At 60.9% G+C, this 55,689-nt stretch carries 55 protein-coding genes and 3 pseudogenes (3 of these 58 running past the window's edge); 37 read left to right on the top strand and 21 right to left on the bottom strand.

Going from position 1 to position 55,689, the window contains the following annotated elements; translation table 11 throughout:
* The 9 genes and pseudogenes from AC2444_RS29820 to AC2444_RS29860 all read left to right on the top strand — a co-directional run.
* Positions 1 to 824 carry the 3' portion of an ABC transporter substrate-binding protein gene (locus AC2444_RS29820; protein WP_128449485.1) on the top strand. The gene continues 112 nt to the left of window position 1, outside the view, so 824 of the gene's 936 nt are visible here — the last part of the coding sequence; the start codon falls outside the window, past its left edge; its stop codon occupies positions 822 to 824.
* 7 nt (positions 825 to 831) lie between these two features.
* A complete protein-coding gene (locus AC2444_RS29825; protein WP_128449484.1) occupies positions 832 to 1,869 on the top strand; it encodes an LLM class flavin-dependent oxidoreductase in 1,038 nt (345 codons plus the stop codon).
* Positions 1,870 to 1,923: 54 nt separating this feature from the next.
* Positions 1,924 to 2,520, top strand: coding sequence for a 2-hydroxychromene-2-carboxylate isomerase (locus tag AC2444_RS29830; RefSeq protein WP_128449483.1), 597 nt, complete (start codon positions 1,924 to 1,926; stop codon positions 2,518 to 2,520).
* Between the two features lie 199 nt (positions 2,521 to 2,719).
* Positions 2,720 to 3,280, top strand: a complete 561-nt coding sequence (msuE, locus tag AC2444_RS29835) for an FMN reductase (RefSeq protein ID WP_128449482.1) — start codon at positions 2,720 to 2,722, stop codon at positions 3,278 to 3,280.
* 11 nt (positions 3,281 to 3,291) lie between these two features.
* Positions 3,292 to 3,489: a hypothetical protein gene (locus AC2444_RS29840; protein WP_128449481.1), complete on the top strand. Its 198-nt coding sequence runs from the start codon at positions 3,292 to 3,294 to the stop codon at positions 3,487 to 3,489.
* Between the two features lie 33 nt (positions 3,490 to 3,522).
* The gene (locus AC2444_RS29845; RefSeq protein ID WP_017997704.1) at positions 3,523 to 3,699 is read left to right on the top strand and encodes a hypothetical protein; all 177 of its coding nucleotides are present in this window, start codon (positions 3,523 to 3,525) and stop codon (positions 3,697 to 3,699) included.
* Positions 3,700 to 3,712: 13 nt separating this feature from the next.
* On the top strand, positions 3,713 to 3,862 hold the full coding sequence (locus AC2444_RS29850) for a hypothetical protein (RefSeq protein WP_164902774.1): 150 nt from the start codon (positions 3,713 to 3,715) through the stop codon (positions 3,860 to 3,862).
* A gap of 70 nt (positions 3,863 to 3,932) precedes the next feature.
* Positions 3,933 to 4,511: pseudogene (locus AC2444_RS29855) on the top strand (RBBP9/YdeN family alpha/beta hydrolase); the annotation flags it as partial.
* The gene (locus AC2444_RS29860) at positions 4,480 to 5,160 is read left to right on the top strand and encodes a gamma-glutamylcyclotransferase (RefSeq protein ID WP_128449480.1); all 681 of its coding nucleotides are present in this window, start codon (positions 4,480 to 4,482) and stop codon (positions 5,158 to 5,160) included. The pseudogene AC2444_RS29855 and the gene AC2444_RS29860, both read left to right, overlap by 32 nt.
* 24 nt (positions 5,161 to 5,184) lie before the next feature.
* Here AC2444_RS29860 and AC2444_RS29865 read toward each other — a convergent pair whose 3' ends face one another.
* From AC2444_RS29865 to tauA, 3 genes are read right to left on the bottom strand one after another with little or no spacing between them, the layout of a single operon-like run.
* Positions 5,185 to 6,039: an ABC transporter permease subunit gene (locus AC2444_RS29865; protein WP_128449479.1), complete on the bottom strand. Its 855-nt coding sequence runs from the start codon at positions 6,037 to 6,039 to the stop codon at positions 5,185 to 5,187.
* Positions 6,036 to 6,824: a taurine ABC transporter ATP-binding protein gene (locus AC2444_RS29870; protein ID WP_003555669.1), complete on the bottom strand. Its 789-nt coding sequence runs from the start codon at positions 6,822 to 6,824 to the stop codon at positions 6,036 to 6,038. The genes AC2444_RS29865 and AC2444_RS29870 overlap by 4 nt, the downstream gene beginning before the upstream one ends.
* Before the next feature lie 56 nt (positions 6,825 to 6,880).
* Positions 6,881 to 7,894: a taurine ABC transporter substrate-binding protein gene (gene tauA, locus AC2444_RS29875; RefSeq protein WP_128449478.1), complete on the bottom strand. Its 1,014-nt coding sequence runs from the start codon at positions 7,892 to 7,894 to the stop codon at positions 6,881 to 6,883.
* Positions 7,895 to 8,110: 216 nt separating this feature from the next.
* Here tauA and AC2444_RS29880 point away from each other — a divergent pair, with 216 nt between their 5' ends.
* The 14 genes from AC2444_RS29880 to AC2444_RS29945 all read left to right on the top strand — a co-directional run bounded on the left by AC2444_RS29880 (position 8,111) and on the right by AC2444_RS29945 (position 22,232).
* A complete protein-coding gene (locus tag AC2444_RS29880; RefSeq protein WP_128449477.1) occupies positions 8,111 to 9,472 on the top strand; it encodes an FAD/NAD(P)-binding protein in 1,362 nt (453 codons plus the stop codon).
* A 202-nt stretch (positions 9,473 to 9,674) separates the two neighbouring features.
* The gene (locus AC2444_RS29885; protein WP_128449476.1) at positions 9,675 to 10,367 is read left to right on the top strand and encodes a GntR family transcriptional regulator; all 693 of its coding nucleotides are present in this window, start codon (positions 9,675 to 9,677) and stop codon (positions 10,365 to 10,367) included.
* A gap of 411 nt (positions 10,368 to 10,778) precedes the next feature.
* Positions 10,779 to 11,381: an amino acid synthesis family protein gene (locus AC2444_RS29890; RefSeq protein ID WP_003538313.1), complete on the top strand. Its 603-nt coding sequence runs from the start codon at positions 10,779 to 10,781 to the stop codon at positions 11,379 to 11,381.
* A 14-nt stretch (positions 11,382 to 11,395) separates the two neighbouring features.
* A complete protein-coding gene (locus AC2444_RS29895) occupies positions 11,396 to 12,241 on the top strand; it encodes an alpha/beta fold hydrolase (protein WP_128449475.1) in 846 nt (281 codons plus the stop codon).
* Positions 12,238 to 13,173, top strand: coding sequence for a flavin reductase family protein (locus tag AC2444_RS29900; RefSeq protein WP_128449474.1), 936 nt, complete (start codon positions 12,238 to 12,240; stop codon positions 13,171 to 13,173). The genes AC2444_RS29895 and AC2444_RS29900 overlap by 4 nt, the downstream gene beginning before the upstream one ends.
* Entirely contained in the window at positions 13,170 to 14,210 is a 1,041-nt protein-coding gene (locus tag AC2444_RS29905) for an LLM class flavin-dependent oxidoreductase (RefSeq protein WP_003555662.1), read from the top strand. Before AC2444_RS29900 ends, AC2444_RS29905 begins: the two co-directional genes overlap by 4 nt.
* Before the next feature lie 4 nt (positions 14,211 to 14,214).
* Entirely contained in the window at positions 14,215 to 15,678 is a 1,464-nt protein-coding gene (locus AC2444_RS29910) for an aldehyde dehydrogenase (protein ID WP_128449473.1), read from the top strand.
* A gap of 5 nt (positions 15,679 to 15,683) precedes the next feature.
* Positions 15,684 to 16,007, top strand: coding sequence for an NIPSNAP family protein (locus AC2444_RS29915; protein WP_003538302.1), 324 nt, complete (start codon positions 15,684 to 15,686; stop codon positions 16,005 to 16,007).
* A gap of 48 nt (positions 16,008 to 16,055) precedes the next feature.
* A complete protein-coding gene (locus tag AC2444_RS29920) occupies positions 16,056 to 17,066 on the top strand; it encodes an ABC transporter substrate-binding protein (protein ID WP_128449472.1) in 1,011 nt (336 codons plus the stop codon).
* Between the two features lie 112 nt (positions 17,067 to 17,178).
* Positions 17,179 to 18,051 carry an ABC transporter permease gene (locus tag AC2444_RS29925; protein WP_128449471.1) on the top strand — a complete coding sequence of 291 codons (873 nt, stop codon included), beginning with the start codon at positions 17,179 to 17,181 and terminating at the stop codon, positions 18,049 to 18,051.
* Position 18,052: 1 nt separating this feature from the next.
* On the top strand, positions 18,053 to 18,853 hold the full coding sequence (locus AC2444_RS29930) for an ABC transporter permease (protein WP_003555656.1): 801 nt from the start codon (positions 18,053 to 18,055) through the stop codon (positions 18,851 to 18,853).
* On the top strand, positions 18,850 to 19,929 hold the full coding sequence (locus AC2444_RS29935; RefSeq protein ID WP_003555655.1) for an ABC transporter ATP-binding protein: 1,080 nt from the start codon (positions 18,850 to 18,852) through the stop codon (positions 19,927 to 19,929). Before AC2444_RS29930 ends, AC2444_RS29935 begins: the two co-directional genes overlap by 4 nt.
* Positions 19,930 to 19,939: 10 nt before the next feature.
* Complete coding sequence (locus AC2444_RS29940) at positions 19,940 to 21,394, top strand: NAD-dependent succinate-semialdehyde dehydrogenase (protein ID WP_128449470.1); 1,455 nt, start codon at positions 19,940 to 19,942, stop codon at positions 21,392 to 21,394.
* A 37-nt stretch (positions 21,395 to 21,431) separates the two neighbouring features.
* Positions 21,432 to 22,232, top strand: coding sequence for a phosphate/phosphite/phosphonate ABC transporter substrate-binding protein (locus tag AC2444_RS29945; RefSeq protein WP_128449469.1), 801 nt, complete (start codon positions 21,432 to 21,434; stop codon positions 22,230 to 22,232).
* 15 nt (positions 22,233 to 22,247) lie between these two features.
* Here AC2444_RS29945 and AC2444_RS29950 read toward each other — a convergent pair whose 3' ends face one another.
* The 8 genes and pseudogenes from AC2444_RS29950 to AC2444_RS29985 form a co-directional block, all read right to left on the bottom strand.
* Complete coding sequence (locus AC2444_RS29950) at positions 22,248 to 22,784, bottom strand: GMC oxidoreductase (RefSeq protein ID WP_245461253.1); 537 nt, start codon at positions 22,782 to 22,784, stop codon at positions 22,248 to 22,250.
* Positions 22,785 to 23,134: 350 nt separating this feature from the next.
* A pseudogene (locus AC2444_RS29955) lies at positions 23,135 to 23,555 on the bottom strand (PIN domain-containing protein).
* Entirely contained in the window at positions 23,552 to 23,800 is a 249-nt protein-coding gene (locus AC2444_RS29960; RefSeq protein ID WP_012760767.1) for a FitA-like ribbon-helix-helix domain-containing protein, read from the bottom strand. The pseudogene AC2444_RS29955 and the gene AC2444_RS29960 overlap by 4 nt, the downstream one beginning before the upstream one ends.
* A 133-nt stretch (positions 23,801 to 23,933) precedes the next feature.
* A complete protein-coding gene (locus tag AC2444_RS29965; RefSeq protein WP_012760766.1) occupies positions 23,934 to 24,911 on the bottom strand; it encodes an ABC transporter ATP-binding protein in 978 nt (325 codons plus the stop codon).
* A 4-nt stretch (positions 24,912 to 24,915) separates the two neighbouring features.
* Entirely contained in the window at positions 24,916 to 25,743 is an 828-nt protein-coding gene (locus AC2444_RS29970; protein WP_012760765.1) for a carbohydrate ABC transporter permease, read from the bottom strand.
* Complete coding sequence (locus AC2444_RS29975; protein WP_003555628.1) at positions 25,740 to 26,618, bottom strand: carbohydrate ABC transporter permease; 879 nt, start codon at positions 26,616 to 26,618, stop codon at positions 25,740 to 25,742. The genes AC2444_RS29970 and AC2444_RS29975 overlap by 4 nt, the downstream gene beginning before the upstream one ends.
* A gap of 66 nt (positions 26,619 to 26,684) precedes the next feature.
* The gene (locus tag AC2444_RS29980; RefSeq protein WP_128449468.1) at positions 26,685 to 27,968 is read right to left on the bottom strand and encodes an ABC transporter substrate-binding protein; all 1,284 of its coding nucleotides are present in this window, start codon (positions 27,966 to 27,968) and stop codon (positions 26,685 to 26,687) included.
* 37 nt (positions 27,969 to 28,005) lie between these two features.
* The gene (locus AC2444_RS29985) at positions 28,006 to 30,327 is read right to left on the bottom strand and encodes an alpha-L-rhamnosidase (protein WP_128449467.1); all 2,322 of its coding nucleotides are present in this window, start codon (positions 30,325 to 30,327) and stop codon (positions 28,006 to 28,008) included.
* Between the two features lie 140 nt (positions 30,328 to 30,467).
* Between AC2444_RS29985 and AC2444_RS29990 the strand changes: the two genes are divergently transcribed.
* On the top strand, positions 30,468 to 31,526 hold the full coding sequence (locus tag AC2444_RS29990) for a LacI family DNA-binding transcriptional regulator (protein WP_012760762.1): 1,059 nt from the start codon (positions 30,468 to 30,470) through the stop codon (positions 31,524 to 31,526).
* A 42-nt stretch (positions 31,527 to 31,568) separates the two neighbouring features.
* Here AC2444_RS29990 and AC2444_RS29995 read toward each other — a convergent pair whose 3' ends face one another.
* Positions 31,569 to 32,585 carry a LacI family DNA-binding transcriptional regulator gene (locus AC2444_RS29995; protein ID WP_128449466.1) on the bottom strand — a complete coding sequence of 339 codons (1,017 nt, stop codon included), beginning with the start codon at positions 32,583 to 32,585 and terminating at the stop codon, positions 31,569 to 31,571.
* Between the two features lie 178 nt (positions 32,586 to 32,763).
* Between AC2444_RS29995 and AC2444_RS30000 the strand changes: the two genes are divergently transcribed.
* From AC2444_RS30000 to AC2444_RS30020, 5 genes are all read left to right on the top strand, one after another.
* Positions 32,764 to 34,011: an ABC transporter substrate-binding protein gene (locus AC2444_RS30000; protein WP_128449465.1), complete on the top strand. Its 1,248-nt coding sequence runs from the start codon at positions 32,764 to 32,766 to the stop codon at positions 34,009 to 34,011.
* 82 nt (positions 34,012 to 34,093) lie between these two features.
* A complete protein-coding gene (locus AC2444_RS30005) occupies positions 34,094 to 35,017 on the top strand; it encodes a carbohydrate ABC transporter permease (RefSeq protein WP_003555620.1) in 924 nt (307 codons plus the stop codon).
* A complete protein-coding gene (locus tag AC2444_RS30010; protein WP_128438971.1) occupies positions 35,017 to 35,886 on the top strand; it encodes a carbohydrate ABC transporter permease in 870 nt (289 codons plus the stop codon). Before AC2444_RS30005 ends, AC2444_RS30010 begins: the two co-directional genes overlap by 1 nt.
* A 27-nt stretch (positions 35,887 to 35,913) precedes the next feature.
* Positions 35,914 to 37,857 (top strand): glycoside hydrolase family 127 protein, encoded by a 1,944-nt coding sequence (locus AC2444_RS30015; RefSeq protein WP_128449464.1) that lies wholly within the window; start codon positions 35,914 to 35,916, stop codon positions 37,855 to 37,857.
* Between the two features lie 9 nt (positions 37,858 to 37,866).
* Positions 37,867 to 38,967, top strand: coding sequence for an ABC transporter ATP-binding protein (locus tag AC2444_RS30020; protein WP_128449463.1), 1,101 nt, complete (start codon positions 37,867 to 37,869; stop codon positions 38,965 to 38,967).
* Positions 38,968 to 39,017: 50 nt separating this feature from the next.
* On the opposite strand, the gene AC2444_RS30025 is transcribed toward AC2444_RS30020, so the two are convergent.
* Entirely contained in the window at positions 39,018 to 39,929 is a 912-nt protein-coding gene (locus AC2444_RS30025) for a dihydrodipicolinate synthase family protein (protein ID WP_012760756.1), read from the bottom strand.
* Between the two features lie 149 nt (positions 39,930 to 40,078).
* Between AC2444_RS30025 and AC2444_RS30030 the strand changes: the two genes are divergently transcribed.
* Positions 40,079 to 40,783 (top strand): GntR family transcriptional regulator, encoded by a 705-nt coding sequence (locus AC2444_RS30030; protein ID WP_128449462.1) that lies wholly within the window; start codon positions 40,079 to 40,081, stop codon positions 40,781 to 40,783.
* A gap of 30 nt (positions 40,784 to 40,813) precedes the next feature.
* Here the strand turns inward: AC2444_RS30030 and AC2444_RS30035 are convergent, their stop codons facing one another.
* On the bottom strand, positions 40,814 to 42,112 hold the full coding sequence (locus AC2444_RS30035; RefSeq protein WP_128449461.1) for an alpha/beta fold hydrolase: 1,299 nt from the start codon (positions 42,110 to 42,112) through the stop codon (positions 40,814 to 40,816).
* Between the two features lie 122 nt (positions 42,113 to 42,234).
* Between AC2444_RS30035 and AC2444_RS30040 the strand changes: the two genes are divergently transcribed.
* Positions 42,235 to 43,377, top strand: coding sequence for a M24 family metallopeptidase (locus tag AC2444_RS30040; RefSeq protein ID WP_128449460.1), 1,143 nt, complete (start codon positions 42,235 to 42,237; stop codon positions 43,375 to 43,377).
* A gap of 340 nt (positions 43,378 to 43,717) precedes the next feature.
* Complete coding sequence (locus AC2444_RS30045; protein WP_128449531.1) at positions 43,718 to 44,458, top strand: DUF4231 domain-containing protein; 741 nt, start codon at positions 43,718 to 43,720, stop codon at positions 44,456 to 44,458.
* 123 nt (positions 44,459 to 44,581) lie between these two features.
* Here AC2444_RS30045 and AC2444_RS30050 read toward each other — a convergent pair whose 3' ends face one another.
* The gene (locus tag AC2444_RS30050) at positions 44,582 to 44,764 is read right to left on the bottom strand and encodes a hypothetical protein (protein ID WP_128449459.1); all 183 of its coding nucleotides are present in this window, start codon (positions 44,762 to 44,764) and stop codon (positions 44,582 to 44,584) included.
* 647 nt (positions 44,765 to 45,411) lie between these two features.
* Between AC2444_RS30050 and AC2444_RS30055 the strand changes: the two genes are divergently transcribed.
* The 3 genes from AC2444_RS30055 to AC2444_RS30065 all read left to right on the top strand — a co-directional run bounded on the left by AC2444_RS30055 (position 45,412) and on the right by AC2444_RS30065 (position 48,942).
* On the top strand, positions 45,412 to 46,098 hold the full coding sequence (locus tag AC2444_RS30055) for a response regulator (RefSeq protein WP_003555609.1): 687 nt from the start codon (positions 45,412 to 45,414) through the stop codon (positions 46,096 to 46,098).
* 2 nt (positions 46,099 to 46,100) lie between these two features.
* Positions 46,101 to 47,390 carry a HAMP domain-containing sensor histidine kinase gene (locus tag AC2444_RS30060; protein ID WP_012760751.1) on the top strand — a complete coding sequence of 430 codons (1,290 nt, stop codon included), beginning with the start codon at positions 46,101 to 46,103 and terminating at the stop codon, positions 47,388 to 47,390.
* 118 nt (positions 47,391 to 47,508) lie between these two features.
* On the top strand, positions 47,509 to 48,942 hold the full coding sequence (locus tag AC2444_RS30065; protein WP_260693212.1) for an efflux transporter outer membrane subunit: 1,434 nt from the start codon (positions 47,509 to 47,511) through the stop codon (positions 48,940 to 48,942).
* Between the two features lie 17 nt (positions 48,943 to 48,959).
* On the opposite strand, the gene AC2444_RS30070 is transcribed toward AC2444_RS30065, so the two are convergent.
* The 5 genes from AC2444_RS30070 to AC2444_RS30090 are packed head-to-tail and all read right to left on the bottom strand — an operon-like array spanning position 48,960 to position 54,870.
* Complete coding sequence (locus AC2444_RS30070) at positions 48,960 to 49,796, bottom strand: HpcH/HpaI aldolase/citrate lyase family protein (RefSeq protein WP_128449457.1); 837 nt, start codon at positions 49,794 to 49,796, stop codon at positions 48,960 to 48,962.
* Positions 49,793 to 50,245 (bottom strand): MaoC family dehydratase, encoded by a 453-nt coding sequence (locus AC2444_RS30075; protein WP_128449456.1) that lies wholly within the window; start codon positions 50,243 to 50,245, stop codon positions 49,793 to 49,795. Before AC2444_RS30075 ends, AC2444_RS30070 begins: the two co-directional genes overlap by 4 nt.
* A complete protein-coding gene (locus AC2444_RS30080) occupies positions 50,245 to 52,110 on the bottom strand; it encodes an acetyl/propionyl/methylcrotonyl-CoA carboxylase subunit alpha (RefSeq protein ID WP_128449455.1) in 1,866 nt (621 codons plus the stop codon). Before AC2444_RS30080 ends, AC2444_RS30075 begins: the two co-directional genes overlap by 1 nt.
* A 7-nt stretch (positions 52,111 to 52,117) precedes the next feature.
* The gene (locus AC2444_RS30085; protein ID WP_128449454.1) at positions 52,118 to 53,728 is read right to left on the bottom strand and encodes a carboxyl transferase domain-containing protein; all 1,611 of its coding nucleotides are present in this window, start codon (positions 53,726 to 53,728) and stop codon (positions 52,118 to 52,120) included.
* On the bottom strand, positions 53,725 to 54,870 hold the full coding sequence (locus AC2444_RS30090) for an isovaleryl-CoA dehydrogenase (RefSeq protein ID WP_003555601.1): 1,146 nt from the start codon (positions 54,868 to 54,870) through the stop codon (positions 53,725 to 53,727). Before AC2444_RS30090 ends, AC2444_RS30085 begins: the two co-directional genes overlap by 4 nt.
* A 159-nt stretch (positions 54,871 to 55,029) precedes the next feature.
* Here AC2444_RS30090 and AC2444_RS30095 point away from each other — a divergent pair, with 159 nt between their 5' ends.
* Complete coding sequence (locus AC2444_RS30095; RefSeq protein WP_026170885.1) at positions 55,030 to 55,290, top strand: type II toxin-antitoxin system Phd/YefM family antitoxin; 261 nt, start codon at positions 55,030 to 55,032, stop codon at positions 55,288 to 55,290.
* Positions 55,280 to 55,689: pseudogene (locus AC2444_RS30100) on the top strand (hypothetical protein) (it continues 11 nt past the right edge of the window). Before AC2444_RS30095 ends, AC2444_RS30100 begins: the two are co-directional and overlap by 11 nt.
* Positions 55,674 to 55,689, bottom strand: the final stretch of a protein-coding gene (locus tag AC2444_RS30105) for an AraC family transcriptional regulator (RefSeq protein WP_128449453.1). Its footprint extends 1,070 nt past the window's final position; the window shows 16 of its 1,086 coding nt (coding positions 1,071-1,086); the start codon falls outside the window, past its right edge; it ends in the stop codon at positions 55,674 to 55,676. The pseudogene AC2444_RS30100 and the gene AC2444_RS30105 sit on opposite strands and share 27 nt — an antisense overlap.

Raw genomic sequence — 55,689 nt, forward strand, 5'->3', positions numbered from 1 at the left:
GCCGGCTTCATGCCGCCAGGAACGATGCGGCGATTGCCGCGATCCCCAAGGATTTCAAGTTCGTCACACCAGGCAAGTTCACCATCGCCGTCAGCCCCGGCGGCCCGCCGCTTGCTACTTATGCCACCGACGCCAAGACCGTGGTCGGGGCAGATCCCGATTATGCCTATGCCATCGCCGACAGCCTCGGGCTGACGCTGGAGATCGTGCCGGTCGCTTGGATTGACTGGCCGCTCGGCCTCGCCTCGGGCAAGTATGATGCCGTCATCTCCAATGTCGGGGTCACCGAGCAGCGCAAGGAAAAATTCGATTTCTCCACCTACCGTCAGGGCCTGCATGGTTTCTTCGTGAAATCCGACAGCCCTGTCACCTCGATCAAGGAGCCCAAGGATGCGGCAGGCCTCAGGATCATTGTCGGGGCCGGCACCAACCAGGAACGCATCCTGGTGAAGTGGAGCGAGGAAGACCTTGCCGCGGGCCTGAAGCCGATCGAACTGCAATATTACGACGACGAGGCGGCAAGCCTTCTCGCGCTGCGGTCCGGCCGGGCCGATGTCATCGTCCAGCCGCATGCACAGCTCGTCTTCATCGCCGCGCGCGACAAGAACATCAGGCGGGTCGGCACGCTGAGCGCCGGCTGGCCGGATCGCTCGGATGTGGCGATCACCACCCGCAAGGGAAGTGGGCTGGCCGATGCGCTGACTGTCGCCACCAACGACCTGATCAAGGACGGCACCTACGCAAAAATCCTCGACTACTGGCATCTTTCCGAGGAAGCCTTGCCGGCATCCGAGACCAATCCGCCCGGCTTGCCGAAGTACTGATCATCGGATGGTACGAGTGGGCAACATATCCATCAGCCATATCGGCTTCCTCACCCCCGGCAATTATCCCGACGGCGATCCGTTGTCGGGATTGGAGCAGACGCTTGAGCAGCTGCAATATGGCGAAGATCTGGGCTTCGACAGTGCCTGGGTCCGCCAGCGGCACCTGGAGCCTGGAATCTCTTCGGCCAGCGCCTTCCTGGCGGCGGCGACGCAGCGCACTAGCCGGATCGAGCTTGGAACCGCAGTCATCCCGATCGGTTACGAGAGCCCTTACCGGCTGGCCGAAGATCTTGCCACCGTCGATGTTCTGTCCCGCGGACGGCTGAATGTCGGCGTCAGCGCTGGCCGGCCGCTACACGCCGAGCTGATCGCTCCGCTTGTCTTCGACGGCGACTGGACGGGTTACGATTTCTCGCATGATCGCGTGCTGCGCTTTGCCGACAATCTGCGCGGCGCTTATCTCGGCGACGAGCAGACCTTGATCAAGACGCCCTTCGGCCCGCAGCGGCCGCGGCTGCATCCTTATGCCAGGGGCCTGATCGACCGGATCTGGTATGGCGGCGGGTCGCAGCGCTCGGCCGAATGGGCCGGCCGCAATGGCTTCAACCTGTTGACCGGCAATGTGATAACGGGCGAGGGGACGGATGATTTCTTCATCGCGCAATCGCGATTGATCGAAACCTATCGCGCCGCCGAGACGCAGCGGCGGGTTGCGCTGGGTCGCGTCATCGTGCCTTTCGATAGCGCCGATGCGGCAACGCGCCGCCGGTATCGAGACTATGCCGATGGCCGCCATCAGCGAACCCTTTCACCGCAGGGCGAGCGGCGCACCTTGTTTGCCCGGGATGTCGTCGGCACATCGGACGAGATATTGGCGCAGCTTTTTGCCGATCCGATCCTGCCCGAGGTCAGCGAGTTGAGGCTGGAGCTCCCTTACGAGTTCGAGCACGAGGAATATCGCCAGTTTCTCCACGACTTCGTGACGCTGATCGCACCGGAGCTAGGATGGAAAGCGCCATCTGGCATTCGGGCCGCTTCCTGAAATGCCGTCGACCATTCGACGCCAGAACAATCACCTCGCAGGGAACATGCATCAGTGACCAAATCAGTAGAGTACTTCTTTTCGATCGGCTCGCCCTGGTCCTATATCGGCTTCGACGCCTTCGCCGAACTTGCGGCGAAGAACGACGTCGTCATCACGCCCTATCTGACGACGGTGGTCGAGGAAAATGGCGGTATCTTTTCGCGCAACCGCCCGGAGATCAGGCGCGCCTACTGGACGCGGGATCTCAAACGCTGGGCGCGCGTGCGCGGCAAGGAACTGCAGCTCGAACATCGCCCGGATTTGAGCGATCCGACGCCGGCGTCCCTCTTCGTGATTGCCGCCTACCTCGACGGACAGGATTGGATCGGCGTTGCCCGCGTCCTGCAGCATGCCTTCTGGAGCAAGGCGAAGGATATCGGCAAGCCCGATGTGCGCGAGGCGATCGTGACATCAGCGGGTTTCGACGGCGCGGTGCTCCTCAGACGACAAGCCGACGACGATGTCCAGAACAAATGGTCGGCAGACCGCGTGCATGCGCGCGACAGCGGCGTCTTCGGCTTTCCTACCTATGTCTTTGACGGCGAGATCTATTGGGGGCAGGACAATTTACCCTTCCTCGAACGTCATCTTCACGGCGACAAGCCCTAGGCTTGGATCAAGCAATGTGACCGCAATGAATTGCAGCGTCCCGCGGTCTGAGATGTCGATGGCGATTGGCTTGCAGCTTATGCGTGCTGAAGATGCGGTGAACGTTTTTTTCAACCAGGCGAAGAAGGAGAGATGCACGTTCCTTTAATCTATCAATTTTGTAGACAATAGTTGGAGCAACGCAAAGAGAGGAAAAACCATGTCAGCTTTCAAACTCGTCGGCATCGCTGGCAGCTTCAACCGTCCATCGAAGACATTGGCACTTGTGCGGCACATCGCCGAACGTGCGAGCATTCGCTACGGATTTACCAGCAAGAGCTATGATCTCAATGATGTCGGTCCGTCGCTGGGCAGCGCCTTGTGGCGCAAGGATCTCGACGCGCAGGCCAGGCATGTCGTCGACGAGATCGTGCAGGCCGATGCCCTGATCATCGGCTCGCCGACCTACAAGGGCTCTTACCCCGGCCATTTCAAGCACCTCATCGACCTGATCGACCCCCACGAACTTCGGGGCAAGCCGATCATCATCACGGCGACCGGCGGCGGTGACCGGCATGCGTTGATGGTCGAGCATCAGCTTCGGCCGCTGTTCGGGTTTTTCATGGCCCATACCTTGCCGACCGCCGTCTATGCGTCCGATCGCGATTTCACAGACTATGCGGTTTCATCCGATGCGCTTTTGGCCCGGATCAACGAAGTGGTCGGCGAATTGGCGGCCTTCTTTCCGGGCGCAAACCCGGCCCTGGCGGCAGCCGAGTAAGGATCGTCGAGATGGCTCGATCTCAGGAAGCAACGATCGCTGATGCGGAATGGCCGGGGGCAAGCGAGCAATTGTGGAGCGTCTTCGAATTCGCCCGACGCTATCGTCTCGCCAAACGCGAGGAGAACCGCCTGCTGATGCTCTACGGACCGACGGCATCGCTTCATGTTCTTCTCGCCAATGCACAACGTCATTCGCTGATTTTCTAGCCGAATAATACCGGTTCCTGACAGGAGGTTCGCATGAAGCTTGATTTTCAGTTCTGGCTGAAGCTTTCGATCGGCCGGTTCCTCGGCCTGAAGCCGCCCGCTGCACGGGAGCCTGTCAACGGATTGTTCGCGCGGGACGACGAGCGTGACCGGTCCGCTCGCGAATACGAACTCCATTATTGGGGCACCATGCCCGGTCTTTGGTATTGAGGAGAACGGCGAGATGGCGATTGTCGTTGAGACTGACCTGCGTCGGGGCGGTGCGAGAAGGGCGGAGGGCAGCGTCATGTCGCATTTCAGGCATGCGGCCGGAGTCTGCACGATCGTCAGCTCCTTCACATTCCTGTTTGCCCTGGTGATCGGGTGGGTCTGATGAGTGATGTCCGATGTTTGCCCCAATCGGGAAAAAGGCCGACGCGCAGCTTCAAAGAGGAAGCCGTCAGATGATCGACGTACTTATTCTTCCCGGGCTTTTCGGCTCGGGAGAAGGGCATTGGCAACAGCATTGGCTGCAGGATCACCCGGGCAGTCGTTTAGTCGCTCAGGACGACTGGGACCATCCGAACCTTGACAACTGGCTGCTGCGATTGGAAGGCGCGCTTGAAGAGGCCGGCGAGGCCTATCTGGTTGCCCACAGTCTCGGATGCCTGCTTGCCGCCCGCTTGGCCGGGCGAAGTGCTGCTCGCCGCGTCAAAGCAGCATTGCTCGTTGCTCCATGCGATCTGCCGGTCACGGAAAACCTGCATCCCGGGCTTATCTCGTTTGGCGCCATGCCGACGGCGCCTTTGCCTTTTCCGAGCATTGTCGTCGGCAGCATGAACGATGCGTACATGACGGTCGATCGGTTGACCCTGTTCGGCCGCTTGTGGAACGCAGAGACCAGGAATATCGGCCTTGCCGGGCACATCAATGTCGCCAGCGGCTTTGGCCGCTGGCGCAGCGGCTACCGATTGCTGGAGGGCTTGAAGACGCAAACGCGCGGTCGAAGGCATGTCGTTTCCATGCCGCCGGCTTTTGCTATGTGTCGGCCCGGAGCCACACCGAAAACCGCTGACCGAAGCGGAGGTGGAGATGCTCGCCAACCGGCTTCTTCACGAGTCTACCGGCGCGCCGCTTTGGATCTTCGCCTATGGATCATTGATATGGAAGCCGGACTTCGATGCCGTCGAATCGCAGCATGGCGCGACAAGAGGGTGGCATCGCTCCTTCTGCCTGCAGATGACCCGCTGGCGGGGAACGCGGTCCCAGCCGGGCCTGATGATGGCACTTGATCGCGGTGGACGATGCAACGGCGTCGTCTTCAGGCTTGCCGATGATGACCGACTTGGCCAGATTCGGCGGTTGATCCGCCGTGAGGTCGGCACGATCGAAGACGCAGCGACGGTGCGCTGGATCCCGGTCGCAACCGCGCATGGGCTGGTGCGTGCGCTGGTCTTTTGGGCTGGTCCGAAAGGCGAGCGTGTTTCCCGCAAATTGCCGCTGGAGACGGTGGCGCAGGTACTTGCGAGAGCCTGCGGGCACATGGGCTCCTGTGCCGAGTATCTGTATCTGACGGTGAAACATCTGGAAGAACGTGGCATCCGGGACCGCAATTTATGGCGGCTTCAGAAGCTGGTCGCAGCCGAGCTCGTCGCCATACACGGGCTGAATGCGGCGCCGGGAAACCATTGAATATCGCTCCCTGCCGCCCTCCGGTCAGAGCTTGCCCTTCCAGGGCACGAGGTACGCCTCCAGAAACCGGATTGCGGCCGAGAAGGTGAACGCGCAGATCGCGATGATGCCGATACCGACGAAGACGACGTCGGTCGCCAGGAACTGTGAAGCCGACATGATCATGAAACCAATCCCGCGCGTGGAGGCGATCAATTCAGCCGCAACCAGCGTACCCCAGCCGACACCGAGCGCAATTCGAATGCCGGTGAGAATCTCGGGCAGGGCGGACGGCAGGACGATATCAAGGAAGAGCTGCAGCCGGCTCGCGCCCAGCGAACGCGCGGCATTGACGCGCTCGATCGGCAGCGCACGGACGCCGGCCTGGGCCGAGAGGCAGATCGGTGCGAACATCGCAAGCACCAGCAGCGTGATCTTCGACGTCTCGCCAATGCCGAGCCAGATGATCATTAGCGGCAGGTAGGAGAGCGGCGGAAGCGGCCAGTAGAATTCGATCGGCGCGTCGAGCACCCCTTTTGCCCATCGGTTCAGGCCCATGAGCAACCCGAGTGGGATGCCGGCGGAGACGGCGATCAGGGCGGCGACGACGATGCGGAACAGGCTTGCAAAAACATGCTCGGACAGCGACGCACCTGCGTAACCGTCGCGATAGATGGCGCCGATCTGTGTCAGCACCTCGTCAGGACGCGGCAGAAACAGGTGTGGAACGACACCGAGCGCAGAGACGACCCACCACAAAAGCAGTATGGCCATCGCTGTCGCAATGCTGATGGCCACCGTCGATTTCTCGCCGGCCCCAAAGCCCGCCATTTTCACCAGCTTGACCTGATGGTCCTCTCTACCCGCCGCAATCGGCGGTGCCTGCACTATATCGCTCATGCGGCGCTCCTGAGGTCTTCGGTGCTGTGGAGAATGGCGCGGATCTCCTCGCGCAGCTCGGCAAATTGCGGTGACGCCTTGATTGATCGGGCGTCGCCGGTTTCGGCGAAGCGGCGAACGAAATCCAGATCGAAGCGTGCCACCACGCGCCCCGGTCGAGGTGACATGACCAGGACCTGCGTGCCCAGGAACAAGGCTTCTTCGATCGAGTGCGTGATGAAGAAGACCTTCTTTGCCGTCTTATCCCAGATGGAAACCAGCAGTTCCTGCATCTGCTCGCGCGTCAGGCTGTCGAGTGCGCCGAACGGCTCGTCCATCAGCAGGATGTCGGGATTTGTTGCCAGAGCCCGTGCGATGCCGACACGCTGGCGCATGCCGCCCGACAGCTCGTAGGGAAAAGCGCCGGCGAATTCGTCGAGACCGACGAGCCGGAGCAGCTCCAGGGCGCGCGCTTGGCGCTCCCTGCGCTTGACCCCGGCGAATTTCAAACCGAGCGCGACATTGTCGATCACCGATTTCCAAGGCAGCAGCGAGTCTTTCTGAAAAACGACGCCGCGATCTGCGCCGGGTTGTTCGACCGCGCGGCCATCGAGCGTGATCCGGCCATCCGAAAGCGGAAGGAAGCCGGCAATCGCGTTGAGAAGGGTTGATTTGCCGCATCCTGACGCCCCGAGTGCGACGACGAAACCCCGTTCGGGAATATCGAAGGAAACGCGATCGAGCGCGTGAACGGTCCGCCCGTCGCGGGCTGCGAAGAAAACGCTGGCGTGATCGACTTTAAGCATGTTGCCGCTCGCAAGTTCGATGCCGGCGCGGTAAGCCGCGCCGGCGCTGGGGAGGATCAGTTGCTGACGCCGGTGAGGGCATCTGCGGTGACGAAGGCGCCGTAATTCGCCTGTACATCGGAAACCTTGCCCTGTTCCTTCAGGAACGATGCCGTGTCCTTGAGAATCTTGCCGGCACCCGCCTTTTCGCCGCCGCCGAGCCAGGCATCCGATGCCTGAACTTCAGGCGTCAGCAGCGTGAGGTTCTTCAGGGCCGATGCCTGCTGCTCAGCTGTTCCGCCGAGAAGCTTGGCAAGTGATTTGGCGTTGCCGCTGTCGGGACCCCAGGCGGATTTGTCCGATGCGAAGGAGGCGTAGTATTTGTTGATGACCGAAGCGAAGCCCTTCAGAAAGTCCGGGTTGTCGGCGGCAAATTTCGAGGTCGCGACCCAGGCCGAGAATGTCGGCGCACCCTTGTCTGCCACGTCCTTGGAGGTGACGAGAACCTTCCCGTTCTTCTTCAGTTCGGTGAGCGCCGGATCCCAGACGAAGCCGCCATCGATATCGCCGCGGTTATAGCTGGCGACGATCTCAGGCTGAGGGATTGCGAAGACCTGAACGTCTTTTTCGGTCAGGCCAAGCGATTTGATCAGCGCCAGCAGCTGATAGTGGTCCGTGGATACCGGTGCAGCAGCAAGCTTCTTGCCCTTCAGATCATTCAGGCTTTCGATGCCGGAACCGTTGCGGACGACCAGAGCCTCGTCGATGCCCGAGATGGAGGCGAGGTAAAAGGCCTTGACCTCGAGCCCGCGTGATACCGCAGCCGCAAACGGGCTGGAGCCGACATAGCCGATCTGGACGTCACCGGAGGCAATGGCCGCAAAGATTTCGGCGCCGGAATTGAACCTGCGGAAGTCGATGTCGTATCCCGTCTCCTTGGCGAATTCACCATTGGCGATCGCCACGGAAGACGGCAAGGCGTCGGTCTGATAGGCGACAACGACCTTCTTGTCCGCCGCTTCGGCGACAACAGCCGCTGTTAGAGTGCCGACGCCGACGGCGATCGCGGCAACCAAATTCCTGAAATTCATCTTGAGCCCCTTTGTTCAGGGCCGGACGGCCCTTGATCTCACCCTCAAAAGCGTAATGGTTGGGGAGGGGCTAGCGGGAGAAATAACAAACTATATTTATAGACAATAGAGATAATTGTTTCGTGATTCTGCCGCTTGTGCGATCAACAGGGACCGGCGAGCGACATTGGGCTTGAATGACGAAATGTCTCGATGACGCTCTGAGCTTCAGGGGGAATGCATTTGGCATATGATGTTATCGTGGTCGGTTCCGGTTTTTCAGCGATAGCGGTTACCTGCAATCTCATCGAGCAGCTTCCCGCTTCGGCGAAGGTCGCCGTCGTCGGCGACGATCCTGGTTTCGGCCGCGGGACGGCTTACCGGACGGAGCTCTATCTCCATCGCCTCAATGTTCCGGCCGGCCGCATGAGCCTTTTGCCGCATCAACCCGACGACTTTGTCGACTGGCTTAAAAGCCATGGCCGTCCGTTGCAGGCCGGCGATTTCGCCTCGCGCAGCGATTATGGTCTTTATGTCCGCGATACGCTTGCACGGTTGCTTCGAAAGCGGGACGGCCGTTGCCGGGTCGATTTCATCAAGGCTAAGGCAGCGGGATGCGTTGAACGTTACAGCAGCACGCTGGCCTTCCATCTCGGCAACGGTGACGAGATTGCCGGGAAGACCGTGGTGCTCTGCCTCGGCGTCGGGAACGCGACCCTTCCGGTCGCTCCGGACGGAATTCCGCCATCGCTGCGATCTCGGATCATCGAGAACCCGTGGCGGCTTTCGTGGCTGAGGCGCGTCGCACCATCCGATGCGGTGTGTATCCTAGGATCCGGCCTGACGATGATCGATCAGGTGCTGGCGCTTCGCGCCCATGGCCACCGCGGCAGGATCGATGTGCTTTCGCGGCGCGGGCTCGCACCCCTCGGGCACGCTTGGAAGCCGCCAGTGCCTCTGCCGATCGACGTTCAGGCGCTTCCGGATACGATCAGCGGCATATTGAAGACCCTGCGGGGAAAGAGCAGGACGGTTGCCGACTGGCGAGCCGTGATGGACGGTCTGAGGCCTGCCACGCAGGCTCTCTGGCAACGGCTTTCGGGCGAGGAACGTGCACGATTCCTCAGGCATGCGCTTCCCTGGTGGAACATCCACCGTCACCGGGTCGCGCCTGACGTGTTCGACAGGTTTGAGAAGCTGGTCTTAGACGGAACTGTTCGTTTCCACGCAGGCTTCATGAAATCGCTCGGGGCCGAGGAGGGCCGGCTTGTTGCCGGCTACAGGGTCAGAGCGGCGCGCGAGATCGCCGAGATCAGGGCGGACTGGCTCGTCAATTGCACGGGAATGGAGCGGGCCGGGATCAGTCATTCACCGCTTTTGAAGGAAATGAGCCGCTTCGAGTTGATTGCCCCCGATCCTCTTGGCCTCGGGATCCAGGTGGATGCCGCTTCCGAGGTGATAGCCCCGTCCCGAATATCGCCGGCCCGACTATTTGCGGTCGGTGCCCTGACGGCGGGGCAATTCTGGGAGATTACCGCCGTTCCGGATATCCGGGTGCAGGCCAAGGCCGTGGTCGAAGAGATCGTTTCAAGAGGCTAGCTCCCGACGTGTCGGCAGCAGATCAAAGGTGCTGCAACGTCCTTTGCGCGTCTGAAAAGGCGAGCGGCGCTATAGGTCGGCACAGCGCTTGTTGAATTGCCGGGCGCCGACAGCTACAGTATCTGGTACGCCATAATACGATTCTTGCATTCGGCTGCCGCGGCGGAAGTTGAGCGTGCAAAGTCCAACACTGAGGTAGACAATGAGCGGCGCTCTAAAGGACGCAATTAGAGTCGAGCGTCCTGCAAAGACCTTGCGGGAATTGGCGCTCGATAAGGTCCGCGAAGCCATCGTCAACGGATATTTCCGTCCCGGAGATCGCCTTGTCGAGCGTGACCTCTGCGCCCAGCTCGGCGTCAGCCGAACAGTCGTGCGCGAGGTTCTGAGGCATCTGGAATCGGAAGGGCTTGTCGCCAATCTGCCGAACAAGGGGCCGATCGTCGCGCAGCTCGACATCGGGGAAGCCAAGCAGATCTATGAGATCCGTGGCGCGCTGGAAGGCATGGCGGCGCGGCTGTGCGCGGAGCGCCGCAGCCCCGAGATCGTCGCTGCGCTGGAGGAATCTCTGGCCGGGATCCGCAACAGTTACCGCGATAACGATATGGCGGCTGTGCTGACGAACACCTCTTCCTTCTATCATACGCTGTTCACGATGGTTGACAGGAACGTTGCCTGGGGTGTCGTCAATCTTCTCACCGTGCGCATCAACCACCTGCGCTCGATGACGATCAAGACGGAGAGACGCGGCATCGAAGGCCCGCTGCAGATGTCGAAGATCGTCGACGCCATCCGCCGCGGCGACGGCGAGGGGGCTTACCGGGCGGCGATGAATCACGTCGCCGCCGCGAGCGCGATTGCCGAAGCGGTGCTGTCGGGGAAGAAGCCTGCCGACTAGGCACGAGCGGCCCCTGCCGCTTCCCCGCAGGCCTGGCAAAGCGCTCATCTCAGCTGTCGATATCACTCCATTCGCGATGATGTTCCGCGCAATTTAGCGGAACCCATACTCCGCGCTTGACACCCAACTTTGTCCAATGTGATGGTATGCCATATTAAGTAATATATAAGGCGGTACCATGAACTGGGATGACCGTTGTCTTCTGGACTCGGCCCGCCTCCGCGGGGCGCCGCCAGGTCGTTTGTCAGCTGACAACGCGCTGACGGGAAGAAAGCGCTGCCCGGTGCGTCGAGAGTGCGCGCGCCAAATTGAAAATCACCGCCTCGGCCTGAACTGCGTCCTCGAGGGAACCAACTTGACACTCATATATTATGGTATACCATAATACGAAATTGAGAAATGAGGTGCTCGATGGCCATTCAAATTCGCAAGACGGGACTGCAGATCGAAACGACGCTGATCGAAGGCGGCAAGGCCGCGGCGGTTCCGCTGAAGCTGTTTACCGCCTTCGCGGTCGTGAAGAATCCCTGGGCCGGTCGCGGCTTCGTCGACGACCTCAAGCCCGAAATTCACGCAGGCGCTCCGGTGCTCGGCGAGTTGCTGACCAAGATGATCATCGATGCGGTCGGGTCCGGCGAAGCTGTCGAAGGATATGGAAAGTCCGCTGTCGTCGGCCTGGACGGCGAAATCGAACACGGGTCCGCGCTTATCCACACGCTGCGTTTCGGCAATTTCTATCGCCAGGCCGTCGGCGCCAAGTCCTATCTCGCCTTCTGCAACACACGCGGTCCGGCCAATGCGCCGATCATGATCCCGCTGATGGACAAGAACGATGAAGGCCGCCGTTCGCACTACCTGACCATCCAGACGTCGATCCCCGACGCGCCTGCTGCCGACGAGATCGTCGTGGCTCTCGGTGCTTCGATAGGCGGGCGCCCGCATCACCGCATCGGCGACCGCTACCAGGATCTGAAAGACCTGGGGCAGGACGTTGCCAATCCTGCGGGCGTTTGAAGGAGCGCTCTGAGATGCTGACGGCCGGATCGACCACACGCACCGCTGCAGCAACAAACGCCGCCGGTGCCTTGTCCCGAAAAAGGACGGCAAGCGGAACGGCCTATCACGAGGCCGGCAGCGGTGAGCCGCTGGTTCTCATTCATGGCGTCGGCATGCGGCTGGAGGCCTGGGCTCCGCAGATCGCATTCCTGTCTGCGGGCCATCGCGTCATCGCCGTCGATATGCCGGGACATGGCGAGAGCGCAAAGTTGCCGGCGGGCAGTCGGCTCGAGGAGTTCGTCGACTGGTTCGGACGCTTTCTCGACGAGATGGCAATCGACACGGCAAATGTTGCCGGACACTCGATGGGCGCACTGGTTTCAGGAGGGGCGGCCGTGACCCTTGGCGAGCGGATCAGCCGCGTCGCCTACCTCAACGGCGTCTACAGGCGTGATCCTGAAGCAAAGGCCGCCGTGCTTGCGCGCGCCGCGGCCATTCCGGTATCGGGCGTCGACAAGGAAGGCCCTCTGGCCCGCTGGTTCGGCGATGATGCAGACAGCGTCACTGCGCGTGAATTGACGCGAAAATGGCTGAACCTCGTTGATCCCCAGGGCTATGCCGTCGCTTACTCCGCCTTTGCGGGAGGAGACGAGACCTATGCTGACGGCTGGAAAGACGTGGCTGGTCCGGCCCTGTTTCTGACGGGGTCCGATGATCCGAACTCGACGCCCTTGATGGCGACGCAAATGGCAGAGCTTGCGCCGCAGGGCTACGCTCGCATCGTCGAAGGCCATCGTCATATGGTGAACCTGACCGCGCCTGATATCGTCAATTCGCTGCTCGCTGAGTGGCTGTCGTTCGGGGAGGATGAACGATGACAATCCAGACTGTCGACCCAAGAGCACTGCGAGATGCATTCGGGGCCTTTCCGACCGGGGTGACTGTCGTCACCGCCTGTGACGGGGATGGAAATCCGATCGGCTTCACAGCGAACTCCTTCACCTCAGTCTCGCTCAATCCACCGCTTCTCCTCGTCTGCCTTGCCAAGACGTCGCGCAATTTCGCCACCATGACCGGAGCGCAGCATTTTGCGATCAACGTGCTTTCGGAAACGCAGAAAGACGTGTCGAACACCTTTGCTCGCCCGGTCGAGGACAGGTTTGCGGCGGTCGAATGGGCGAAAGGATCAGCAGGCTGCCCGATATTCTCAAGCGTTGCGGCCTGGTTCGAATGCGCCATGGAAGAGGTCATCGAGGCTGGCGACCACGTCATCTTGATGGGGCGCATCGAAGCTTTCGACAATAGCGGCCGCAACGGTCTCGGCTATGCGCGTGGCGGTTATTTCACGCCGACGCTCGCAAGCAAGGCGGTGTCGGCGGCAAGCGAAGGCAATATGGAACTTGCAGCCGTTGTCGAACGCCGCGGCGAGGTTCTGCTGCTCGGCGAAGATGTGCTCTCCCTGCCAGGTGTCGATGCCCATGACGGCAGTCCGACCGAGACGCTGCAAAAATACCTGGAAACGCTCACCGGGTTGAAGGTCAGCATCGGCTTTCTCTATTCGGTTTATGAGGGCAAGAGCGACGGCAAGCAACACATCGTCTATCACGCCGTTGCTGGAGAGGGCGAGCCTGCCGGCGGCAGGTTCCTGAAGCCTGACGCATTGGTTGCGGCAAAGTTCAAGACCAGTTCGACTGCCGATATCGTCAACCGTTTTGCGATGGAAAGCTCGATCGGCAATTTCGGCGTCTATTTCGGCGACGAGACCGGCGGCACTGTTCACCCAATTCCAGCCAAGGACGCAAAAGCATGAAGTTCTCCCTCTTCGTCCATATGGAACGGCTTGACGCCAATCAAAGCCATAAGAGCCTCTACGAGGAATTCGTCGCGCTTTGCGAGATCGCCGACAAAGGCGGCATGCACGCGATCTGGACCGGTGAGCACCATGGCATGGATTTCACCATTGCGCCCAACCCGTTCGTGACCATTGCCGATCTGGCACGCCGCACATCGCGGGCACGGCTTGGAACGGGGACGGTGATTGCCCCCTTCTGGCATCCGATCAAGCTTGCCGGTGAGGCGGCCATGGCCGATATCATCTGCGACGGAAGGCTGGATATCGGCATCGCGCGCGGGGCCTATTCCTTCGAATACGAGCGTCTGTTGCCCGGTCTCGATGCCTGGGGTGCCGGCCAGCGCATGCGCGAGCTCATCCCGGCGGTCAAGGGCATATGGGCCGGCGACTACGCCCATGACGGGGAATTCTTCAAGTTTCCGTCGACCACCTCGGCGCCGAAACCGCTGCAGCAGCCGAACCCGCCCATCTGGGTGGCAGCGCGCGATCCGAACTCGCACGAATTTGCCGTCGCCAACGGCTGCAACGTTCAGGTGACGCCCCTCTGGCAAGGCGATGACGAGGTTCAGTCGTTGATGGAGCGCTTCAACGACGCCTGCGCCAAGCATCCCGAGATCGAGCGGCCCAAGATCATGTTGCTGCGCCATACCTATGTCGGCTCGTCGGCGGACGATGTCGCCCAGGCCGCCCATGAACTCAGCGTCTACTACAATTATTTCTTCGCCTGGTTCAAGAATGAGAAGCTGGTTACCCAGGGTCTGATCGAACGGATCCCGGACGACCAGATCAGAGCAAACGCGATGCTGTCGGACCAGGTCATGCGCACCAACAACGTCGTTGGCGATGCTGAGACCGTCATCGACCGGCTCAAGGCGTATGAAGCACTCGGCTACGACGAATATTCCTTCTGGATCGACACCGGCATGAGCTTCGAGCGCAAGAAGGCGTCGCTCGAACGCTTCATCACCGAGGTCATGCCGGCATTTCAGGAGTAACACCATGCGGCGTTTCCAGCACTATATCGACGGCGAATTTTCAGATGGCGAGGCCAGCTATCCAAGCATCGACCCCGCTTCCGGCGCGGTCTGGGCTGATATGCCCGAAGCGCGCGAGGCCGATGTCGACCGGGCTGTCAACGCGGCCGACAGGGCGCTTTACGACGGCCCATGGCCGAAACTGACGGCCACCCAACGCGGCAAGCTGCTTTACAAGCTGGCCGATCTGGTTGCCGCTAACGCGCAGATCCTCGCAGAACTGGAGACGAGCGACACCGGAAAGATCATCCGCGAAACATCGGCTCAGATCGCTTATGTCGCCGAATACTATCGCTACTATGCCGGCATCGCCGACAAGATCGAAGGCGCCTACCTGCCGATCGACAAGCCCGACATGGATGTCTGGCTTCGCCGCGAGCCGATCGGCGTCGTTGCGATGGTCGTGCCGTGGAACAGCCAGCTCTTCCTGTCTGCGGTGAAGATCGGACCGGCGCTGGCGGCCGGCTGCACGATGGTGGTCAAGGCCTCGGAAGACGGGCCGGCGCCGCTTCTCGAATTTGCACGGCTCGTGCACGAGGCAGGCTTTCCCGCCGGCGTCGTCAACATCATCACCGGTTTCGGCGCGTCGTGCGGCGCCGCCCTCGGACGGCACCCGAAGGTTGCGCATGTCGCCTTTACCGGCGGCCCTGAAACCGCCCGGCACGTCGTTCGCAACTCGGCCGAAAACCTCGCCTCCACCTCGCTTGAACTTGGCGGCAAGTCGCCATTCATCGTCTTTGCCGATGCAGATCTCGAGAGCGCTGCCAACGCCCAGGTCGCGGGGATCTTCGCCGCCACAGGGCAGAGCTGCGTTGCCGGATCGCGCCTCATCGTCGAACGCAGCGTCAAGGACAAATTCGTCGCCCTGCTGCGTAAGAAGGCGGAGGCAATCCGGATCGGTGCTCCGCTCGATATGGCGACCGAAGTCGGCCCGCTTGCCACCAAGCGCCAGCAGGACAATATCGGCGCCCTCGTCGCCAAGTCGATTGAAAGCGGCGCCCGCCTCGTCACGGGAGGGCGCAAGATCGACGGCGACGGCTACTATTTCCCACCGACGATTCTCGACTGCGACGATGTCGCCTCGCCCTCGCTCATCGAGGAATTCTTCGGGCCGGTCTTGTCCGTCGTGTCATTCGAGACGGAGACCGAGGCGCTGCGGCTCGCCAACGATACCCGTTATGGCCTGGCTTCCGGCGTCTTCACCCAGAACCTGACCCGGGCGCACCGGCTGATGAAGGGGCTGCGAGCCGGGATCGTCTGGGTCAACACCTACCGCGTGGTATCACCGATCGCGCCGTTCGGCGGTTTCGGCCTGTCGGGCCATGGCAGGGAAGGCGGCATGGCCGCAGCACTCGACTATACCCGCACCAAGACGATCTGGCTCAGGACATCGGACGATCCGATCCCCGATCCCTTCGTGATGAGGTAGCGCCGATGTTTTACGAAATCCGCACCTATCGGCTGAAGAACGGCACCATCCCGCAATATCTCAAGGTCGTCGAGGAAGAGGGGATCGAAATCCAGAAGAGCCATCTCGGCACGCTCGTCGGTTACTTCTTTTCGGAGATCGGAACGATCAACGAGATCGTTCACATCTGGGCCTTTGCGAGCCTGGACGACCGGGAGGCGAGGCGCCAGAGGCTTCTGGCCGATCCCCGGTGGCAGGCCTTCCTGCCCAAGATCCGCGATCTGATCGAAGTGGCGGAAAACAAGATTATGAAGCCAGCCAACTTTTCTCCCAGGAGCGAGGCGCACTGACGGCATAAGGCATACCCGTAGGACAAACCAGAACAAGGATAAGGGAACATGAAAACAACATTTGCTGTCGCGGCGGTTGCCGCATTCGTGGCTGTGTCCGTACCGGCGCACGCCGACAACATGGTCTTCTCGAGCTGGGGAGGAACGACCCAGGACGCGCAGAAGGCCGCATGGGCCAGCCCGTTCACGGAGAAGACCGGTATCACCGTCGTGCAGGACGGGCCGACGGATTACGGCAAGCTAAAGGCGATGGTCGAGGCTGGCCAGGTCACCTGGGACGTCGTCGACGTCGAAGGCGACTATGCCGCCCAGGCCGGCAAGAATGGCCAGCTCGAGAAACTCGATTTCTCGGTCATCGACAAATCCAAGCTCGATCCGCGCTTCGTGACTGATTACTCGGTCGGCAGCTTCTATTATTCCTTCGTCATCGGCTGCAATGCCGATGCCGTCACCGCCTGCCCGAAGACATGGGCGGATCTGTTCGACACGGCAAAGTTTCCGGGAAAGCGCACATTCTACAAGTGGTCGGCTCCCGGCGTGATCGAAGCGGCGCTGCTTGCCGACGGTGTGGCCGCCGACAAGCTCTATCCACTTGATCTCGACCGCGCCTTCAAGAAGCTCGATACGATCAAATCGGATATCGTCTGGTGGTCGGGCGGCGCACAGTCGCAGCAGCTTCTGGCATCCGCCGAGGCTCCCTTCGGCAGTGTCTGGAACGGCCGCATGACCGCGCTTGCGGCGAGCGGTATCAAGACCGAGACCTCATGGGAACAGAACATCACCGCTGCGGATTCGCTCGTCGTGCCGAAGGGTTCGCCGAGCGTGGAAGCCGCGATGAAGTTCATTGCAATGGCGACTTCTGCCGAACCGCAGGCCGCCCTTGCAAAAGCCACCGGATATGCACCAATCAACGTTGACTCGGCCAAGCTGATGGATCCGGAGACGGCCAAGACCCTGCCGGATCAGCAGACGGCCAGCCAGGTGAATGCCGATATGAACTACTGGGCTGATAATCGCGATGCCATCGGCGAGAAGTGGTACGCCTGGCAGGCGAAATAGCCTGAAACTTGAGATGAACGGGTACGGCGAATGTTCGCCGTGCCCCCGCAGTGTCGGTGCCCGCTTGTCGGACCTCGGCGCCTGCGGAAATTGACGGGTGGGAAGGACTGTCATGTCGACATATAGCGATGCCTCCGCTGCAATTGCGCCCCTGCCAAAGGTGCGCAGGGCAACAGGTTTCGGCGGGGTCCTTCCGGCTCTCGCCTTCGTGACGATCTTTTTCATCGCGCCGGTGGCAGTGCTCCTGTTGCGCAGCGTGCTGGAACCCGTGCCGGGTTTTGGAAACTATGCGCAGCTGATCGGGTCCGCGACCTATCTGAAGATCTTCGCCAACACCTTCATCGTCTCAGGTCTCGTCACGGTGATTTCGCTGCTGATCGGATTTCCCGTTGCCTGGGCGCTGGCAATCATGCCCGGGCGCCTAACCTCGGTGATCTTTGCGATCCTGCTCCTATCGATGTGGACCAACCTGCTTGCCCGCACCTATGCCTGGATGGTTCTTTTGCAGCGCACGGGGCTCATCAACAAGATGCTGATCGGAATGGGGCTGATCGACAAGCCCTTGGCACTGGTCAACAACCTGACCGGGGTGACCATCGGCATGACCTATATCATGCTGCCCTTCATCATCCTGCCGCTCTACGGCGTGATCAGGAAGATCGACCCGTCTACCCTGCAGGCGGCGGCACTTTGCGGCGCCAACCGGTGGCAGTGCCTGACCCGTGTTCTGCTGCCCTTGGCAATGCCCGGCATGGCGGCTGGTGCACTCATGGTCTTCGTCATGTCGCTTGGTTATTTCGTCACGCCGTCGCTTCTCGGCGGCACCTCGAACATGATGCTCGCAGAGCTGATCGCGCAATTCGTGCAGTCGCTGGTCAACTGGGGCATGGGCGGTGCTGCGGCGCTGGTTCTCCTCGTGGTGACCCTGTTGCTTTATGCCGTGCAGCTGCGCTTCGTCGGCAACCAGAATCCGGGAGGGCGTTGACATGTTGCTCAATTTCGACCGTCTCGGCTGGTGGAAATACATCTTGCTGGCGATAACGCTTCTGACTGCGGCCTTCCTGCTGATGCCGATCGTCTTTATCGCGGCGCTCTCCTTCGGCTCCTCGCAGTGGCTGATCTTTCCGCCGCCCGGCTGGACGCTTCAATGGTACAGCGAGCTCTTTGCCGATCCGCGCTGGCTGGAATCGGCCTGGACGAGCTTCAAGATCGCGGTCATCGTGACTGTTCTGTCGGTGCTGCTCGGGCTCGTGACCTCCTTCGGGCTGGTGCGCGGTTCGTTCCTGTTCCGCGATGCGCTGAAAGCACTGTTCCTGACGCCGATGATCCTGCCCGTCGTGGTTCTTGCGGTCGCCCTTTATGCCTTCTTTCTGAGGATCGGCCTTGGCGGCACGTTGGTAGGCTTCGTCATTTCGCACCTCGTTCTCGCGCTGCCCTTCTCGATCCTCTCGATCTCAAGTGCGCTGGAGGGCTTCGACAAGTCGATCGAGGACGCGGCGGTTCTTTGCGGCGCCTCGCCTCTGGAAGCAAAGATCAGGGTCACCCTGCCGGCGATCAGCCATGGGCTGTTTTCGGCGGCCGTCTTCTCGTTCCTGACTTCCTGGGACGAGGTGGTGGTGGCAATCTTCATGTCCAGCCCGACCCTGCAGACGCTGCCCGTCAAGGTATGGGCAACGCTGCGGCAGGACCTGACGCCCGTTGTCGCTGCGGCGTCGACCCTTCTCATCCTTTTGACGATCCTCTTGATGGCGCTGGTTGCCGTCGTGCGTAAGGTACTGAAACAATGAAAGAACCGTTCCTTCAGATCCGCGGAATACGCAAGGAATACGGCCCGGTCGTCGCCGTCCACGACGTCAATCTCGACGTCCGGCGCGGGGAGTTCCTGACCTTTCTCGGACCGTCCGGATCCGGCAAAAGCACCACCCTCTACATCCTGGCCGGTTTTGAAACTCCAACGAAAGGCGACATCACGCTGGAGGGCAAGACCTTGCTCGACACGCCTTCGCACAAGCGCAACATCGGCATGGTGTTCCAGCGCTACACCCTGTTTCCGCATCTGACGGTGGGCGAAAACATCGCATTCCCGCTGAAGGTGAGGCGGAAGTCCAAGGCCGAGGTCGACAGCAAGGTCAAGGAGATGCTGCGCCTCGTCAGGCTCGAAGGCTTCGAGGATCGCAAGCCTGCGCAAATGTCCGGCGGCCAGCAGCAGCGTGTCGCCCTTGCCAGAGCCCTTGCCTATGACCCGCCGGTGCTTCTGATGGACGAGCCGCTGTCGGCGCTCGACAAGAAGCTGCGCGAGGAAATCCAGCATGAGATACGCCGGATCCATCAGCAGACCGAAGTGACGATCCTCTATGTCACGCACGACCAGGAGGAGGCGCTGCGGCTCTCCGACCGGATCGCCGTCTTTTCCAAGGGGGTCATCGACCAGATCGGCACGGGGCCGGAACTCTATGCCAATCCGCGGACCCGCTTCGTTGCCGAATTCATCGGCGACAGCGACTTCATTTCCTGCGACCTGCTGTCATCTTCCGATGGGCAGGCCACCATTTCGCTTGGCGGCGGAAGCGTCTTCAATGACATTCCGGTGCATGGAAAAGGAAGCTCCGGGACAAGGGCAGCCCTGATGCTGAGGCCTGAGCGCATTCGGTTGTCGCGAAACCAGGTGGCGGGAGCGGGTCTTGCCGCAACCGTCAGCGACATTACCTTCCTCGGCAACAATATTCACGTCTCGACCGAGACGGCGACGGGTGAGGCGCTGGCGGTTCGTCTGCCGTTTGGTCATGAGGCTATCGTCGGGCTCAGCCGTGGCGATATAGTCCATCTGAATTTCGATCCCGGTGCCGCTCACGTATTCTGTTGAAAGTTGTCATATGAAGCTCAATGATCCCTCGCTGTTCCGCCAGGCATGCCCCATCGCCGATCGCTGGATCGAAGCGGAAGGCCGCAAGGCGGCGACGGTCCGCAATCCAGCCACAGGCGAGCCGCTGGGGGTGGTCCCCGATCTCGGTGCGGCGGAAACGGAAGATGCCATCCGCGCCGCGGTCATCGCCCAGAAGCTTTGGGCGAAGAAGACTGCCGGGGAGCGCGCCGCCGTTCTCAAGGCATGGCATCGGCTGATGATCGAAAACCGCGACGATCTGGCGATGATCCTGACGCTGGAGCAGGGAAAACCGCTGGCCGAGGCCAAAGGGGAGATCACCTATGGTGCGAGCTTCATCGAATGGTTCGCCGAAGAGGCGAGGCGCATCAACGGCGAGGTCGTACCGGGACATCAGCCGGACAAGCGGATCCTCGTCCTGCGCCAGCCCGCAGGCGTAGTGGCGGCAATCACGCCCTGGAACTTTCCGAATGCGATGATCGCCCGCAAGATTGGCCCTGCGCTTGCCGCCGGCTGTGCCGTCGTGCTCAAGCCGGCGCTGCAGACGCCATTCTCTGCCATTGCCATCGCCGTTCTCGGTGAGCGTGCCGGCCTGCCGCCGGGGCTTCTCAACATCGTCACGGGTGACGCAGCGGCAATTGGCGGAGTGCTGACGGCAAGCCGTGACGTTCGGGTTTTGACATTCACGGGCTCCACCCGGACGGGCGAACTGCTTTACCGGCAATGCGCGCCGACGATCAAAAAGCTCGGCCTCGAACTTGGCGGCAATGCGCCCTTCATTGTGTTCGACGATGCTGATCTCGACGCTGCCGTCGAAGGCGCGCTCATCGCCAAGTTCCGCAACAACGGTCAGACCTGCGTCTGCGCCAATCGGCTTTATGTTCAGGACGGCGTCTATGAGGCGTTTGCCGCCAAACTCGCCGCGGCGGTTTCGGGCCTGAAGGTCGGCAACGGTCTCGACCGTGACGTCGTGCTTGGCCCGCTGATCGACGACAACGCCGTCGCCAAGGTTGAAAGCCATATCAGCGATGCCGTTACAAAGGGTGCCGGGATCGTCTTAGGCGGCAAACGCCACGCGCTTGGCGGCCATTTCTTCGAGCCGACAATCCTGCGCGATGTCGCTGCCGGCATGCAGGTCGCTCGCGAGGAAACCTTCGGGCCGCTTGCACCGCTTTTTCGTTTCCGCGACGAAGAGGACGTCATCGAACAGGCGAACGACACCGAGTTCGGGCTTGCTTCGTATTTTTACGCCCGCGATCTGTCGCGGGTATTTCGTGTGGCCGAAGCGCTCGAATATGGGATGGTCGGCGTCAATACCGGTCTTGTCTCCACAGCCGAGGCTCCATTCGGCGGTGTGAAAATGTCAGGTCTCGGCCGCGAAGGGTCAAGGCACGGGTTGGACGAATATACCGAGCTCAAATATGTATGCCTCGGCGGCATTGCTTGATCTAGTCGATGCTTGCGCCTCGCAGGGAAAGACCAGAATGCCTCTCGTCAGCATCGCCATGTATGCTACATCCCAGCCGGTCGCGGAGGCGACCGCTGAGTTATGGTCGTTCCTCCGGCACTATCTTTTGGAAGCCGGCCTCAAGGACCTGCCCGAAAAGCTCGATCAGGCGGTTCGCTATGATGAAGCTTGGCTGAGGCCGGATCTTCTTCTCTCGCAGGCATGCGGCTATCCCTTTGCAAAGAGCCTGCGGGGCAGGGTCCGCCTGGTGGCGACGCCGATATATCACCATCCCGGCTGCGACGGCCCGCTGATGCGCAGCTTCATCATCGTCGCCAAGGATTCTGCCCTTCATTCGCTGGAGGACTTGCGCGGCACCACGGCGGCGATCAACGGCCCTGACAGCAATTCCGGCAGCAATTTCTTTCGCGCAGCAGTCGCTCCGCTTGCCCGCGACGGCCACTTTTTCGGCCGGATTATCGAAACCGGCAGCCACGGCGGCAGCATCGCCGCCGTTGTCGAAGGCAGGGCCGACAGTGCGGCCATCGATTGCGTGACCTATGCAAATATTCGGCGCTTCGATCCCGGCCATATCCAAGCGGTCCGCATCATCGCCGAAACGCCCAAAGGTCCGGGTCTGCCTTTTATCACCTCAGGCGATGCGTCGGACGACAGAGTCCTTCTCCTGCGAAATGCGCTTGGCGCCGCGATCAAGGAGCCGTCGCTCTCCGCCATGCGCGCCACGCTCGGCCTTGTTGATTTTTCAGTGCTTTCAGAAGGAGATTATCAGCCGCTTTTATCATTGGCCGGCGATGCATTGCCCCAATTAAGGGCTTGAAAGCGGCAGCGGACATCAGAGCGCCGAGTTTGCTTCCGTCTCGGCGAGACGGTGAGCGATGCGGTCGGCATTGGCCATGATCGTCATCGTGACGTATTTCGAGGAAAGATCGGGAAGAATTGAACCATCGACGACGTAAAGACCGGGATGAAGATTCATGTCGCCATCCGAAGAAGTACCGAACGGGCCGGCTGCGCCCATAGGCAGAGTGCCGGCGAAATGTGCATCGATGCCAGGCTCCGCCAGCGATGTGCCCGGGAGCTGTATCAGTCCCAACCGTTTCCATTCACGGCGCAGCATTTTTTTCAAAGCCTCGGCGCGAAGGCCAAATCCCTCTGCGAAGCCGCCGCGGACGGTCAGACCCTTTCTTGCCGTTTCATCGCGACGGATGTAGCTGTGGCTTTGATCGCCGGGATAATAGATCGTTGCGACGAGGAGACTGCCGCCGATAAACTCGAACGTCGCGCGCCCGGCTTTTAGACCGAGCGGCATCCTGTTGACGAAGCTCTGCGCCGGCACAGTACCAACCTCATAGATCCCTCCGTCACGCAATCGGATGCGCCGCTGCCGTAGCGCGGAGATAAGCCAAGCTGCGCAAGGCTGTGCCTCGGCGTCGGGGAACGCAACAAACGTGGGAGGCAGAGCAGAGGGACGGCCAGCGTGGGGCTGTTGAACAGACGCAGCCCGTGCTCGTCAAACGGCAGGAAATCGGCCAGCAGGGCGGCCGTTCCAAAGTCCTGCGGCCAGAATGATCCTCGGTGCGGAAAATGACGATCCGCGTTTCTGACTGTCCAGCTGAGCCTCGTGTCGACGAGACGGCCGGCATGTTATCGAGTAAACAAAAATGCGGAGACTTTCGCAATAGAAGCAGATCCTGTAGGATGCGCTGGCGTTCCGCGCCTTTATCTGTCTTTCCACGGATTGACGATCTTGAGGTCCATTCCCGCAAAATCCGAGACATTGCGTGTCGCGAGTGAAGCGCCGCGTGAAATTGCGATGGCAGCAATCTGAGCATCGAATTGACTGAACGGTCGACCCGCCTTGCGGCGGTCGGTGACGATAGTGGCATAGAAATTTGAAGCGTCGCGATCAAATGGCAGAACACGACCGCCAATATCCTCGCTAAATACCAACAAGATCGCCGCCTCAAGATCGCGTCGACGACGTCCCTCGGGAAGGAGACGCAGTCCGTAGAGGATCTCAGCCGGTGACTGCTGTCGTGAAGATCGATGTAGGATGTTGTGCGGCGAACCAACCGATCACCGCCACATTCGGGGCGGGCGTCAGCAGCTCTGCGATGACGTTGGTATCGAGAATGATCACGCGGAGATGTCCGGGGGATCACGGATCGGCTCGCGGGGCGGGATGTCGAGTTCGACGCCGCCAACCGAGAGCAGACGTGCCCGGATCGCATCCGCGAGATTGCGCGCCGGCGGTTCGCTGGTCGCAAGCGCCATGCGCAGGATATCCCGTGCTTCGTCCTCCATGGAGCGGCCATGCGTTGCTGCCCTCATGCGCAACCTCTGCTTCAGACCGTCATCGAGATTGCGGATCGTCATGCTTGCCATCGCTATCTCCATACATCAATGACTGCATATTAATCATTGATTGCAGGATTCCAAGGTTGGCGTGAAGATAGCGGTGTCGTAAACGCCGTGCGTCGGCAAATCGAGCGCCGAGACGGTGGCGCGCTTGCCATCCTCAGAACCGATGTTCCGCTCCTTCGACCGGATTTGCCCAGACTGTCATTCCAGATGCAAACGGCGTCTCGCCTTCGGCGCGCACCACCATCTCGCCGAGTTCGGGAACGTCCAGGTAGAGGATAGCGTCGGCGCCAAGCCGCTCGAGATGCCGGATCCTGCCCTGCCATTGCCCGGCACGTTCCGAAAGCCTGATATGCTCAGGGCGAATGCCGTAGGTCGCGCAGTTCATTCGCCGTGCTATCTCGCCGCCATAGAGGTTCATTTTCGGGCTGCCGATGAACCCGGCGACGAAGGGTGTTGCGGGATTGCGGTAGAGCTCCATCGGACTGCCGATCTGCTCGACCGCGCCGCCGTTCAGGACGACGATCTTGTCGGCCATTGTCATGGCTTCGACCTGGTCGTGAGTGACATAGATCATCGTCGATTTCAGGCGCGCGTGGAGATCGGCGATCTCAAGGCGCATCTGGGCGCGGAGCGAAGCGTCGAGATTGGAGAGCGGCTCGTCGAACAGGAAAACCTTGGGATCGCGGATGATCGCGCGGCCGATGGCGACGCGCTGCCTCTGACCGCCGGAGAGTGCTTTCGGCTTTCTCTCCAGCAACTGGGCGAGCTGCAGCGTTTCAGCCGTCGCCGCGACCTTGGCGGCGATTTCCGCCTTTGGGCGACGGGCGAGCGAAAGCCCGAAGCCGATATTTTCGGCAACGGTCATGTGCGGGTAGAGCGCGTAGCTCTGGAATACCATGGCGATGCCACGCTCCGAGGGTTCGGCATAGGTCACGTCCTTGCCGCCGATGGTCAGCGCGCCTGATGTCGTCTCCTCCAGGCCGGCGATGATGCGCAGCAGCGTCGACTTTCCGCATCCAGACGGGCCGACGAAAACGACAAATTCGCCGGAGGCAACCTCCAGATCGATCCCCTTGATGACTTCGAGGGCGCCAAAGCTCTTGCGAACCTGTTTGAGAGTGAGCTCAGCCATTCTGCTACCCTTTGACTGCGCCGGCCGTCATGCCCGCGACGATCTGCCTGTTGAAGAAGATGAAGACGATCAGCGGCGGGATCGTCACGAGGAGGATGTTCATGAAGAGGAGATTGTACTGGCTCGTGTACATGCTCTGGAAGTTATAGAGCGTCAGCTGCACCGTCACGTTCTCCTTGCCGGGAAGGTAGTAGAGCGGGTTGGTGAAATCGTTGAAGATCGCAATGGATTGGACGACGATGTTGGTGACGGTCACCGGCTTCAACAGCGGCAAGATCACTCTGAAGAAGATCTGTCGGGGCTTGGCGCCGTCGATCAGCGCCGCCTCGTCGAGGTCGCGCGGTATGGTCGAGATGAACGACCGGTAGAGCAAGGTTGAGAAAGAAAGATTATAGGCGACCTGGATCAGGATCATCCCCGTCATGGTCTTGAAGAGACCGATCTCCTGCAAGAGGCCGATGGTGGGCACGACGGCCGGCGGCATCATCAGGCCCATGAATAGGGCAACGGAGGCCACTCTGTTCCAGACGGTCCTGCGGCGCTGCATCACATATCCGACCATTGCCGACAGCAGGATCAGGATCGTGACGGAGGCGACGGTGATCAGGGTGGAGTTGAAATAGGCGAGCATGAGCTGGTAGTCGCGCGCCTTGAAAACGGCGACCAGATTATCCCAGAACAGCCACTGCGCAGGCAATTCGAAATTAAGGCGAGACGCTTCGGATTTCGATTTGACCGCCTGCAGAGCGACGAAAACGAAGGGCATGACGAAGATGACGGCCGCCGCCGCAAGGGCTATCGCGCCGGTCACGTAAGGGCGGACGCTTCTCATTCCTCGACCTCGCGCCGGTTGAACCACAGGGTGAATGGCAGGATGATTACGGCGATTAGCGCAAACAGGATGACGTTTCCGGCCGTCGACAGGCCGTAGAAACCCGCCTGGTACTGCTTATAGATCACCGAGGCGACCACATCGGAGGAGAAACCTGGCCCGCCGCGGGTCATGGCCCATATCAGATCGAAGGATCGAAGCCCGCCGATCAGCGACAATGTCACCACGATGACAGTGGCGGGACGCACGAGTGGCAGAGTGATTCGGAAAAATTGCTGGAGACGCGTGGCGCCGTCAATCCGCGCGGCCTCATAATAATCGGGGCTGATCGCAGCAAGGCCGGCGATGAAGATCAGCGTTGCGAGGCCGACACCCTTCCAGACATCGACCAAAGCCACCGAAAAAAGCGCCAGCGCCGGATTGGTGAGCCATCCCGGGCCGGGAATGCCGAGCGTTTCGAGCGTGACGTTGATGATGCCCCTGGTTGGATGCATCATCACTGTGAAGGTGATGCCGATGCCGATCGTCGAGACCAGGACGGGAAAGAAGACCAGCGTGCGCAGGAAGCCGCGGGCAAAGATATTGCTGGTCAGGAGCACGGCGAGCAGCAGCCCGCAGACCGTCTTCAGGCCGGATGTCGTAACAGCATAGATCAGCGTGTTGACCAGTCCCTTGACCAGGAATGGTTCGGAAAAGAACTGCTGAAAGTTTTCGAGCCCGATGAATTCGGCGGTCGAAAGATCCCAGCGCGTGAGGCTGAACCAAAGAGAGGATACAGTGGGAACCAGAAACAGCACGCCGTAGATGATTGCGGCCGGAATGAAAAACCACAGCGGGTAGGGCGATTTGCGCGAGCGGGGGCGTGTCTCGGTCATGACTACCTCTTCGATCGGGTGGAACCTCGCTCCATCGGGAGCGAGGTTAATTGACCCGAAAGACCGCTACCAGTTGGGCAGGCCGAGTTGCTTGGCCTGTTTGCGCACATCGTCGTCATAGAGTTTTGCCGCGTCGGCCGGCTGGCGAATACCGGAGCCGACTTCGACGGTGATCTGCTCAAGAGCCGGCCCCTTGACCGGCGAAACAAATTCCAGCGCCGGGGTCGTCTTGTCCTTGGCCTCGAAATAGGGAAGCATGTCCTTCACCGCAGGCGGCACGTCGGCAGGCAGACCGCAGCCGTCGATCAAGGGAGGCCCTTGCACGGTGTTGGTTTCCACCATGATCTTGCAGCCTTCGACGCTTCCTGCGAAATCCACGAATTTCTGCGCTTCCTCTGCGTGCTGACTGGTAAGGGGAATGTAGAGGGCGGGCGGCATCCAGACCGTCAGGCCATTCGTCGCCGCGTCGTCGCTCGGCTGCGCGAAGAAACCGACATCTGCGAGGTTGTCGGGATAATTCTGCTTGAGCGCGCCGATTGCGAAGCTCAGCATTGGATAGTGCGCTGCCTCGCCCGTTGCCACCATTCTGAGGCCATCGTCATAGCTTGCTGCGCCGAAATCCTCGTTCATCAGGCCAGCGTCGTGAACGTCCTTCAGCCGTTCGAAGCCTTTCATGGCCGCCGGCGTCTCTGCGTATTTCGCCTTGTTGGCAGTGTAGTCGGCGGCGAAGTTCGGCACGGCGGCATGCAGGTTGTAATAGTCCGCCAGAACGAATAACTGCGAGGTCCAGGTATCGCGATAGGTCTGCGCCACGGCGACCTTGCCTGATGCCTTGACCTTTGCGTTGTTCGCCATGAAGTCCGCCCATGTCTTCGGGACTGACAGGCCGAGGCCCTGGTAGATTTTCCTGTTGTAGAGGATGCCGCCCGCCATCGCCGTGCCGAAGGGAACACCGTAGAGCTTGCCGTCGGCGCGGACGACCGACTTGAAGCCTTCGTCCACCTTCGCCTGCGACGCAAGACCGCTCAGATCGACAAGCGTCTGCGCGGGTTTCAGCGCCTGCAGCAGCGAGCCGGAATTATAGAGAAACACATCGGACATCTCGCCGGTCGCTAGGCGCGTCTTGATGATGTTGTCACCCTCGCCGCCACCGGCCCGTGGCTCGATTTCGATCGTCACGTCGGGCACCTTTGTCTGATAGGCGGCAACCAGCGCCTCGGCGGCAGCGACCGTGTCCGGATTGTTGTCGATCAGGAATGACAGCGTGGTTTCTGCATGCGACGGGCCGGCCGCGACCAATGCCAAAAGCGCGGACGCGCCCACAAGAATGAGTTTAATCCGATGTGTCATGACGTTCCTCCTCTGAACGGTGTGACGTTTATGCTCCTCAGGAAGTGGGTAGAGAAAAGGCCAGTCGGTGCGTCCCGGGGTGAATAACGGCTTCCTCGACGACGGGCTCTCCGTTGAGCGACGGGTTTTGATGCCGTTTTCCGGGCCGGAACCGGCCGATGCAACCTTCCGGAAGTGTCAGCACATAGGTGACCTTGTTGCCGTCGCACTGCCAGCCGGCCTCGATGCGTCCCTGGCTGATATCATGATGGGCCGATACCGGCGAAAGCGAAGGAATCGGCGCTGGATCGACGATCACCTCGGCAAATCCGGGTGCGCTCGGGCTCGGCGAAATTCCGGCGACGCTTTCGAATAGCCATTGGCAGACCGCGCCATAGGCATAGTGGTTATAGCTGTTCATGTCGGGTTCGTAGATCGTGCCGTCAGGCGCCATGGAATCCCAGCGCTCCCAGATCGTCGTCGCCCCTTTCGACACCTGGTAGAGCCAGCCCGGCACATCCTCCTGCAGGAAGACCTTTTCGGCAAGATCGTCCATGCCGAGCTTTGTCAGCGCCGGCAACAGGGCCGGCGTTCCGATGAAGCCGGTGCCGATCTTGTAGTCGGCATCAATGATCACCTGCCGGAAGTGCTGCTGCGCGGCTTGCCTGTGCTCTGCCGGTATCAGGTCGTGAAGGAAGGCCAAGGCGTAGGATGTCTGGTCGTTGTGCGCGAGCCGTCCCGCCGGCGTGATGAACTCGTTGGAAAATGTCAGCCGGATCTCGTTTGCGCGCTGTTTCATCTTCTCTTCAAGGGCATGTTCGCCGAGAGTGGCTGCGATCCTTGCCAGAAGGTCGGTCGAGATGAAGTGATAGAGCGTCGCCGCGCAGTCGTCGGCGATCGTCGGGCGAGGCTTTCGATTGTCGCCGACCGGCTGCAGCCAGTCGCCGAAGGTGAAGCCTCGGGCGCCCCAATGCGACGGCGGGCGAACCAGGGGACCATCCGAGATCGACCAGACAAAATCGACCCAGCGCACCATGGAATCCAGGCACTCCGCCAGAACGGCCCGGTCGCCGTAATGGGTGTAGAGCACCCAGGGGATGACGACGATCGCGTCGCCCCAGCCGGTCGAGCCGGCATAGCCCGGGAAATTGGTCGGATGCAGACGCGTCGGATCCGGCGAAAAATGTGAGACGGCGCCATCCTCGCGCTGATCGGCCATCACATCCCGCAGATACTTTCTCAGGAAGGATTGGCTGTCGCTCAGCCAGCATGCGGTTGCGGCAAAGACCTGGGCGTCGCCCGTCCAGCCGAGGCGTTCGTCGCGCTGCGGGCAATCGGTCGGCACTTCGACGAAATTGGCGCGCTGCGACCAGATGGTATTTTCGACCAGACGATTGACCAGCGGATTGCCCGAGGTGAAACCGCCGGCGGGCTCGGCCACAGACGAGATCGGGATGGACGCGATTGCGAGGATCTTCGCATCGCCCGTAATCGTCACCCTGGCATAACGGAAGCCGTGGAAGGTGAAATGCGGCGCGTAGGTCTCGTCGCCATCTCCCCGTAGCGTATAGACGGTGTGCGCGGCAGCCGTGCGATAGTTGCGATTGTCGAAATGACGGTCGGGACCGAGAACTTCCGAATGCTCCACCCGGACTTCGGCGCCGGCAGTCCCCCGGACGGTATATCTGATGTAGCCGCCGGCATTCTGGCCGAAATCAAAGATCGTCCTGCCCTCATCGTCGATCCAGTTTTCGACCGCGGCGAGTGGCCGCAGCTCGCGCACCGCAGCAGTTTCATGCGCGACGAGCAATGCCCTGTCGAACGGCAGTCTCTCGGTGCCGTGGCTCTCCAAGTAGCTTTCCTGCCGGGCATCATAGATTTCGCCGAAATAGATCCCCGACTTCAGAATCGGCAAAACACCGCTTCGCCATGTGGTGTCGGTGGAAAGAAGGGCGCCATCAACTCCGATCAGATCCGCAATGGCGCCGATCCTGTCACCCCAGCAATTCGGGATCGCCTGGGCGCCCCACATCAAGGGCGATCGGTACCATCCGTCGGCAAGCCAGATCTCGATGCGGTTGAGGCCCGGCTTGAGCAGGTTCGAGACATCATACCGCTGGTAAGCAAGGCGATCGTCGTAGTTCGTCCAGCCGGGTGTCAGCAAGTCACCGCCGACGCGAACGCCGTTGATGAAGCAGCGATAGAGGCCAAGTGCGGAGATGAAGAGATCGACGGGGAGCCCCGGGCCATCATGCTCGAAAGTTTGAGAAACGAAGCTTGCCGCCGTTCCCTGACCGCCATCCGATAGCGGCGCGATCATATCCCCGGACCAGGTACGCGAAACGAGGTTGCCGCTGATGGCTGCCGGCTGAAAGTTCATCAAGTCCTCCCGACGAATTGTAGAACGTTCTCCATATAACGTTCTACATTTTCTTCGGAAGCGCAATAGAATTTTCGTTACCAGTCTGCCATGGTGGTTGTGCGGGCGATGTTGACGACCCGCCGCAAGCCAGAGATTTCATGTCAATCGAAGAAAAACAAAAGCCGCAACGGAATGATCGCGTAACGATCCGGACCGTGGCAACTCACGCCGGCGTATCGGTCGCAGCAGTTTCCAAGGTGATGCGAAACGCCTATGGCGTCAGTGATGCACTGCGCGCAAGGGTGACGGATTCCATCGAAACACTCGCATATCGCCCCTCGCGGGCAGCACGAGGGCTGCGTGGCCGGAGTTTCACCATCGGCGTGCTCCTGATCGATATCCGCAATCCTTTCCTTCCGGAGGTGATTGCCGGCGTGAACGGGGTGCTGGCGCCTTCGCACTATCAGGCGATGATCGGGGTCAGCGATGCGCGCGTGCAGCTGGAGACGTCGTTGATCGAGTCGATGATCGACTACAAGATGGATGGCCTGATCCTCGTTGCGCCGCGTTTGCCCTCGGACATCCTCGCAAAGTTCGCAGTCCAGATACCGATCGTCGCCGTCGGTTACCACGATGCCAGCGCTACGGCCTTCGATACCGTCAATGCCGACGATCAGCGCGGCGCGGAGATCGCGGTGGAAGCGCTTCTTGCCTGCGGCTATCGCGACATCGAAATGCTGAGCCTTGGCGAGCGCCAGGGGCACGCGGTCTCCGTCGTCCGCCAGCGTGAGATCGGGTTTCGCCGGGCGATGCAGCGTGGCGGGCTCGGCTCCTCGCCAGCGATCGGCAAAATTCCGATTGCCTCGCCGAAGCGGGAAGAGGCGATGCGAAAATTCCTATCGAGGAAGGACAGGCCGCGCGCCGTATTCTGCTGGAGCGATCTCGACGCGATCACCCTTCTCAGCCTGGCTATGGAGATGGGCGTGCGCGTCCCCGAAGATCTCGCCGTCATCGGATACGACAATTCGCCGACCGCAGCACTCGGCCTCGTCAATCTCGCAAGCATCGATCAGTCGGGCAGGGAACTCGGTCAGGTCGCAACCCGGGCCCTCATTTCCAGAATAGAAGGCCGCACCGCTTCCGAGCATATTTTCCAGATACCGTCGCTGGTCAGCCGAAACAGCCTGGCCCGTTCCGGCAATTCCACGGACAGATAATAGCGACGACGGCCGGCTTGCCGGTGTTGCTTGCCGTCGTTTTCAGTCGGATTGAGGGGGACTGCCGCAAGACTGCCGCACGACCAGGCGACACGGCAATCTGGTGATGCCGGCAGGGACCGGTTCACCCTTGGAGAGGCTGAGGATTGCCAGGCCGGCGCGATGGCCCAGTTCCTTCAACTCCATGTCGATGGTGGTCAGCGGCGGGCGCGTTTGCCGTGCGACGACCTCCCAATTGTCGAACCCGACCACGGCGACATCCGTGGGAATCTCCACATTGAGGTCGCGCAGCGCGTCGATGACTCCGCGGGCGATCTCGTCACTGCCGCAGAAGATGGCGTCGGGCTTTGGGCCGGGCCGGGCAAACACCGTCTGGACGGCTTCGTGACCCCATTCCTCCGACCACTCGCCGAACATCGCTTCGGCACCGTCGCCGCAGGCGTCAAGATAGGATTGGGCGCGGATGCGAGCGGCGAGATAATCCCGCGGCCCGGTGATGTGCAGGATCCGCGATCGACCGAGTTCTTTCAGGTGGTCGACGGCGAGGCGGGCGCCCTGTTCGTCATCAGGGAAGAAAGTGACGCTGTCGGCCGGCCCCTCGGCAAAGACGTAGACGACGGGTATCGGCAAGCGGGACAGCTGGACCGGCGGCTTGAGGTCGAGGCGGGTCGCGGTGAATATGATGCCGTCGACCTGCCGGTCAAGAAGCGCCTCCAGGTGCAGCTGGGCGAGCCTTGGATCATTGTTCGTGGCGCAAAGGAAGACGGAAACGCCGTGATCGACGAGCACCTCCGATACCCCGGCCGCCATCGGCAGCGTCAGTCTGCCATAGGTGTCGTTGGTCAGCATGCCGATCGCATGGCTTCGCTTGCTCAGCAACCCACGGGCGAGTGCGTTGGGCCGAAATCCGATTTCTTCCGCCACACGCCGGACCCGCTCGCGTGTCTCGGGCTTCGTCCGGCCAGTGTCGTTCAGCGCGTTCGACGCCGTCGAAATGCTGACGCCTGCAGCCTTCGCCACGTCGTAAATCGTCCGTCTCCGATCGCCGCTATTCTTCAAATTCCGCCTCGTCATCGGTCATGATAAAAGCTTTTAGCAGAAAAAAATGTGCTGTTAAAAGGTTTTATCAAACGGACATCAGATTTATGCACACAGACTGTCGACACCAAAAAATTTCTGATCTAACGTCCATTTCGTCCGACGGCCTTGGGCCTGAACGAGAAAAAGGGGAACAAGCATGCTTAGACTGAAAACAACGATCACTGCTCTTGCGCTGCTGGCAAGCTCTTCTCTCGCCGGCGCCGAAGAAATCACCCTATGGGTGCGCACGTCGTCCGGCGCCGTCCTTCAGGGACTGGCAGACAAATACAATGCCGCACATTCCGACAAGGTCAATGTCACCCAGATCACGGCGGAGCAGATGGTGCCGAAGCTCGGTGCGGCGATTGCCGGCAGCGCGGCTCCTGATGGCGCCGTGCTCGACCTGATCTATCTCCCGACCTTTGCCGCGGCGGATGGTCTCGAGGATATCTCCGACTTCGTGAAGGGCTTGCCCTATTCCTCCGCGATGAGCCCGTCGCACATCCGTCTTGCCACCTATGACGGCAAGATCTATGGCGTGCCGGCCCTGCCGGATGCCTCGATCATCGCCTATAACACCGATCTCTTCACCAAGGCCGGCCTCGACCCCAACAAGGCGCCGGCATCGATGGAGGAGCTCGCCGCCGATGCCAAGAAGATCGCCGCGCTCGGCAACGAGACCTACGGCTTCTATTTCGTGGCAAATTCGGGAAGCTGGCTGATCTACGACTTCCTGCCGCATCTGTGGGCCGCCAATGCCGATGTGCTGAGCGATGACGGCCGCAGCGCCACGGTCGATACGCCGGCGCTGCGTGAGACCATCGCTGCCTATCGCGATATGTGGAAGGCCGGTGCGATCCACCCGACCTCGCGTTCCGGCAACGGCAACAATGCCGTCGAAGCCTTCGCCTCGGGCAAGGTCGGCATCCTGATGACCGGCTCCTACATCGTCAATCTGCTGACCAGCAAATATCCCGACGTGAAATTCGCCGTTGCGCCGATCCCGGGGCCGAAGGGTGGCGCATCGAGCTTTGCCGGCGGCGACACGCTGTCCCTCATCAAGGGCATCAGTGAAGAGAAGAAGAAGGTCGCGCTCGACTTCGTCAATTTCTACATGCAGCCCGAGCAGCAGGTCTATATCACCCAGGAATCGGGGATGCCGTCGCGCACCGACCTCGCAGCGGAAGCCTATGCGAAGTTCGACCCGCGCAATCTCGTTGCCTACGATATCCTCGCCAAGGCGCGCACGCCCTACACTTTTTCGTCCGATGAACTCTTCGTCAGCCGCACCGGGCCCTTCCTCAACCTGATCCAGGGCACGATCTTCGGTGACGACGTCGACGGAACGATTGCCAAGACGCAGGCCGACTTCACCCGTATCCTTGAACGTACCAATCCGAACTAAGCCAACGCGTTTCGTCAGGGTGTCCGTGGATGCCCTGACGTTCATTTCACATCTCGACATTCAAGCGGAAGGAGGAGTTGCGGTGGTATCCTCGACACTTCGCAGCCGAAGGCGCGCAATCGCGACCGGAGAAGCCGAGCCAAAGGGTTGGCTTGGTCTTGCCTTCATCCTGCCGGGCTTGCTGTTCATCGTCGTGCTTTTCCTCGTGCCGCTTGTCATGACGGTCTGGATGAGCTTCTACAACTGGCCGCTTCTCGGCCGGACGAAGTTCATCGGCTTGTCCAACTATGCCGAACTGATCGGCGATACCCAGCTCTGGCATTCCCTGGGTTTCACGCTGCTCTACACTGTGCTGGTTACGGTTGCGATCTTCCTGGTGGCCTTTCCTCTGGCGCTGCTCGTCGACCGGCCGCTGCGGATCGCCGGCTTTTTCCGCACGATCTATTTCATGCCCGTCGTCATCGGCTTCGGGGCAGCCTCGACATTGTGGATGTGGCTGCTCAATCCCGATAGCGGCGTCTTTGCGCAGCTGCTGCGCGGCGCGGGCATCATCGACAGCGCCCCGAGGCCGCTCGAAAGTTTCTGGCCAGCCCTCGGCGTCGTCATCCTGATGGTCGTCTGGAAAACAGCGGGCTTCACGATGATCATCCTCCTGACCGGCCTTCAGAGCATATCGAACGACGTCATCGAAGCCGCCAGGATCGACGGCGCCAGCGTCTGGAGCCGGTTTCGCCGGATCACGCTGCCTTTGATGAGGAACTCGGTGGTGCTGGCGCTTGTCCTCAACGTCACCTCGTCGATGCTGGCCTTCGACCAGTTCTTCATCATCACCCAGGGCGGCCCCGAGAACAGCACGATCTCGGCGGTCTTCTCGATCTATCTCGCGTCGTTCTCATCCTACCGTCTCGGTTATGGCTCGGCGATCTCCTTTGCCCTGCTCATCGTCCTGGTGGCGATCAGCGCCATCCAGTTCGTCCTGCTGCGCCAGCGGCCGGAGGAGGGTTGATGGAACGGCTCAACCACAATCTCGCAGGGAAGCCGGCGAGCGAGCGGCTCGGTTATCTCGCTTTCGTTCTGACGGCATGCGTCTTTGCCGTCTTCTTCGTGATGCCGATCGTCTGGTCTTTCGCCAATTCCTTCAAGCCCGCGGCCGCAGCACTTGCCGATCCGGCAGCGCTTTTCTCGAAAGCCTTCTCGCTCGAAAACTACCGTCGCCTCGAGCATGTCGGCGCCGGCTGGTACGTCTATGCCGGCAATTCGGTGCTGATCGCCGCCGGAACGGTGATCCTGACGGTGCTCGTCGCGGTGCCGGCGGGATACGGTTTTTCGAAGTTCCGCTTTCCCGGCCAGTCGCTGCTCTTCGTGCTGATCATGGCAACGATGATGATCCCCTTTCAGTCGATCCTGACGCCGCTTTTCCTGATCCTGAAATTCCTCCACCTGCAAAACAGCCTTCTCGGGCTGGTGCTGATCTACGTGACGTTCCAGCTACCCTTTTCCGTCTTCATGATGCGCAACGCCTTCGACGCGGTGCCAAAGGCGCTGATCGAGGCGGCGCGGATAGACGGTGCGTCGCAGGCGACGATCCTGCGCCGGATCATGCTGCCGATCGCGCTTCCCGGTGTTGCCACCGTTGCCATGTTCGCCTTCCTGAACTCCTGGAATGAATTCCTTGCCGCCCTCATCTTTCTGTCCGACCAGAACAAGTTCACGCTTCCGATCATGCTGGTCAATGTTTCGTCGGGCATCTATGGCATCATCGACTGGGGCGCGCTTCAGGCCGGCATAGCCGTGACCATGGTCCCCTGCATCCTGCTTTTCCTTCTCTTGCAACGATATTACGTGCGCGGCCTGACGGCCGGCGCCGTGAAGTAACAGCGCTCGTCCCGCTCAGGAGTCCTCATGACCAGCTCACCTCGTTTTCAACCGGCACGCGCTGCGGGACGGCAGCGATACAGGCCCGCCGACCATTCCAGTGTCGTGTTCCGTGGCGGTTTCTGGCAGAGTTGGACGGAGACGGTTCGCAACGTCACCATCCCGACACAGCACGAGCGGCTGGAAGAGGAGGGCTTCCTCGAGGTGCTCGATTTTGACAAGCCGGCCGGGCCGCTGGTGCGCCCGATCCAGCCGAGCGGACTGTCGATGCAACATTTCTTCGATTCGGATTTCGGCAAATGGATCGAGGCCGCAAGTTACACGCTGAAGGCTCACCCGAATGCGGCGCTCGAAACGAAGATCGATGCTATCGTCGAAAAACTCGAGAAAGGGCAGATGGCAGATGGCTACCTCAACAGCTGGTTCATTCGCCGCGAGCCGGACAGGCGTTGGACCAATCTGCGCGACCTGCACGAGATGTATTCGATGGGCCATCTGCTGGAGGGGGCCGTCGCCTATTACGAGGCGACTGGAAAGCGTCGCTTCCTCGATGTGATGATCCGCGCAGTCGACCATATCATCGAAACCTTCGGTGCCGAACCCGGAAAGCTCAGAGGTTATGACGCCCATGAGGAAATCGAGTTGGCGCTGGTCAAGCTCTACCGGGTGACGGGCGATCCGCGGCATCTGAAGCTTGCGACCTATTTCGTCGACGAACGTGGGCGAATGCCCTCATATTACGACGAGGAGGCTCGCAAGCGCGGCGAGAGCCCTGAGGATTACGTCTACAAGACATATGCCTATAGTCAGGCCCATTTGCCGGTGCGCGATCAGCACCAGGTCGTCGGCCACGCGGTTCGCGCCATGTACCTGTTTTCTGCGATGGCGGATCTCTCCCGTGAGAACGACGATCCGACATTGAAGGAGGCCTGCGACCGGCTTTTCGACAATCTGGTAAGCCGCCAGCTCTACGTGACCGGTGGCCTTGGCCCGTCGGCATCCAATGAAGGGTTCACCCGCGAATTCGACCTGCCGAACGAGACGGCTTACGCCGAGACATGCGCGGCCGTCGCGCTCGGCTTCTGGAGCCATCGCATGGCGCAGGTCGATCTCGACAGCAAGTTCACCGACAGGCTGGAAACGGTGCTTTACAATGGCGCGCTTTCCGGCATCTCGCGCGACGGCGAGCGCTATTTCTATGAGAACGTCCTTGAAAGCCACGGGCAGCACCGCCGGTGGAAATGGCATTACTGCCCCTGCTGCCCGACAAACATCGCCCGTTTCATCACGTCGCTCGGCCAATATTTCTATTCGACTGATGATCATCAGCTCGCCGTCCATCTCTACGGCACCAATTCCGCCGAGCTGACAGTCGGCGACAGCTTCGTGCGCCTGATCCAGGAGACGCAATATCCCTGGGATGGCGACATCAGCCTGCGGTTCGCCGTCGAGCGGCCAAGCCGGTTTCAGCTTCGTCTTCGGATCCCCGGATGGTGCAGGCAGGCGCAATTCTCGGTCAACGGCGTTGCCGTCGATCTCGATCAATGCGTGACGAAGGGTTATGCCGCAATATCAAGGGAATGGCGCAATGGTGACGAGGTGCGCATCGGCTTCTCGATGCCGGTCGAGCGCATCTACGCGCATCCTGCCGTCTCCGAAGACGGCGGGCGCGTCGCGCTGCGGCGCGGGCCTGTCGTCTATTGCATCGAGGAGACGGACCTCGGCGGCGAGCCGCAGCGGCTCCGCCTGCCGGCATCTGAGGAAATTTCTGCCCGTTACGATGCCTCGCTTCTCGGCGGAGCGACCGTCCTCGAAGGCACCGCCCTCGAAGCCGATATATCCGATTGGCAGAATGCGCTCTATCGCACCGTGCGCCCCGCGCTGAAGGAGCGGCCCTTCACGGCGATCCCCTATCACCTCTGGGCCAATCGCGAGCCCGGAGCGATGGCGATCTGGTTGCACGAGGTCTAGGAGAAAACCATGGCACGGCTGGAACTCAAGAGCATCGTCAAATCCTATGGCATCTACGAGGCCGTGCGCGGCATCAGCCTTGACATCGAAGACAATGAATTCGTCGTTTTCGTGGGTCCGTCGGGATGCGGAAAATCGACGACATTGCGCATGATCGCGGGTCTCGAACACATCACCGGCGGTGAGATCGTGATCGGCGACCAGGTCGTCAACCGGCTTGGCCCGGGCAAACGCGATATCGCCATGGTCTTTCAGAACTACGCGCTCTATCCGCACATGACGGTGCGGGAGAATATTTCGTTCTGCCTGGAGCAGCAGAAGCTCGCCAAGCGCGAGATTGACGCCCGCATCATCAGGGCGGCGGAAACCCTGCATATCAGCGAGCTGCTCGGCCGGCGCCCGGGCCAGCTTTCGGGCGGCCAGCGCCAGCGCGTCGCGATGGGGCGCGCGATCGTGCGGAACCCGAAAGTCTTTCTCTTCGACGAGCCGTTGTCCAACCTCGATGCCAAGCTTCGCGTACAGATGCGCACGGAGATCAAGCGGCTGCACCAGCTGTTGCCGACGACGACCGTCTACGTCACGCACGACCAGGTCGAGGCGATGACCATGGCGGATCGTGTCGTGGTGATGAATGGTGGCATCATCGAACAGGCGGGACCGCCGCAGGCGCTCTATCATCGGCCCGTCAGCCAGTTCGTCGCCGGCTTCATCGGCTCACCGTCGATGAATTTCCTGTCGGCGACGCTGCTATCAGGAGACAAGGGTCTCGTCGTCAAACTGACTGACGGCAGCGAGCTTCCAGTGCCGAAGGCGCGCGCCGGCGACTATGCCAGCCATGCCGGTAAATCAGTCGTGTTCGGGATCAGGCCGGAATCGATCACCGACCGCCAGGCCCGTCCTGGTTATGCCGACATCGAAGCTAAGATCGATCTTGTGGAACCACTCGGGCCGGAGACCATGGTCTATTTCGGCATCGGCGAGGCAAGTCTTTGCGCCTGCATCGATCCCGAGAGCGGGCCCAGGCCGATGTCGACGATGCCGCTCTCGTTCAACATGAACCAGATGCATCTGTTCGATCCGGCGACCGGCCGGTCGCTGGCGCTTGCCTGAACCGCAAACACCGAAAGGCCGGCAACCGCGAGGGTCGCCGGCCTCGATGATCAGGCAGCCTGGCGGATCTTCGAAGGACGCGTGGCAGCGGCCTTCTCGACCATCGCGGTGACTTCGGCGCGGCGGGCGCCCGAAAGCGGCAGGCGCGGCATGCGAACGCGCTCGGAGCCGCGGCCCATGATCTGCTCGGCAAGCTTGATCGACTGCACGAGATCGTGTTCGGCATCGAGGTGCAGAAGCGGCATGAACCAGCGATAGATCTTGCGGGCCTCTTCCCAGTCGCCGCGTTCGGCGGCGGCAACGAGCTGTACGGATTCCTGCGGGAAGGCGCTGGTCAAGCCCGAGACCCAGCCCTTGGCGCCGAGCATCAGGCCTTCAAGCGCCACGTCGTCGAGACCTGCGAAGATATCGAAACGATCGCCGAATTCATTGATGAGATCGGTGAAGCGGCGCGGATCCGGCGCGCTTTCCTTGACCGCCTTGATGTTTGGCACATCGGCAAGCACCTTCAGCACATCGGCGCCGATATTGACGCGGTAGGCCGGCGGGTTGTTGTAGAGCATGATCGGCAGCGAGGTCGCCTCGGCGACGGTGCGGAAATGCGCGATCAGCTCTTCGGGCTTCGGCACATAAACCATGGCCGGCAGCAGCATCAGCCCGTCGGCGCCGAGTTTTTCGGCGTCGCGAGCATAGGCGACGGCACGGCGCGTGTCGAATTCGGACACGCCCGTCACCACGGGAACGCGGCCGTTGACGACCTCGACGGCAGCTTTCAAGATCGTGCGCTTCTCCTCGGGGTCCAGCGAATTGTTCTCGCCGCATGTGCCCATGACGATCAGTCCGTTGACGCCATCGTTTACAAGCGCGTCCTGGACGCGCTGGGTCGAGGGCAGATCAACGGAAAGATCATCGTTGAACTGTGTCGTTACGGCGGGAAATACGCCCTTCCATCCTGTGGTCATTGATCGAGCCTCGTTGAAACTGGTTGCCTTATATACAAACTGTCGACAAGATTCAATGATGTGAGCTTACAAATTTGAGACCCCGAAGAGCGACATTGCGAGAATCGGCTGAAACGAAATACAAGGCTCTAACGAAAGAGGGCGGACGAATGCGGAACGACGCGGAAAATGTGCGGGTGCGCGGCTCTGGCACGCAGAGCGTCTATGTGACGCTCAGGCGGGAAATCCTGTCGATGGCGCTGGAACCCGGCAGTCCGCTCGACGAAGTGCGGCTGTCGGAACGTTTCCGGATGTCGCGGACTCCCATTCGCGAGGCGCTGTTGCGGCTCGCCGCCGACGGGCTCGTCACGACGCTGCCGAACAGGAACACGATCGTTGCGACGATCGATTTCGCAAGCCTGCCCACCTATTTCGAAGCGCTGACGCTGATGTACCGGGTGACGACCCGCGGCGCCGCACAACGGCGAAACGGCGAGATCATGAAGACCGTTCGCCGGCATCAGAAGGACTTCGCCGATGCCGTTGCCGCGCGCGATGCCTATGCGATGATCGAGGCGAACCGCGAATTTCACGTCGCGATCGCCGAACTTGCCGGCAATTCCTATTACACGGCCTTCTTCGCCAGGCTGCTCGACGAGGGCCGCCGTATCCTGCGCCTCTACTACTCGACATTCGACGACCGTCTGCCGCGCCAGTATGTCGACGAACACGAGGAGATCATCGCCGCGATCGAGGCCGGTGACGTCGAACGGGCCGACCAACTGGCGATCGCCCACGCCGGGCAGATCGTCCGCCAGATCCAGGAATATATTGCCCGCGACCTCGACCGGCCGGTGGCGATCAGCATGTCCTGACGCGACGAGAGCAATTGAACCGCTCTCGGCTCAGGAGGCGAGGGGGCCGCCCTGCTCCCTGACCAAGGTCATCAGCCTGCGCAGGACAGCCGCCGATTGGCGAACACCGTCATGCTCGAATTCGTTGGTCACCCATGCCTGCACATTGGCGACGTGGCGCGCTGTTTCGAGCGAAAGCCCGGCATCGACATACATGTCGTCATGATAGATGACCGCGGCGACCGGCACCGCGTTTGCAGCGAGACGTGCCGGAGCATAGAGCGGGGCGTAGTGCTCAAACGTTGCCAGCGCCTCGACACCTGCCCTGAAGGCCCTAAGCGAGCGAATTTCCTCGAACATCCAGGGATACATCATCTCCCCCGTCAACAGCAGCGGCCGCCGGTCGCCGGCAAAGGCCGGATGCTCGGCGCGGATGCGTTCGGCTGCCCAGGCAGTCGGCGTCCCGGCCTGGCCATAGATGCTTTCCTGCAAAACGGCGAAGAGCGGATTGTCGTCATATGAGGTCAGCGACATTACCGACGCGAGGAAGCGCTCGGAGAGACGTTCTTCATTGGGACCGGAGAAAGCCTCGTCGACCAGCCAATGGATGTTCTCGTAACCCGGCGCCATGCCGAAATCGATGCCGATGGTCTGAAAGCGGCGAACGGAGAGGCGATCGCCATCGGGCAACCGCACCTCATTGGTCTCGATATAGTCGGCGATCCGGCCGATGCGTTCGGCATCCCCGGGGTAGCGGCGGTAATAGGCGGCGTTCTTTTCGGTAACGCGCGGGTAGGTGCGCCGATAGACATCATCGGCCGTCGCCCCAAGGCCGGCAAGGCCGCCGGTGACATAACAGGCGGAAAGTCCCTCCGGCGCCTTCGAGAGATAGGTGAGTGTCAGGAAGCCGCCATAGCTCTGGCCAAGCGTCTGCCAGCGCCCGCCGCCGAAGACGGTTTTCCTCACATGTTCGCAATCGGCAACGATGCTGTCGGCACGAAAAAGGCTGAGATAGTCGGCTGCGGCCCTGCCGTCGGCAAAGTGCTCCATCGTCGCACTTTCGATCCGGCTGCTGCGCCCGGTGCCGCGCTGGTCGATCAGGATAACGCGGTGCGTCTTCAGGGCTTCGGCAAGCCATGGCGGCCCGCCGTTGCTCGGCCGCGGCGACTTTCCACCAGGACCGCCTTGAAGGAAAGCCAGCAACGGCAGTGTTTCACGACGGCGGGCGGGATCGCACACTTCACGTGCAAAAATCCGGATCGTCTCACCCTCCGGCTTCGACCAATCCAGGGGCACGTCGACCAGATGATCGCGCATCAGCATGCCCGGTGTGGTGTATTCGACCGCCATGGCTATCTCCTCACTTTTCATGTCGACATATTGCCTACAGCGGCATTAGTGTCGGTTCAAGATGCCCGCTGCAAGGCGAGGGCTTCATCGATCCGGAAGCGCAGGAAAAGCAGGAAAACAACATGTCGTGGCAGCATACGGTACCCCGCATAACTGAGGAAGAACGGCAGAACCGCCTCGCCGGGCTTCGGCAACTGATCGAAGCCGAAGGATTGGCTGCCGTGCTTCTTGGGCCGACCGAAAGCCTCCATTACTTCACCGGGCTCGTCTGGCATCCGAGCGAAAGGTTCCTCGGCGCGCTCGTCACGCCCGCGACCATTTCCTACATCGTTCCGGGGTTCGAGCGCAGCCGTGTCGAAACGCTGCCACATCTGCCGGGGGAAATCCTGGTCTGGGAAGAGGAGGAGAGCAGCGCCGCTCTCATCGCCCGCCTTGTTGCCCAGGGCGGCAGACTTGCCCTCGACGATGGCTTGCCGCTTTTCTTCTATCACGCATTGGCAGCGGAGATGGGCGCGGCAAGGCTTGCCGATGGCGGGCGGCTGATCCGCGACCTGCGTTGCATCAAATCGGCCGCGGAGCTTGCCCTCATTCAGTATGCGATGGACCTGACGCTCGACGTCCACAAGCAAGTGCATGGGCTTTTGAAGCCGGGCATCAAATCATCCGAGGTGATCGAATTCATCGACCGACAGCATCGCCAGGCCGGCGCCGATGCCGGCTCGACGTTCTGCATCGTCTCCTTCGGCGCGGCGACCTCGCTTCCGCATGGCGCCGACGGCGATCAGGTCCTTGGTCGCGACGACGTCGTTCTCGTCGATACCGGCTGCCGGATCGACGGTTATCATTCCGATATCACCAGGACCTATATTCTGGAGGACGGCAACAGCGCGTTCGAACGCGCCTGGTGGATCGAGCGCGAGGCGCAACAGGCCGTCTTCGACGCAGCCCAGATCGGCGCCGCCTGCTCGAGCCTCGACGATGCGGCCCGCAAGGTGCTTGCCAAACACTCGCTCGGCCCCGACTATCGCCTGCCGGGTTTGCCGCATCGCGCCGGTCATGGCCTCGGGCTCGAGATCCACGAGGAGCCCTACATCGTTCGCGGCAACGACGCGCCGCTTGCCGCCGGCATGTGTTTTTCCAATGAACCGATGATCGTCTTCCCCGGGAAATTCGGGATCCGGCTGGAAGACCATATCTACATGACCGCCGAGGGACCACGCTGGCTGACCAATCCGGCGGCGGGACCGACAAAGCCATTCTCCTGAGAAGGCCCCATCTCGCCCGCTCAGGCAGCGCCGATTTTCAAGTGGCTGTCAGGCTGGGCGACCTTGAGGAGATCATCGCCGCGATCAAGCCTGACGATCGCTCACGCCGCGCAGATCGTCCGACAGCACCAGGACTATATTGGCCTCGATCTCGGCCGGCCGCTGGCGATCAGCGTAGCCTGAAGCGACCGGATTGAAGAGGTGGAGGCTGCCCCGGCCCGCACATTAGCGAGAGGTGCCGGAAATTCGATCCGTAAAGTATTACTTCGCAAACATTACTTGCTTTCTGGCGTGGTAAAAGGTTGACTATGGTTAACCCTATAGTCTCGAGGATAGGATGATGGATTTGTTTAGAAGGGAGGGGGATGACCAGGCTCAACTGAAGAAAATGACACTGAATGGCAGATATAGAAATATAGCGGCGATGCTTTCGATTGCAGTGGTTGCCCTGTCTATATTCTTGATATCGATTGGCGCTTTAATTGAGTTTTTTCAACCCGCATTTTTGTCAAACGTCATTCTCGACGACGTCCCTTTGCACTACATCGCCTGGTTCATGATAACCTTCGGGATCACTATCGCCGTCATCAACGTGATTTTGGCGGCAAGGCGGGAGATCGAGCAAGAGACGGCCGAAAGCATGCTTCCATCGGACGCAGCCGAGATCAAAAGGCAGGCTTTGCGTGACCTTCGAACACATCGAAACGGCTATGCTCGTTCCTCCAAGGTTAATCAATATCTCTGGAATTTTCTCACCTTGGCGATCATCGTTTTGAGTGGCCTTTCATCATTGTTTTCGGCCTATGGACCGGTTGTCCCGAATTGGCTGCCAATGACCGCTTCCGCGCTCGTGGCGCTTTTCGGCGTCATAATGGTCCAATTTCGCGTCAGGGATGTCTGGCAATTGAGAGAGCAGGGCAGGATTGAAGCGGAAATGCTGGTCGCCGATGCGCATCTCATTGAGACGACAGACAACCTTGCAACGCTCAAACAGGCAGCCGCCCTCAGAAGGCGCGCCCATGCACTTGAGATGAAACAGCTCAACCAGCTCTTCGTGGAAACCACAGAAGCAAATCGGTAAGTCACTCTCGGCATATGGCGGGACCGTTCTTCTGAGCGGGCATATGCCTCGTCGCTTGAGCACGTGTCGACTGACGCTCCACGACTTTGACAACGAACCGATGCCTCACGACGGTCCCTAGTGTCAGCGTTCGCCTTCTATTTCGGCCCTTCGCTCTGCGCCCGTGCCGCGCTCGATGGCTATTGCCGCCTTGCCGGCATTTGCTTCCTCGAGGCGATGCGCCGCAACCTCGTCGGCGTCGGTAGGCTTGTTGAACTGTTCGATCTCTCCGGTAAACACGCCCTGATCACCCGGAGCATCAATCACCCTGTTCCCCCAATGGAGATGTCTTCCAGGTGAGCATGACGCTCTATTGGAACGGTTTCTGCGCGTCCTGAGTGGATCCCGGGACTCAAGAAAGAAGCAATTGAGACATAGTTCTTTGAAGCAAGCTTCGATAACCACCGCCAAATCTCGACACAGATGACTTTCCGCTCCGCAAAGCGGCACCGCAGAATATTTCGATGTGCCTTGGACACACGACACTCCGGATCGAACTGAGGTCGAACTCTAATAGCTGTGTGGATGTTAAGCGCGGTTAAGGAAGTGTAAAGTTTGGTAAAGGTTCTCTCTGCGACACAGGCCAGGTACGCTGTTGGCCGAGAAGATGCAGGACGCGCAGGCGGCGCGGGGCCGCCTGCGGGGTAACGCGTCCCGCGGTCTCGTTCCGGGGGAGGGAATTCGACCGAAGAGGTGGTCAAAGGCATCGATGCCTTTTCCCGATCCGCGCCAACTCAACGAGGGATTGCGGGCCATGTCGCTGCAATCCGGTTTCAGCGCGTATTATGTCATGGCAGGATCAGTAGCGGGACGAACGTTAAGTGCGGTCAAGTTAGTGTTAAGTTAGGTAAAACTTGGCTGCGCGACTGTATTTGTGCTGTATGGCTTGCCGGGATTGAGAGCGGATAATGCGAATGAACAAGGTTCTCCTTATCGACGACGATGCCGAGCTGACGACGCTTCTGCAGGAATATCTGGTCGAAGAAGGATATGAGGTCGTCACGGATACAGACGGGCGCGCCGCCATTGCCGCGGCGGCCGGCAATACGGTTGATATTATCGTGCTCGACATCATGATGCCTCGGATGAACGGGATCGAGGTTCTGCAGAGGATCAGGAAGCTCAGCCAGGTTCCTGTGCTGATGCTGACCGCAAGGGGCGATGACGTCGACAGGATATCGGGTCTCAATCTCGGCGCCGACGACTATGTGCCGAAGCCATGCTCGCCGGGCGAACTTGCGGCGAGACTGCGCGCCATCCTCCGCCGGGCGGGCCAGCCGGCAGCCGGTGCTTCGATCGACATCATAAGGGCGGGGAAACTCGTGATCCATCCTGGCAGCAGGATCGCCGAATGGCGCGGCGAAAGCTTGGACCTGACCGGCACGGAATTCAGCCTGCTCGAGGTCCTCGCCCGCAGCGCCGGCCAGCTCGTGTCGAAGCAGGACATTTCGAAGCGGGCCTTCGGCAAGCCGCTGACCCCGTTCGATCGCCGGATCGACGTCCATATCAGCAGCGTTCGCCAGAAGCTCGGACTGAGGGAGGATGGCCAATCCTGGATCCAGTCCGTTCGCGGCCAGGGCTATCAACTTCTCGTGGACTGAGTATGCCCCGGCTTTTCTGGAAATTCTTCACGACGATCTGGTTGACGATGGCGGCAACCGTCGGCGTTATCATCCTGCTCGTCAATTTCCTCCAGGGCGTTCCTTTTGCGCGCGAACTGGAGGAAGAGCGGCGAGTGATTGCCCTGAATCTCACCGCAAACATGCTCGCCAGAGATGGCGAGGATGCTGCCGCGCATTTCGTGCGCGCAAGTGAAGAGACGCTACCATCTGGTCTGACGATCTCCAAAACGGCGAAAGCCGATGCGTGCGAGGTTCAAAAGACCGTCGACACACGATTCGTCCTGAAGGACGAGGTTTGCTACCAGATTTCCCTGCCGGCCAAGGCGACGTTCACGTTCGAGAACTTCGGTCCGTTCTTGCCGTGGCTCACGATCCTGATTTCGAGCACGATTTCGGCAGGTGCACTCGCCCGATATCTCATTCGTCCCGTGGTGCATCTGCGCGATGGCTTGAGCGCGCTCGCCCATGGCCGCTTCGATTTCCGCATCGGTGACAAGATGGCCGGCCGAAAGGACGAGGTTACCGCGCTTGCGCATGACTTCGATTCCAGTGCCGCCCGGCTTCAGGAGCTGCAGGATGCGCAGCAGAGGCTGTTCCATGATGTCTCCCACGAGCTGCGTTCGCCTTTGTCCCGCCTGCAGGCCGCCGTCGGCGTGCTCCGGCAGAGCCCGGCGAAACTCGGCGCCATGCTAGACCGCATGGACCGGGAGGTCGAACGGCTGGATGCGCTGGTCGGCGAAGTTCTGACGCTTGCCAGGTTGACTGCCGGATCCAGCCGGCCGCTGAAAACGCACGCTCTTGATGTCATCGAGCTGCTCAACGAAATTCTCGGCGATGCGGCATTCGAAGCTCAGGCGCGGGAGGTCTCAATCACAACCAGTGTCGAGGGCGTTTTCCGCGCCGAAGTCGAAGGCGAGCTCATCTACAGGGCGCTCGAAAACGTCGTCCGCAACGCCGTCAAGTACACAGCCGAGCATTCGCGCATATCCGTATCGTGCGAGACGACAGACGAGCGCCTCAAAATCTGTGTCACCGATCAGGGGCCAGGTGTCAGTCGAGACGAACTCGAACGGATCTTCCAGCCGTTCTCACGCGGAAACGAGGCTGTACCGAGAGGTGGATATGGCCTGGGTCTGGCCATCACCAGACAGGCCATCGAGCGCCATGGCGGGCGGGTACATGCGTCGTTGCCGGATGCCGGAGGTCTGGCAATCACCCTGGAGCTTCCCCGAAAGCCGACACTCTATGGTTCGGCTGACGACCAAGCCTGATCCGGCCCAGCGATTTTACCTAACTTTACAGTGTCTTTACCGCCATTAACGTTGGCGTCGCTAAGCCTGAACCCACGATCCCGGTTCAGAAAGCTCGCCCGTGAATCCGTCGCTCTGCATGAACCTATCATCGCTCCGCTACGCCGCATCGGCGGTCACGCTTCTGCTGGCAGGCTGCGTCGGCGGCCCGAATCACGTACCCCCAGAGATGCCGCTTCCTGCTAAATTCAAAGAGGGGAGTACCAAGAGCAACGGCGATGTCGTGGCGGCGCAGTGGTGGACGGCTTATCGTGACAAGCGGCTCGACGGCCTGGTGGCTCATGGCCGCAGCGAGAACCTTGATGTCCTGCAGGCGCTCGAGCGCATCAATTCGGCTTCCGCCAATGTCACGGTTGCCGCTGCCGGTGGCCTGCCGAGCCTCGATGTCGGCGCATCGCACACGGTATCCGGTGAGAAGGGTTCTGAGCGTACGACGATCGGTACCACGAATGAGACAGGTGGCGAGGCCAGCCTTTCCTGGCTGCTCGACATCTTCGGCCAGTACCGTCGCTCGAAGGAGAGTGCGATCGCCTCGCTGGGGGCCGCCTATGCAACGGCCGACAATGCAAAGCTCACCTTCCTGAAAGACCTGGTCGAGAGCTATATCGACGCCCGCTATTATCAGCAGCGCATCGCGCTTTCGCAGGCGAATTTGAAATCCCGCCAACAGACTTACGAACTCACGCAGCTGCAGCTCAAGGCGGGTGCGGCCTCCCGCCTCGACGTCGTTCAGGCCGAGGGTCTGGTACAGTCGACAAAGTCCGACATTCCTGGCCTCGAACAGAGCTTCACCGAATCGGGCCATCACATTGCCACTCTGCTCGGGATGCCGGCGGCCTCGCTGATGGGCGAACTGCAGAAAAGCGTCGGCCAGCCGGTTTTCCGCGGCGACATTCGGGCCGGCATTCCGGCCGATCTCATCCGCAACCGTCCCGATATCCGCAAGGCGGAACGCGAGCTGGCGGCGGCTGTCGCCGATATCGGGGCCGCGGAAGCCCAGCTCTACCCGTCGATCTCTCTATCCGGCTCGATCTCGCCGAGCTGGGTCAAATCATCCGGTGCAAGCGGCGGAACTCTGACCAGTTGGACCTTCGGGCCGACACTCAACCTGCCGATCTTCGATGGCGGCAAATTGCGTGCGAATGTCGACATCGAAAAATCCGATGCCAGGACCCAATATCTCGCCTGGAAAGCGGCGGTGCTGAACGGGGTCGAAGAGGTGGAAAATGCGCTGTCGGCTGTTCGCCGTGACACGCAGACGCTCGAACCGTTGCGCAGACAGGTGCAGACGGCACAGGAGTCGCTTGCGCTTTCGACCACGAGCTACAAGGATGGCGCCTCGTCATTGCTCGATGTCCTGGAGGCGCAGCGGTCGGTCTCCGATGCCCAGGAGAGCCTTGCCGACACCGTGCAACAGGTTGCCAAGGACTATGTGGATCTCTACGTCGCCATCGGTGCCGGCTACCTCAACCGAGAGAACGCCGCCTCCAAGCACACCGCAAAGGCGGGCTGATTGGTGGCGCATTTGCTCTATCGCCCGGCCACATCGAGAATGCGGGTCGCGAGCTTGAGATGCGGCAGGTCCAGCATGCGCCCGTCGAGCTGGATGACACCCGCGTCTGGGCTGGCGGCGAAGGCGGCGGCGACTTTCTCGGCCCAGGCGATCTCGGACGGATCCGGCGTGAAGGTGTGATTGATCGTTTCGATCTGGCTCGGATGGATGGCCATCATGCCGGAAAAGCCGTCGCGCCGGGCTCGGCCGACATAGGCCCTGAGACCGTTGAGATCGTGGAAATCGGGATAGACGGTGTCGATTGCCGGAACGGCGGCGGCATGGGCTGCGAACAGCGTGAGCGAGCGGGCAAGCTCGTAAGGCGGCGTGTAGCGGCCATCCGTCCTCCGCGCGGTCGTAGCCCCCATCGCGGCAGGCAGATCCTCAGCACCCCAGGTCAGGCCGCAGAGGCTGGTCGCGACATTCCGGTAGCTGCCGATCTCGAAGATCGCGGATGGCGTTTCGGTTGCGATCGGCAAGATGGGCATTGCAGATGCAAGAGAGCCTGCAAGCTTCAGCACCGAAGCGGCACCCTCGGCCTTCGGCAGCACGATCGCAAAAGGACGAAGGCCGCTCAAAACGGCAAGGTCGCCTTCGAATTCTGGCGAGGCGAGGGGATTGATGCGGATCAGGAGAGCGGTCTCGCCGGCGTGATGCAGGACGAACTCGTGCACTCTCTCGCGCGCTTTCGGCTTGTTTAGGGGCGCAACCGAATCTTCCAGGTCGAGAATGACGGCGTCGGCGCCTGAGGCGAGCGCTTTTTCGAAACGCTCCGGCCGGTCACCGGGCGCAAAAAGCAGCGAGCGCAGCCTCATGACGGTTTCACCTTCAGCATTGCCGTGCGCAGGCACTGGCAGACGATCTCGCCGCGCTGGTTCAGGGTGATATGCCGGAAGGTGACGATGCCGGCATCGGGGCGGGAGTTCGAGCGACGCAGCTCCATCACTTCCGTTTCCACCCGCAGCGTATCGCCGATGAAGACCGGCTTTGGCATCGTTACCTTGTCATAGCCGAGATTGGCGACGAGCGTGCCGAGCGTGGTGTCGCCGACCGAAAGGCCGACGGTGAGGGCAAAAGTGAAGGTGCCGTTGACGACGATCCGGCCGAATTCGGTGCCGGCCGCATAGTCGGCATCGAGATGCAGCGGTTGCGGATTGTGGGAGAGCGTCGTGAACAGCAGATTGTCGGTCTCGGTGACCGTGCGGCGGACGTCGTGGGCGATGCGGTCGCCGACCGTCAATTCGTCGAAATAACGGCCGGCCATCAATCCTGCTCCTTCACAATGCTGACGACCAGCTGGTTTTCCGAGACCCTGATCCCTGAGGAAACCTGCAGTTTTTCGACGATGCCGTCGAAGGGCGCACGCAGCGAATGTTCCATTTTCATCGCTTCGACCGTTAGCAGGCGGTCGCCCTTGGCGACACGATCGCCGTCGGCGACATCCACCGAAATGACCAGGCCGGGCATGGGAGAAAGGATCGCGCCATCGCCGGCACACTGACTTGCCTCGACTTCACTTGCGACGGGCAGGCTGATCGGCCAGGCATTGCCGGCGTCGAAAAGCACCGTCGTTTCACCGATCGTGACGGTATTTGCCTCAAGCTCCGGACGTGATTGCCCCCAATGGAGGTGATCGCCGATACGGATGCGCACCCTCTTGTCATCCGCGCCGGCGATGCGGAATCCGGTCAACGCGGTCCAGGGATCATTATCCGTGTTCTTTAAAAGCGCCGTCGCCGCGCTATCGATTGCGCTTTCGTTCGGCTCCGTTGCCACAAGCCTGTCGTCATGACGGTCGAGAAAGCCGGTATCGATCCGAGCTGCGCGAAAATCCGGATCGACGGCGATGCGGGCAAGCAGGCCGGCATTGGATTTGACCGGCCAGACCTCGATGCCTGCGCAGGCGGCTGCGAGCTTCGAAAGTGCGGCTTCGCGGTTCGGCCCATGCGCAATGACCTTGGCAATCATCGGGTCATAGAAGGCGGTGATGTCATCCCCTTGCTCGACACCGCTATCGACACGGACGGTTTGCGGCAGGCTGAGATGTTCAAGCCGGCCGATCGACGGCAGATAGCCGGCGGCAGGATTTTCGGCATAGAGCCGGGCTTCGAAGGCCCAGCCGTTCATGGCGATCTCATCCTGCATTTTCGGCAAGGGCTCGCCGCTAGCGACCTTCAACTGCCAGAGCACCAGATCCTCGCCAGTAATTGCCTCCGTGACGGGGTGCTCCACCTGCAGCCGGGTGTTCATCTCCATGAACCAGATACGATCGGGACGTAGTCCCTCGGAGGCATCGGCAATGAATTCGATGGTGCCGGCGCCGACATAATTCACCGCTCTTGCGGCTTTCACCGCCGCATCGCAGATCACTGCCTGGGTGGCGGCATCGAGACCGGGGGCAGGGGCCTCCTCGATGACCTTCTGGTGACGGCGCTGTAGCGAGCAGTCGCGTTCGAAGAGATGAACGCAATTGCCGAACGTGTCTGCAAAGACCTGCACCTCGATATGGCGCGGATTGCTGATGTATCGTTCGATCAGTACGCGGTCATCGCCGAAAGAGGCGGCCGCTTCGCGGCGGCAGGAGGCGAGAAGCTCGGCGAAATCCTCAGGCCGGTCGACGCGGCCCATGCCCTGGCCGCCGCCACCAGCGACCGCCTTGATGAGCACGGGATAACCAATGATATCAGCCTCGGCCGCCAGCCTCTCTTCGCTCTGGTCCGCGCCGATATAACCGGGGGTCACAGGCACGCCGGCTGCTTGCATCAATTCCTTGGCCGCATCCTTGAGCCCCATCGCCCGGATTGCGGCAGGGGGCGCGCCGACCCAGATGATCCCGGCCTTTTCTACCGCTTCGGCAAATTCGGCATTTTCCGAAAGGAAACCGTAGCCGGGATGGATCGCGGCAGCGCCGGTTTTCCGGGCGGCATCGAGGATGCGGGTCTGAGAGAGATAGCTTTCGCGGGCCGGCGAGGGGCCGATGGCGATCGCCTCGTCCGCCTCCCTTACGAAGGGCAGGCCGGCATCGGCCTCGGAATAGACGGCGATGGTGCGGATGCCGAGCATCTTGGCCGAGCGGATGATGCGGCGGGCGATTTCGCCCCTGTTGGCAATGAGAAGGCTTTCCATCATCGGCGCCTCACATCCTGAACAGGCCGAAGCGCGGCCCTTTCGGGATCGGCGCATTCAGGCAGGCGGAAAAGGCAAGGCCCAGCACATCCCGGGTCTGGCGCGGGTCGATGATGCCGTCGTCCCAGAGGCGGGCCGTGGCATAATAGGGATTGCCCTCGGCCTCGTAGCCGGCGCGGATCAGCGTCTTGAAGGCTTCCTCCTCTTCAATAGGCCAATTCTCACCGCGCGCCTCCATGGAGTCTCGGCGGATCGTGGCAAGCACCGAGGCCGCCTGTTCGCCGCCCATCACGCTGATGCGGCTGTTCGGCCAAGTGAAGAGAAAGCGCGGGCGATAGGCGCGGCCGCACATGCCGTAATTGCCGGCGCCGAAGCTGCCGCCGATGATGACGGTGACCTTCGGCACGCTCGCGGTCGCAACCGCCGTCACCAGCTTTGCCCCATCCTTGGCGATGCCGCCGGCCTCATAGCGGCCGCCGACCATGAAGCCGGAGATGTTTTGCAGGAAAAGCAAAGGCACGCGGCGCTGGCAGGCAAGCTCGATGAAATGCGCGCCCTTCAGCGCGCTTTCGGAAAACAGCACGCCGTTATTGGCGATGACGGCGACGGGCATGCCCCATATGCGGGCGAAGCCGCAGACCAGCGTGGTGCCGTAGAGCGGCTTGAACTCATGCAGTTCCGAACCATCGACGATCCGGCCGATGACCTCCCGCACATCATAGGGCGAGCGCACATCATCCGGGATGAGGCCGCAGAGATCCTCGGGATCGAGTTTGGGCGGCCGCGCCTGCTGCAGGTCGATATCGACTGATTTCACGCTGTTGAGGCTGGCTGCGATATCGCGGACGAGCAGCAGCGCATGTTCGTCGTTCTCGGCGACATGATCGACGACGCCGGAGCGGCGGCCATGGGTTTCGGCGCCGCCGAGCTCTTCGGCCGATATGATCTCGCCGGTCGCGGCCTTCACCAGCGGCGGGCCGGCAAGGAAGATCGTGCCCTGATTGCGCACGATGACCGTTTCGTTGGACATGGCGGGCACATAGGCGCCGCCGGCGGTGCAGCTTCCCATCACGCAGGCGATCTGTGGGATTCCCTCGGCCGACATCTGCGCCTGATTGTAGAAGATTGCGCCGAAATGGTCGCGGTCGGGAAAGACTTCGGCCTGATGCGGAAGATTGGCGCCGCCGCTATCGACCAGATAGAGACAGGGCAGCCGGTTCTGCATGGCGATCTCCTGCGCCCGCAGATGTTTCTTCACGGTCATCGGGAAATAGGCGCCGCCCTTCACCGTCGCGTCATTGGCGACGATCATCACCTCGCGGCCGGCAACGCGGCCGATGCCTGATATGATGCCGGCGCCGGGCGCCTCGTCATCATACATGCCGTTGGCCGCCAGCGTGCCGATCTCCAGGAACGGGCTGCCGGCATCGATGAGCAGCTGGATGCGATCGCGCGGCAGGAGCTTACCCTTGCCGGTATGGCGCTCGCGCGCCGTTTGTGATCCGCCGTCGCGCGCTTTCGCCGAACGATTGTGGAGTTCGTCGATCAGGGCTTTGTTCTTGCTGGCATTGGCCTTGAAGCTCTCGCTGTCGCGGTCGATCGCAGTCGAAATCACCGTCATGATGCAATGAGCTCCCGGCCGATGAGGTAACGGCGGATCTCATTGGTACCGGCGCCGATATCGTAGAGCTTGGCGTCGCGCAAAAAGCGTTCGACCGGCCATTCCTTGGTATAGCCGGCGCCGCCGAGCGCCTGGATCGCTTCCAGCGAGACCTTCACGGCATTCTCGCTGGCAAAGAGGATCGCGGCAGCTGCATCGGTGCGCGTCGCGCGGCCGGCATCGCAGGCGCGAGCGACGGAATAGACATAGGCGCGCGCCGAATTCAGCGCGACATACATGTCGGCGATCTTGCCCTGCATCAGCTGGAAATCGCCGATCGCTTTGCCGAATTGCTTGCGATCGCGCACATAGGGCAGCACGACATCGAGGCAGGCTTGCATGATGCCGAGCGGCCCGCCGGCAAGCACGGCGCGCTCATAATCAAGGCCGGACATCAGGATCTTCACGCCTTCGCCTTCCCTGCCCATCAGCGCCTCGGCCGGCACCGCGCAATCCTCGAAGACCAGTTCGGCCGTATCGCTGCCGCGCATGCCGAGTTTGGAAAGCTTCTTGGAGACGCTGAAACCGGGCAGGCCTTTCTCGATGATCAAGGCGGAAATGCCTTTCGGGCCGGCCGCGGGATCCGTCTTGGCATAGACAACAAGCACATCGGCATGCGGCGCGTTGGTGATCCAGAATTTGGTGCCGTTCAGAACATAGCGGTCGCCTTTTTTCTCGGCACGCAACCGCATGGAGACAACATCGGAACCGGCGCCGACCTCCGACATGGCGAGCGAGCCGACATGTTCGCCGGAGATCAGCTTCGGCAGATAGCGGCGCTTTTGTTCCGGCGAGGCCCAGCGGCGAATCTGGTTGACGCAGAGATTGGAATGGGCGCCGTAACTGAGCCCCACGGAGGCCGAGGCGCGCGAAACCTCTTCCATGGCGACGACATGATCGAGATAACCAAGACCGGCGCCGCCGAACTCTTCCTCGACCGTGATCCCATGCAGGCCGAGCGCACCCATCTCGGGCCAGAGCTGGCGTGGAAACGTGTTGCTTTCGTCGATCTCCACGGCCAGCGGAGCAATATGGTCGGCGGCAAACCGCGCCGTCGTTTCACGGATCGCGTCCGCGGTTTCGCCGAGCGAAAAATCAAACATGGCACTCCTCCCGCTGAAATATGTAGCGCGGGTTGCGGCAGGGTCAAAGTGCCCTTGAATGATGCGGCCGAAGAACCTTGCGAATTCTTGTCGAGAGCGCGTGAGCGCCATTTTCTTGAAAAGATGGAATATATGGAAATCAAACCGGAGACGATGATCATGCGACAGTTCACGACAGGTGATCTCAATAAACAGATTGGTGATGTGACCGATGTCGCGAGCCGCGAGCCGGTTATTCTTACCCGCCACAACAAGCCACGTTTCGTGCTGATGAGCTATGAGCACTATCAGCGAATGCGCAGCGGCGGGGACCCGCGTCGTGCCCATCACATTTCGGAGATGCCGGACGAGCATGCCGAATTGTTCGGCGAGGCGATTGAGCGGCTGGCGCACGGTGAAGGCTACGACGATAAGCCATGAGTTTCGTCCTGGCGAGGTGGTTACCTATCCCTATCTCTGGGCGTGGCAACAGCAGCGTGGTGAGACCGAGGGGCGCAAACAACGCCCAGTCTGTGTCGTCATCGCGATCCGCAGTGCGAGCGATGGAAACACGCATCTCGTCCTTCTGGCAATCACCACACAGCCGCCGGAGGTGGGAAGGGTGGCCCTGGAAATTCCCGATATCGAACACCTTCGCGCCGGTCTCGGTGATCTCAAGCAGAGTGGGATCGTCGTCGACGAATACAATTACGATATCGTCGAGCGATCCTGGTACATCGAGCCTCATCAGGCGGTTCTTTGGCCGCTTCAGCAAGTCGTTCATGATGAAGGTTGCCGCCATGTTCGCGAAAGCGCGAGGCCAGTCAGGGCGGGTCAACC

It is taken from the genome of Rhizobium sp. WSM1328, from assembly GCF_057653715.1.

What these genes read in the sequence shown, in the direction of transcription:
- AC2444_RS29905 (WP_003555662.1), top strand. Translation starts at nt 13,170, where the DNA reads ATGAAGTTCTCCCTCTTCGTCCATATGGAACGGCTTGACGCCAATCAA.
- AC2444_RS29985 (WP_128449467.1), bottom strand. Translation starts at nt 30,327, where the DNA reads ATGAACTTTCAGCCGGCAGCCATCAGCGGCAACCTCGTTTCGCGTACC.
- AC2444_RS29945 (WP_128449469.1), top strand. Translation starts at nt 21,432, where the DNA reads ATGCCTCTCGTCAGCATCGCCATGTATGCTACATCCCAGCCGGTCGCG.
- AC2444_RS30030 (WP_128449462.1), top strand. Translation starts at nt 40,079, where the DNA reads ATGCGGAACGACGCGGAAAATGTGCGGGTGCGCGGCTCTGGCACGCAG.
- AC2444_RS30015 (WP_128449464.1), top strand. Translation starts at nt 35,914, where the DNA reads ATGACCAGCTCACCTCGTTTTCAACCGGCACGCGCTGCGGGACGGCAG.
- AC2444_RS29865 (WP_128449479.1), bottom strand. Translation starts at nt 6,039, where the DNA reads ATGAGCGATATAGTGCAGGCACCGCCGATTGCGGCGGGTAGAGAGGAC.
- AC2444_RS30090 (WP_003555601.1), bottom strand. Translation starts at nt 54,870, where the DNA reads ATGTTTGATTTTTCGCTCGGCGAAACCGCGGACGCGATCCGTGAAACG.
- AC2444_RS29900 (WP_128449474.1), top strand. Translation starts at nt 12,238, where the DNA reads ATGACAATCCAGACTGTCGACCCAAGAGCACTGCGAGATGCATTCGGG.
- AC2444_RS29975 (WP_003555628.1), bottom strand. Translation starts at nt 26,618, where the DNA reads ATGACCGAGACACGCCCCCGCTCGCGCAAATCGCCCTACCCGCTGTGG.
- AC2444_RS29925 (WP_128449471.1), top strand. Translation starts at nt 17,179, where the DNA reads ATGTCGACATATAGCGATGCCTCCGCTGCAATTGCGCCCCTGCCAAAG.
- AC2444_RS29890 (WP_003538313.1), top strand. Translation starts at nt 10,779, where the DNA reads ATGGCCATTCAAATTCGCAAGACGGGACTGCAGATCGAAACGACGCTG.
- AC2444_RS30080 (WP_128449455.1), bottom strand. Translation starts at nt 52,110, where the DNA reads ATGATGGAAAGCCTTCTCATTGCCAACAGGGGCGAAATCGCCCGCCGC.
- AC2444_RS30040 (WP_128449460.1), top strand. Translation starts at nt 42,235, where the DNA reads ATGTCGTGGCAGCATACGGTACCCCGCATAACTGAGGAAGAACGGCAG.
- AC2444_RS29940 (WP_128449470.1), top strand. Translation starts at nt 19,940, where the DNA reads ATGAAGCTCAATGATCCCTCGCTGTTCCGCCAGGCATGCCCCATCGCC.
- AC2444_RS29840 (WP_128449481.1), top strand. Translation starts at nt 3,292, where the DNA reads ATGGCTCGATCTCAGGAAGCAACGATCGCTGATGCGGAATGGCCGGGG.
- AC2444_RS30025 (WP_012760756.1), bottom strand. Translation starts at nt 39,929, where the DNA reads ATGACCACAGGATGGAAGGGCGTATTTCCCGCCGTAACGACACAGTTC.
- AC2444_RS29930 (WP_003555656.1), top strand. Translation starts at nt 18,053, where the DNA reads ATGTTGCTCAATTTCGACCGTCTCGGCTGGTGGAAATACATCTTGCTG.
- AC2444_RS30070 (WP_128449457.1), bottom strand. Translation starts at nt 49,796, where the DNA reads ATGAGGCTGCGCTCGCTGCTTTTTGCGCCCGGTGACCGGCCGGAGCGT.
- AC2444_RS30010 (WP_128438971.1), top strand. Translation starts at nt 35,017, where the DNA reads ATGGAACGGCTCAACCACAATCTCGCAGGGAAGCCGGCGAGCGAGCGG.
- AC2444_RS29845 (WP_017997704.1), top strand. Translation starts at nt 3,523, where the DNA reads ATGAAGCTTGATTTTCAGTTCTGGCTGAAGCTTTCGATCGGCCGGTTC.
- AC2444_RS29880 (WP_128449477.1), top strand. Translation starts at nt 8,111, where the DNA reads ATGCATTTGGCATATGATGTTATCGTGGTCGGTTCCGGTTTTTCAGCG.
- AC2444_RS29910 (WP_128449473.1), top strand. Translation starts at nt 14,215, where the DNA reads ATGCGGCGTTTCCAGCACTATATCGACGGCGAATTTTCAGATGGCGAG.
- AC2444_RS30060 (WP_012760751.1), top strand. Translation starts at nt 46,101, where the DNA reads ATGCCCCGGCTTTTCTGGAAATTCTTCACGACGATCTGGTTGACGATG.
- AC2444_RS30055 (WP_003555609.1), top strand. Translation starts at nt 45,412, where the DNA reads ATGAACAAGGTTCTCCTTATCGACGACGATGCCGAGCTGACGACGCTT.
- AC2444_RS30035 (WP_128449461.1), bottom strand. Translation starts at nt 42,112, where the DNA reads ATGGCGGTCGAATACACCACACCGGGCATGCTGATGCGCGATCATCTG.
- AC2444_RS29935 (WP_003555655.1), top strand. Translation starts at nt 18,850, where the DNA reads ATGAAAGAACCGTTCCTTCAGATCCGCGGAATACGCAAGGAATACGGC.
- AC2444_RS29980 (WP_128449468.1), bottom strand. Translation starts at nt 27,968, where the DNA reads ATGACACATCGGATTAAACTCATTCTTGTGGGCGCGTCCGCGCTTTTG.
- AC2444_RS29895 (WP_128449475.1), top strand. Translation starts at nt 11,396, where the DNA reads ATGCTGACGGCCGGATCGACCACACGCACCGCTGCAGCAACAAACGCC.
- AC2444_RS29920 (WP_128449472.1), top strand. Translation starts at nt 16,056, where the DNA reads ATGAAAACAACATTTGCTGTCGCGGCGGTTGCCGCATTCGTGGCTGTG.
- AC2444_RS29960 (WP_012760767.1), bottom strand. Translation starts at nt 23,800, where the DNA reads ATGGCAAGCATGACGATCCGCAATCTCGATGACGGTCTGAAGCAGAGG.
- AC2444_RS29850 (WP_164902774.1), top strand. Translation starts at nt 3,713, where the DNA reads ATGGCGATTGTCGTTGAGACTGACCTGCGTCGGGGCGGTGCGAGAAGG.
- AC2444_RS29970 (WP_012760765.1), bottom strand. Translation starts at nt 25,743, where the DNA reads ATGAGAAGCGTCCGCCCTTACGTGACCGGCGCGATAGCCCTTGCGGCG.
- msuE (WP_128449482.1), top strand. Translation starts at nt 2,720, where the DNA reads ATGTCAGCTTTCAAACTCGTCGGCATCGCTGGCAGCTTCAACCGTCCA.
- AC2444_RS29825 (WP_128449484.1), top strand. Translation starts at nt 832, where the DNA reads ATGGTACGAGTGGGCAACATATCCATCAGCCATATCGGCTTCCTCACC.
- AC2444_RS30065 (WP_260693212.1), top strand. Translation starts at nt 47,509, where the DNA reads ATGAACCTATCATCGCTCCGCTACGCCGCATCGGCGGTCACGCTTCTG.
- AC2444_RS29885 (WP_128449476.1), top strand. Translation starts at nt 9,675, where the DNA reads ATGAGCGGCGCTCTAAAGGACGCAATTAGAGTCGAGCGTCCTGCAAAG.
- AC2444_RS30045 (WP_128449531.1), top strand. Translation starts at nt 43,718, where the DNA reads ATGGATTTGTTTAGAAGGGAGGGGGATGACCAGGCTCAACTGAAGAAA.
- AC2444_RS30020 (WP_128449463.1), top strand. Translation starts at nt 37,867, where the DNA reads ATGGCACGGCTGGAACTCAAGAGCATCGTCAAATCCTATGGCATCTAC.
- AC2444_RS30085 (WP_128449454.1), bottom strand. Translation starts at nt 53,728, where the DNA reads ATGACGGTGATTTCGACTGCGATCGACCGCGACAGCGAGAGCTTCAAG.
- AC2444_RS29990 (WP_012760762.1), top strand. Translation starts at nt 30,468, where the DNA reads ATGTCAATCGAAGAAAAACAAAAGCCGCAACGGAATGATCGCGTAACG.
- AC2444_RS30095 (WP_026170885.1), top strand. Translation starts at nt 55,030, where the DNA reads ATGCGACAGTTCACGACAGGTGATCTCAATAAACAGATTGGTGATGTG.
- AC2444_RS29965 (WP_012760766.1), bottom strand. Translation starts at nt 24,911, where the DNA reads ATGGCTGAGCTCACTCTCAAACAGGTTCGCAAGAGCTTTGGCGCCCTC.
- tauA (WP_128449478.1), bottom strand. Translation starts at nt 7,894, where the DNA reads ATGAATTTCAGGAATTTGGTTGCCGCGATCGCCGTCGGCGTCGGCACT.
- AC2444_RS29915 (WP_003538302.1), top strand. Translation starts at nt 15,684, where the DNA reads ATGTTTTACGAAATCCGCACCTATCGGCTGAAGAACGGCACCATCCCG.
- AC2444_RS29860 (WP_128449480.1), top strand. Translation starts at nt 4,480, where the DNA reads ATGTCGTTTCCATGCCGCCGGCTTTTGCTATGTGTCGGCCCGGAGCCA.
- AC2444_RS29870 (WP_003555669.1), bottom strand. Translation starts at nt 6,824, where the DNA reads ATGCTTAAAGTCGATCACGCCAGCGTTTTCTTCGCAGCCCGCGACGGG.
- AC2444_RS30075 (WP_128449456.1), bottom strand. Translation starts at nt 50,245, where the DNA reads ATGGCCGGCCGTTATTTCGACGAATTGACGGTCGGCGACCGCATCGCC.
- AC2444_RS30000 (WP_128449465.1), top strand. Translation starts at nt 32,764, where the DNA reads ATGCTTAGACTGAAAACAACGATCACTGCTCTTGCGCTGCTGGCAAGC.